Raw genomic sequence first — 55,265 nt, forward strand, 5'->3', positions numbered from 1 at the left:
CAAGGATCCGGCACAACGGCCCACCGTGGACGGGCTGTTGAGGATGATCGCGGAGGGGGCCCGGGAACGGACGGTCCAGCTGCGGACGGGGCCGGGGGGGGCGGCCCGGGCGGCCGCCGGCGCCCCCCCCCCCGCGTCCGGGTTCAGACGGCGATCACGGTGATCAGGGCGACCAGGCCCACCAGCGCGGGCGCGATGACCCACCAGCACCAGCGGACGACCACCGGCCCGGCCGCGCCGGGGCGGGTGCCGTTGCGCTCGGCCATCTCCTGGAGGACGTCCGTCACCTGGTCGGACCAGGCGCGGGTGGGGTCGGGGGCGCCCTGGACGACCGGGTTGGTCCGGCCGGCGAGTCCCAGCCCCAGCCCCGTCCGGGAGGCGTGCTCGGCGTTGCCGCGGCTGCGGGCCCGGGTGGCGCGCTTGCGCTGGCGCAGCGAGACCGGGACGGCCCACACCTGGTACTTCTTCTCGCCGGCCAGCAGCTCGACGGAGTACCCGGCGCGCAGCGCGGCGACCGAGGCCCAGGGGGCGGTGATGGTGCGCCACGGGTTGCGGACGACGAGGCGGTCGCTGCCGGCGAACACCGCCGGGCGCAGCGTGTAGGCGATCACCGGGAAGGCGAACACCGGCACCGCGGCGAGGGCGACGTACGGGGTCTTGCCGGTGCCGGTCACCACCGCGTCGCCGATCAGCCACGCGGCGACGGCGAGCAGGAGCACGCCGGAGATCACGCCGGGGACGGAGCGGTACACGCGGTCCGCGTACTCGGGTTCCCCGCCGGGGGCGGCCGGGCCCTGGTGGGGCTTGCCGTCGGATTCGGTCATGGCGTCGATTCTGCCCCATCCGCCCCTCACCGGCGGGTCTCGGTCCGGCCACGAATGGCAGGCCGGAGCGCCGGGTGGCCGAGGTCTCGGTCCGGCCACGAAAGGCCGCCGGAAAGGTGGTCGCCCTAGCGGTCGACTACGCGCGTAGATATGCTGGTCTGGTGACTATGTCCACTGTTGCAGCCAATGCCCTCCCCCAGCCTGGCGGCCGGGAGGTACCCCCAGGCGTTGCGGACAGCGGCCTCGCGGACGTTGCGGCGTCCGAGGCCTCGCTCCGCCGCTTCCTGCACGGCCTGCCCGGCGTCGACCAGGTCGGCCTCGAAGCCCGCGCCGCCTCCCTGGGCACCCGCTCGATCAAGACCACGGCGAAGGCGTACGCCATCGACCTGGCGATCTCCATGATCGACCTGACCACACTGGAGGGCGCGGACACGGTCGGCAAGGTGCGCGCCCTGTGCGCCAAGGGCAGGACCCCCGACCCGACCGACCCGACCACCCCGCGCGTCGCCGCCATCTGCGTCTACCCGGACATGGTCGCCACCGCCAAGGACGCCCTGCGCGGCACCGACATCCAGGTCGCCTCGGTGGCCACCGCCTTCCCGGCCGGCCGCGCCGCCCTCCCGGTCAAGCTCGCCGACACCGCCGACGCGGTGGCCGCGGGTGCCGACGAGATCGACATGGTGATCGACCGCGGTGCCTTCCTCTCCGGCCGCTACTTCGACGTCTACAACGAGATCGTCGCCGTCAAGGAGGCGTGCAAGCGCCCGGACGGCACCTCCGCCCACCTCAAGGTGATCTTCGAGACCGGCGAGCTGCAGACGTACGACAACGTGCGCCGCGTCTCCTGGCTGGCGATGCTGGCCGGCGCCGACTTCATCAAGACCTCCACCGGCAAGGTCGCCGTCAACGCGACCCCGCCGGTCACCCTGCTGATGCTGGAGGCAGTCCGCGACTTCCGCGCCGCCACCGGCGTCCAGGTCGGCGTGAAGCCGGCCGGCGGCATCAAGACCACCAAGGACGCCATGAAGTACCTGGTGATGGTCAACGAGACGCTCGGCGACGACTGGCTGACCCCGCACTGGTTCCGCTTCGGCGCCTCCAGCCTGCTCAACGACCTGCTGATGCAGCGCCAGAAGCTCGCCACCGGCCGCTACTCCGGCCCCGACTACGTGACGGTGGACTGATCACCATGGCCAAGAAGAAGAACATCGAGGAGCCCGCGGCCAAGCCGGCCGGAGGCCTCTTCGCCTACGCCCCGGCCCCGGAGTCCCCCGCCGCCGCGGGCGACATCGCCACCTCGTACGGCCACTTCATCGGCGGCGAGTTCGTCGACTCCTCCGGCAGCGAGGCCCTGAAGACGGTCAACCCGGCCACCGAGCAGGTGCTCGCCGAGTTCGCCCAGGGCACCGACGAGGACGTGGAGCGCGCCGTCGCCGCCGCCCGCAAGGCCTTCGCCGACTGGTCGTCACTGCCCGGCAGCGAGCGCGCCAAGTACCTGTTCCGGATCGCCCGGATCATCCAGGAGCGCAGCCGCGAGCTGGCCGTGCTGGAGTCGATGGACAACGGCAAGCCGATCCGCGAGACCCGCGACTTCGACATCCCGACCGTCGCCGCGTGGTTCTTCTACTACGCGGGCTGGGCGGACAAGCTGGACTACGCCGGCTTCGGCGCCAACCCGCGCCCGCTGGGCGTGGCCGGCCAGGTCATCCCGTGGAACTTCCCGCTGATGATGCTGGCGTGGAAGATCGCGCCCGCGCTGGCGACCGGCAACACGGTCGTCCTCAAGCCGGCCGAGACCACCCCGCTGACGGCCCTGCGCTTCGCCGAGATCTGCCGCCAGGCCGGTCTGCCGAAGGGCGTCGTCAACATCGTCACCGGCGACGGCCGCACCGGCGCCGCGCTCACCGCGCACCCGGACGTCAACAAGGTCGCCTTCACCGGCTCCACCCCGGTCGGCCGGGCGATCGCCAAGCAGCTGGCCGGCAGCCGCAAGAAGCTGTCGCTGGAGCTCGGCGGCAAGGCCGCCAACATCGTCTTCGACGACGCGCCGATCGACCAGGCGGTCGAGGGCATCGTCAACGGCATCTTCTTCAACCAGGGCCACGTCTGCTGCGCGGGCTCGCGCCTGCTGGTCCAGGAGTCCGTCCAGGACGAGGTGCTGGACGCCCTGAAGCGCCGGATGGCCACCCTGCGGGTCGGCGACCCCCTGGACAAGAACACCGACATCGGCGCGATCAACTCGGCCGCCCAGCTGGCCCGGATCACCGAGCTGACCGAGGCCGGCGAGGCCGAGGGCGCGGACCGCTGGTCGCCGGAGTGCGAACTCCCGGGCACCGGCTTCTGGTTCAAGCCGACCCTGTTCACCGGCGTCAGCCAGGCCCACCGGATCGCCCAGGAGGAGATCTTCGGCCCGGTGCTGTCGGTGCTGACCTTCCGCACCCCCGAGGAGGCGGTCGCGAAGGCCAACAACACCCCGTACGGCCTCTCCGCCGGCATCTGGACGGAGAAGGGCTCGCGCATCCTCTGGATGGCCAACAGGCTCAAGGCCGGCGTGGTCTGGGCCAACACCTTCAACAAGTTCGACCCGACCTCGCCGTTCGGCGGCTACAAGGAGTCGGGCTACGGCCGCGAGGGTGGCCGCCACGGTCTGGAGCCCTACCTGAATGTCGAGGCCCGAGATGTCTGACACGACCATCCAGCGTCTTGACGTCCTCAAGACCTACAAGCTGTACGTCGGCGGGAAGTTCCCGCGCTCCGAGAGCGGACGGGTGTACGAGGTGACCGACTCGAAGGGCGAGTGGCTCGCCAACGCCCCGCTGGGCACCCGCAAGGACACCCGTGACGCCGTCCTGGCCGCCCGCGCGGCGGTCAAGGGCTGGGCCGGCACCACCGCGTACAACCGCGGCCAGGTGCTGTACCGGGTGGCCGAGATGCTGCAGGGGCGCCGCGAGCAGTTCGCCGCCGAGGTGTCGCTCTCCGAGGGCATCGGCCCGAAGAAGGCCGCCGCGCTGGTGGACGCCGCGATCGACCGCTGGGTCTGGTACGCGGGCTGGACGGACAAGGTCGCCCAGATCGCGGGCGGTGCCAACCCCGTCGCCGGGCCGTACTTCAACCTCTCCACCCCGGAGCCGACCGGCGTGGTCGGGATCGTCGCCCCGCAGGCCGGCTACGGGCACTCGCTGCTCGGCCTGGTCTCGGTGATCGCCCCGGCGATCGCCACCGGCAACACGGTCGTGGTCGCGGCCGCCGCGGACGCCCCGCTGCCCGCGCTGTCGCTGGGCGAAGTGCTCGCCACCTCGGACGTCCCGGGCGGCGTGGTCAACATCATCTCGGGCCGCACCGCGGACATCGCCCCCACGCTGGCCTCGCACCAGGACGTCAACGCGCTGGACCTCACCGGGGCCATCGCCGCCGACGGCCCCGGCGCGGCGCCCGCCCTGGAGGCCGCCGCCGCCGATACCCTGAAGCGGGTGGTCCGTCCGGAGCTGGACCCGTTCGCCCAGGACTGGACCAATGCGCCCGGTACGGACCGGCTACTCTCGTTCCTGGAGACGAAGACGGTCTGGCACCCGATGGGGATCTGACCCTCCCCGCTCCACCGCGTCACAACTCCACAGACTGGCCGTCCCCAGCGCCCTCTCCCCCCCAGGGCCCGGGCGGTCATTGGACGGACCCGCGCCTCTCCCCCCCTGGCGCGGGTCCGTCGACTTTCGTCACCGTCCCAGCCGACTTTCGGCGCTCGCCGTGCGCATGCGTCCGGACCACAATCCTCGGTACCGACACCGTCGAGGGGGGCGCCGTGGGGGAGTTGATCGCCGAGCTGATGCCGCTGTTCGCGGACGGGTTCGTCCGCAGGTGGCACGTGGCCCGGGTCCGCCGCCGACTGGCCGCGGGGAAGCCGGTACGGGTGCCCTGTTCGGCCCGGTCCGAGCGGCCCGGCTGGCAACGCGAGTACGTCAACGGCAGGTTGGGCATCACCCCGGGTGCCACGGCGGTGAGCTTCGGCTCCCGTGTCCTTGGTCACGTCGATCTGCCCACCGGGGGCACCTTCCACGAGCCCGAGCCCGACACCTGGCACTCCCAGGACTGGGCCGCCACCGCCTACCAGCCGCCCGGCGGCGGCCGCCCCGTGTACCTCCAGGTCGACAGCCGCTACCTGCCGGTGGTCCACCTCGCCTTCGCCCGTCCCGAGTCGCAGAAGGTGTGAGCCGGACGGTTTCGGCAACCGGCCGGGATGCGTCAGACTGGTGTCCCGTGAGTGACTCCCCCATGAATCCCGCGCCGACGGCCCATGCCCGGGTGATCCTGCTCTCCGGGCCCTCCGGATCGGGGAAGTCCTCGCTGGCCGAGCGCAGCGGGCTGCCGGTGCTCCAGCTGGACGACTTCTACAAGGACGGGGACGACCCCACCCTGCCCCGGCTGCCCGACGGCGCCGTGGACTGGGACTCCCCGCTCGCCTGGCACCGCGACCAGGCCGTCGCCGCCATCCGCGCACTGTACGAGGACGGGCGCACCGAGGTGCCGGTGTACTCGATCCCGGACAACGGCCGGGTCTCCACCCGCCCGCTGGACCTGGGCGGCGCGACCGCGTTCATCGCCGAGGGCATATTCGCCGCCGAGATCGTCGCCGAGTGCGCGGCCGAGGGCCTGCTCGGGGACGCCCTGTGCCTGCGCAACGGCGCGCTCACCACGGCCTGGCGCCGACTGCGCCGGGACGTCCGCGAGGGCCGCAAGTCGCTGCCGGTGCTGCTGCGCCGGGGCTTCCGGCTGATGCGGGCCGAGCGGGCCATCGTCGGCCGGCAGGTCGAACTCGGCTCGTACCCGTGCGCCGGAGCGGAGGCCGAGCGGCGGGTTCGCGCGGCGGCCGGGCCGCTGGAGCTCTCCGCGGTCTGAACGCCGGCGGCGGAAAGCCGGGCCGACGGAACGGCGGCCCGACAGAACGGCGGGCCGACGGAACGGCGGCCCGCCGACGAGAACGACGACGGGCCCGGTGCGTCTCCCCCGCACCGGGCCGTCGCCTGCCGAACGGCCTCGGCTCCCCACAGGCACCGCTCCCCCGAGCCGGCGCCCCCGAACCGCAACCGTCCGCTACCCGTCCCCCGACGGGAGTCCTCTTGCCCCCCTGGCCCCCAGGGTCCCCTCGGCCCTAGGCGACCAGCTCACCGAACGCCCGGACGGTGTCGCCCGACTTGTTCAGGTGCTCGTCGTCGCGCAGCCGGCGCAGCGCGCGCCAGATGCTGCTCTTGACCGTGCCGACGCTGATCCCCAGGACGTCGGCGATCTCCGGGTCGGTCTTGCCCTCGTAGTACCGCAGCACCAGCATGGTCCGCTGGTTCTCCGGCAGCTTCGCCAGCGCCTGCCAGAGCACGGTGCGCAGCTCGGTGCCGCCCATCGCGTCGGTGTCGCCGGCCGTCTCCGGCAGCTCCTCGGTCGGGTACTCGTTGACCTTGCGGCGCCGCCAGGCGGAGATGTGCAGGTTGGTCATGGTGCGGCGGAGGTAGCCCCCGACCGCGGCCTTGTCGGTGATCCGGCCCCAGGCGCGGTAGGTGCTGAAGAGCGCGCTCTGCAGCAGGTCCTCGGCCTCGTAGCGGTCACCCGTGAGGTGGTACGCCGTGGCGTACAGGGAGGCGCGGCGCTCGCGCACGTACGCGGTGAACTCCGTGATGTGGTCCTCCGCGACGGCCGGGTGCTCCCCCTGCGCGTCTCCCTGTCCCGCCTCGGTGGTGCGGGCCGGTGCGGGGTTCAGCCGCAGCAGCGTCGCACCGGCGGCCTCGCGGCCGGTCGGCTCCCCCGAACCGACCGCCCGCAGGCCGCTGTTCCCCCGGTTGTCCTTGCCCTCGGCGCGGACGGGGAGGATCCCCCGCAGCGTGAGGGTGTTGGCGGAGTCGACCGCACTCCCCAGTCGGCCGATCCCGTACAGCTCCCCCGTCCTGCCGCCGCCGCTCACCCGGCGGGCGACAGGGTTTCCACCGGTGCTGTGCGCGCACCCCCGTACGGTCACGGCACCGGAGTTCTCGTCGGTCCTGACCTCGTACCGGGTCCGGTGCGTGGTCGCTGACGAACGCGCGGTGCGGACAGCCGGGTTGGTCCGGGTCTGAAGCATGGCGTTCATCGTGCGCCCCCTGGGTCGGTACGAGCAGTTCCTGTTGCCGCCCTCCAGCCGGCCCTTGCGGCCCGCTGTCCTGCGGCGACATGGAAAATCCTGCCCGCCGGTTGTGATGGCGCTGTCCGCCGACTGTCACAGGGGTGTCACAGGGGCGGGCCTTTCGTCCCGGTCCGGCTCCCTCCCTACCGGACGCCGGTGGGCGTCCTTCCGGTTCCCGTACGGGCGGTGACCGGTCCGGGGGGTGATTCGGCGCTTTCCGTGAGCCAAAATGGGGCCGTGCCTTTCCTCCTACTGATCGAGGACGACGACGCCATCCGCACCGGCCTCGAACTCGCCCTCACCCGCCAGGGCCACCGCGTGGCCACCGCCGCCTCCGGCGAGGACGGTCTGAGGCTCTTCAAGGAGCAGCGGCCCGACCTGATCGTGCTGGACGTCATGCTGCCCGGGATCGACGGCTTCGAGGTCTGCCGTCGGATCCGCCGCACCGACCAGCTGCCGATCATCCTGCTCACCGCACGCTCGGACGACATCGACGTGGTGGTGGGCCTGGAGTCCGGCGCCGACGACTACGTGGTGAAGCCGGTGCAGCCGCGCGTGCTGGACGCCAGGATCCGGGCGGTGCTGCGGCGCGGCGAGCGGGAGAGCTCGGACTCCTCCGCGTACGGCAGTGTGGTGATCGACCGGGCCGCGATGACCGTCACCAAAGACGGCCAGGACCTCCAGCTCACCCCGACCGAGCTGCGGCTGCTGCTGGAGCTCAGCCGCCGCCCCGGCCAGGCGCTCTCCCGCCAGCAGCTGCTGCGGCTGGTCTGGGAGCACGACTACCTCGGCGACTCCCGCCTGGTGGACGCCTGCGTGCAGCGGCTGCGGGCGAAGGTCGAGGACGTGCCGTCCGCGCCGACGCTGATCCGCACCGTGCGCGGCGTCGGCTACCGGCTGGACCCCCCCGCCTGACCCTCCCCGTTCCGAACCCCTGAACTCCCGTACGACGACAGGCTCTTGTGACTGACCATCAGCAGACTGCCCGGCGGTTCTCGTCCGGCCCGTGGCGGCGGCTGCGCTCCTTGCGGGTGCGGCTGATCGCGGTGTTCGCGGCCGTCGCGCTGCTCGCCGCCGTCTCGGCGTCCGGCATCGCGTACTGGCTGAACCGGGACGCGGTGCTCAAGCGAGCCCAGGACACCGCGCTGAACGACTTCCGGGTCTCGCTCAGCCGCAACGTCTCCGACCTGCCGCTGAACGCCAGCTGTCCGGAACTCGCCGCGCTGGCCTCCACCGTGGCGAGCTCCGGCCTGACCTACGACGTGGTCGTGGTGGACGGGGCGCACCCGGAGTGCCCGGCCTCGTCCGACCCGACGCACTTCACGCTGGCCGACGTCCCGGCGGCGCTGCAGACCACCGTCGCCAAGCCGCGCGAGGTCACCGAGACCAACCCGTACCCGTACCACCTGTACTGGCAGCGGCAGAACCTGGAGGGCCGCCCGTTCGTGATCGGCGGCACCAAGGTGCTGCCGAACGGTCCGACGGCGTACATGTTCAAGTCGCTGGAGAACGAGCGGGCCGACCTCAACACGCTGGGCTGGTCGCTGGCCATCGCCACGCTGCTGGCGCTGATCGGCTCGGCGCTGCTCGCCCAGGCCGCCTCGGCGACCGTACTGCGGCCGGTCAAGCGCCTCGGCGAGGCCGCCAAGCGGCTCGGCGAGGGGCACCTGGACACCCGGCTGGAGGTCGAGGGCTCGGACGAACTCGCCGACCTGGCCCGGACGTTCAACCGGGCCGCGGAGTCGCTGCACGAGCAGGTCGAGGAGCTGAGCGCGCGCGAGGCGCAGAGCCGGCGGTTCGTCGCCGACATGTCGCACGAACTGCGCACCCCGCTGACCGCGATGACCGCGGTGACCGACATCCTGGAGGACGAGGCGGAGTCGCTGGACCCGATGATCGAGCCGGCCGTCCGGCTCGTGGTCAGCGAGACCCGGCGGCTGTCCGACCTGGTGGAGAACCTGATGGAGGTCACCCGCTTCGACGCGGGCACCGCCAAGCTGGTCGCCGACGAGGTGGACGTCGCCGACCTGATCATGTCCTGCATCGACGGCCGGGCCTGGTACGACGCGGTCGAACTGGACGCCCCGCGGGGCATCCTGGCCGTGGTCGACCCGCGCCGGCTCGACGTGGTCTTCGCCAACCTGATCGGCAACGCCCTCAAGCACGGCGGCTCGCCGGTGCGGGTCAAGGTCCGGCAGACCGAGGACTCGGTCGTGGTCGAGGTCTCCGACAGCGGCCCCGGCATCCCCGAGGACGTGCTGCCGCACGTCTTCGACCGCTTTTACAAGGCCGACCGGGGGCGGGCCCGCTCGGAGGGCAGCGGCCTGGGGCTGTCCATCGCGATGGCCAACGCCCAGATCCACGGGGGGACGATCACGGCGGCGAACGGGGAGGTCGGCGCGGTGTTCACCCTCACCCTGCCGCTGACCCCGCCACCGCCGCCGTCCGCGGGCGGGGCCGAAGGCGGCCCCGCCGGCGACGACGAGCACAAGGACGCCACGTGACCTCCCCCACCCGCACCACCCTGCGCCGCACCGCCGGCGTGCTGCTCCTGCTCGCACTGGCCTCCGGCTGCGGCATCCGGCCGACCGCCGTACCGGTCGACGCCGGCGCGCCCGCCAGCCGGACGGCCTGCCCGACCGCCCCGCACATACCGACCGCCCTGGCCACCCCGACCGGCCCGGCCCCGACCCTCACCCCGACCCGCGGCGCCGCCAAGGCCGCCGGTCCGAGCCCCTCGCCGACCCCGGTGGCGCCCGGCTCTCCGCCGCCCGACAACGCGTTCAGCGCGGTGCCCACGGCCGCGCCGTGCCGCTGAGGCGTGTCCGGCGGAGGGGGAAACGGGAGCGCGTCCTGGAATGTTCACGTCCGAGACGGAACCGGCGCGCCCCAGGCCCACGTCCTTCCCCCCGTGCAGCGAGATGGCGGGCGTTCCGGCGCTCGGACCCAGAGCAGGGCGACGGCAGCCGTCCACCGTCCCTTCCGGCTGGCCGGGCTGGCGGGCCTGGCCCTCCACCTGACGCTGGTGCTCTGGCTGGTGCTCAGACCGCTGCCGGTGGCCTGGGTGTACGACGCCAACCTGACTCCGCTGGCCTCGCTCCGCTCCTCGACCACCTGGCAGGTGGTCGGCGAGTTCCTGCTGCTCGCCCCGCTCGGCGTGCTGCTCCCGCTGGCCGGCGGCCGGGTCCGGGCCCCCTGGCTGCCGTCCTTCCTGCGCACCACGGGCGTCTCCGCCCTGCTGGCGACCGGCCTGGAGTTCCTCTCCTCCTGGACGCCCGGACACGTGCTCAACGTGGACCACATACTGTTCGCCGTGCTGGGCGTGGTGATCGCCCACCTCGCCCTGGTGCCCGGCCTGCGCCACCTGCTGCAGGCCCCCCGGCCGAAGCCGCGGGCCCCGCGAGTGTCCGCCCTGACCGTCCCGCCGGTGGCCGCCACCGTCGCCCCGGCGGTGGCGGCCGTACCCGCGGCGCGGGCGCGCGCCTACGCGGAGCCGACGCCCCCCACCCGCCCGCTCGCCCCCGGGCGCTCCTGATCCGACGCGAATCGTCGGACCCGCCCTGACCCGCTCCAAGCCCCCGCGGGCACCACCCGGCCGCCGACCTCGACCAGCCCGCCCGGGCGCGGGCCCGCCATCAGCTGCGAACCCCGGCCCTGGGTGACGGTCAGCGCCCGCCCGAGGTGCCCCGCCAGCAACAGGGCCGCCGCCCCGGTCGCCTCGTCCTCGTCGATCCCGTCGCCCCGACCGGGGAACGCCCGTGCCCGGACCGTACCGGCCGCCTCGTCCTGCCAGGCCCAGGCGTAGACCCACTCCCCCGGCGGCGGCACCTCCAGCGCCTCCACCTCGGCCGCCGAACCGTACTGCCGCAGCGTCCGCCCCGGGGCCCACTCCGGGCGGGCCTCGATCCGGGTCAGCCCGCCCTCGTGCCGAACGGCCACCACCCCGGCGGCGGTGACGAGTTGCCCGACGCCGAGCAGCCAGGCCGCCCCCACGCACGGGTGACCCGCGAACGGCAGGCGCACGCTCGGGGTGTAGATGTCGATCTCCCCGCGTTCCGGATCGTCGACGAACACCGTCTCGCTGAAGCCGAGTTCACGCGCAAGCTCCTGCCGAGCCGCCCGCCCGGGCACGGCGGCACCGTCCCGCACCACCCCGAGCGCGTTCCCGTGCCGCCCGTCCGGCCCGCAGAAGACCCGCAGCACCTCATGGTCGGTCATTTCCCACCTCGTCAACTTCTCCTGCGGCGCAGCACGGACACAGCGCAACGACACCGTGACGAAAAGACGACGACGGATGTCGGTCGCCTCCAGTACTGTGCGCTCTCGTCCCCAGGCGGTTCCCGCCGTTTTTCTCCCCCCACAGGAAACCCCCCTTGAACAATCTCGACTTCAGCGCCGATCCGATGTTCTCCTGGTACGTCGTCCTGCTGGCGTTCAGCGGCATCACCATGGTGGTCCTCGGGGTACTGCCGCTGCGCGGCCTGAAGGCCGGCCTGCGGATCATCAACATCGTCATCGGCATCGCGTTCGCGGGCTACGCCTACTACCTCGCGTTCGACTTCGAGGGCACTACGTACCGGATCTTCTACCAGGCGCTGATCCTGCCGGTCGCCATGATCGTCGCCACGGTGAAGGCGGTCGTCGAGCGGAGCAACGAGAAGAACCGGCCGACCCCGCCGGCCGGGGCGTACGACCCGAACGCGCCGTACAGCCCTGCCGCGGCCCACGCGCCCGGCACCGCCCAGCCGGCCGCGTTCAACCCGAACGCCCCGGTCGCCCCGAATGTCCCGGTGTCCCCGGTCGCCGCGCAGGCCGGCCCGTCCGTGCCGCCGCAGGGCGCCTCGCCCTACCAGCCGGGCGCGCCGGCCCAGCCGGTGGCGGACAACCCGTACGCCCAGCCGCAGCCGCCGCAGCAGCCGGCCGGCTGAGCCGCCGCACGAAGGCCGAAGGCCCGTCCGTCCCCGCTCCGCAGCGGGTGACGGGCGGGCCTTCGGCCGTACCGGGTCAGTCTCGGGCGCCCCGGGCGCCGTTGCGGCGGCGGGCCACGACCAGGGTGCCGATGCCGAGGGCGATCGCGGTCGCGCCGGTGACGGCCATCGGGGCGGAGGAGGAGCCGCCGCCGGTGGAGGCGAGCCGGGCGGCGGACACAGCGGCCGGGGCGGGGCCCGTGACCGCGGCGGCGGCCTGCACGGTGTCGGCCGCCGGGCTCGGAGCGCCGGTGGTGACCTGCGCGGCCGGGACGGCGGCGGGGGCGGTGGACGGCTCGGGGGCGGGCTCGGCCGTGCCGGTGGCAGGGGCGGGGGCGGGGGCGGGGGCGCCGGTGGGGCCCGCCGGGCCCACGATGGTGAAGTCGGCCTTCGGGCTGAACGCCTCGGCCGGGCTCTCACCCGCGCCGGGCAGGGTGCCCGCGACGGCGACCAGGGACTCGGCGAGGGCCGGGGCGTCCTTGGTGAAGGCCAGCCGGAGGTTGATCGTCCTGGTCCCGCCCTTGGGCAGGGTGATGACGTCGGCGTCCTTGCTGCCCGTCCGCAGCGCCTGGTAGAGCCAGGCCGGGTGGTCCGGGTCGCCGCCGGGGCTGCCCGCCAGCCAGTCCCCGTTCGGCGTCTGGAACTCGAACCCGACCGTCCCGGAGGGAAGGAGTCCCTGCCCCTGGAACACGACCGCGGGCACCAGCCGGAGTTCCTTGCCGCTGTTGTTGGTGAGGACCAGCTGGAACGGCTTCGCCTTCCCGCCCGCCGTGAAGACGGCGGGGACCCCGTCGAGCCTGACGTCCGCCGTGGCCGCGGGCGTGGTGGCCGGGGTGGTCGGCGTGACCGCCGGGACGATCACCAGGTTCCCGTAGCCGCTCATCGCGTACGAGATCCGCTGCTCCGGCGGCAGGGCGGGGTCCGCGACCACGGAGTTGAAGCCCGGAGTCACCCGCCCGGCCGGGGCGTCGGCGGTGACGGTGAGCCGCAGGCGGTAGACGGCCTCGGTGCCGGGCGCCAGGTGCGGCCCGGCGGTCCGGTCGATGTCCCAGAGGCCACCGGCGATCCCGCCGCTCGCCGTGGCGTCCTTCCACTGCGTGGCGCCGGGGGACTGGTACTCCAGCTTGAACTGGCTCGGCTTGGTGCCGATACCGGTGTCCGCGACGGTGAGGACCGAGCCCAGCACGTCGACCTGGTGGTCGGCGGTGTTCCTGAGGGTCGCGGAGAACTCGATCGGCGCGCCGCCCGCCTTGACCGTGTCGGGCAGGCCGACGAGGGTGACCGTGACCGGCGAGGAGGCCTGGGCGCCCTGGGTCGCACCGGCGGCCGGCGGGGCCGCCAGGGCGGCCGGGGCCGCTGCCACGGCGACGCCGGAGACCAGGGCGGCAGTGGCGGCCACGGCGAGGATTCTGCAGGGCTGATTGCGCAAGGGAACCTCACGGAGGAATTCGGGCGTAACCCGGAAAGAGTGCGAAATCGCAGGCGTGAGGGGCCCGTTGAGGCCGTACTGGCGCCGCCGCGTGCCCCCCACCAGCAACGACCGCGGAATCATATCCCCCGGCTCGGACGGCTCCGTGAACGGGCCCTCCGCCCCCACACGCTCCCGACCGGACGGCCTCCGAGCCGCCCGGCACCCCGCCGGCCTCCGGGGCATCCCTGAGACGGACCCCGACGCGGGCGTACGCCTTCCCGGTGACCCGCCGGGGTCGGGAATCGCCTGGCGGGCGGAGGACTCCGGGCCGTCGGCGGCGGAGCATGGAAGTACGCCCGCCGGACCGACCGGCCGGGTGGCAGCCCCGAGGAGTCTCGATGACCGCCCGCCTCGCCCGTCCCCGCCACAACCGCGTCATCGCCGGCGTCTGCGCCGGGATCGCCGAGCGCTTCGGCATGGCGCCGTTCACCGTCCGGCTGATCTTCCTGCTCTCCTGCCTGCTGCCCGGTCCGCAGTTCCTGATCTACCTCGCGCTGTGGGTGCTGCTCCCCCAGGAGCCGTGAGGCCGTACGGGCGGGGCACGACGACGGGCCGCCCGCCCCCGGGGTTCTCCGGGGGCGGGCGGCCCGTCGTGGTGCCGGTGGCCGGGATCAGCCGCCGAGGCCGGGCAGGACGCCCGTCAGTCCGCCGACGGGGGTCTTGTCCAGGCCGGGGATGGACGGAACGCCGGTGCGCTGCTGGGTGACCCCGGCGATCGGGGTGGCGTCTGCGGGCACGGCCTGGCCGGCGGTCGGGGCCAGGGTGCCGAGCGTGCCGGCGACCTTCTCGCCGCCGGGCAGCTTGGCGGCGGTGTCCGTGACCGCACCGGTCACCGCGGGGTTCGTCACCGCGCCGGTGGGCAGCCCGAGGCCGCCGGCCGCCTGGCCGGCCGCGGAGGCGGTGCCGGCGCCGACCGCCGCGATGGCGATGCCGAGCGCCGCGGTGCCGGCGGCCTTGAGAGCCTGCTTCATGGTTCGTCCCCTTGGGTCCTCATCGGTGGCCGACGTCGCGCGGCCCGGCGAACGGACGACCGCCGCCACGACCTGTCAGCAATGACTGGCACACCGTAGTGACAGGGTCGCGCGAGAACCAAAGGGCGTTCACTCACCCGAGTGACTAGTCAGATGAACGCCAACTCCCTTTCCAGGAAGCGGCGTTCACCCGACCGCGGGAGCGCGTCGGCTCAGTTGGCGCCGGCACCCGCGCTGAACAGCCACTCCGCCTTGAGCTCGGCGTAGCCCGGCTTGATCACGTCGTTGATCATCGCCAGCCGCTCGTCGAAGGGCAGGAACGCGGACTTCATCGCGTTCACCGTGAACCACTCCATGTCGCCCAGCGTGTAGCCGAAGGCGTCCACCAGGTGCCCGAACTCCTGGCTCATGCTGGTGCCGCTCATCAGCCGGTTGTCGGTGTTCACGGTGACCCGGAACTTCAGCCGGCTGAGCAGCCCGATCGGGTGCTCGGCGTACGAAGTGGCCGCCGCCGTCTGGAGGTTGGAGGTCGGGCACATCTCCAGCGGGATGCGCTTGTCGCGCACGTACGCGGCCAGCCGGCCCAGCGCGACGCTGCCGTCCTCGTTGACCGTGATGTCGTCCACGATCCGCACGCCGTGGCCGAGCCGGTCGGCGCCGCAGCACTGCAGGGCCTCCCAGATCGACGGCAGGCCGAAGGCCTCGCCCGCGTGGATGGTGAAGTGGTTGTTCTCGCCCTTGAGGTAGTCGAAGGCGGCCTGGTGGCGGGTGGGGGGGTAGCCGGCCTCGGCACCCGCGATGTCGAAGCCGACGACGCCCTGGTCGCGGTGGCGGTTGGCGAGTTCGGCGATCTCCTGCGAGCGGGCGGCGTGCCGCATCGCGGTGATCAGGGTGCCGATGCGGATCCGGTTGCCGGCGGCGCGGGCGTTGGCCTCGCCGAGGCGGAAGCCCTCCTGGACGGCCTCGACGACCTCGTCCAGGGTCAGGCCGCCCTCCAGGTGCTGCTCGGGGGCGTAGCGGACCTCGGCGTACACGACGCCGTCGGCGGCCAGGTCCTCGGCGCAGTCGGCGGCGACCTTGACCAGGGCCTCGCGGGTCTGCATGACGGCGCAGGTGTGCGCGAAGGTCTCCAGGTAGCGCACCAGCGAGCCGGAGTCGGCGGCCTCGCGGAACCACTCGCCGAGTTCCTTGACGTCCGTGGTGGGGAGACCGTCGTAGCCGGTCGCGGCGGCGAGCTCGACCACGGTCTCCGGGCGCAGTCCGCCGTCGAGGTGGTCGTGCAGCAGGACCTTCGGCGCGCGGCGGATCTGGTCGGGGGTGGGAATGCGCGGGCCCGTGCCCGCGGTGGTGACGGGGATCTGCTTCTCCATTGCGGAAATATAGCCCCTACGCGCGTAGACCGCCTACCGCGGACACCACCGGATGGTCCAAAGTCCGCCCCGAATTCCTCCTCCCGGTCCATACGATCCGCCAAAACGGTCGCGGTCCGAACCGGTCGCGGTCCGCCTCAGTCGTGGTGCAGCAGCCGCCCGCGCCGGGACAGCACGAAGTCACGGAACGCCGCCACCGGCGGCGTCAGCGGCCTGCCCGTCGCCCAGGCCAGGCCGATCGCCCGGCGGGTCCGCGGCGCGGTCACCTCCAGCTCGACCACCCCCGGCCGCGGCACCAGGGCCGGCGGCAGCAGCGCCACCCCCAGCCCGGCCGCCACCAGCCCGCGCAGGGTCTCGGTCTCCTCCCCCTCGAAGGCCAGCCGGGGCACGAACCCGGCCTGGGCGCAGAAGCCGTCCGTGATCATGCGCAGCCCGTACCCCTGCTCCAGGCCGACGAACGGTTCCTCGGCCACCTCCGCCAGCCGGATCCGCCGCCGCCCGGCCAGCCGGTGGTCCGCCGGGACGACGAGGTGCAGCCGCTGCTCGTCCAGCGGGCGGGCCGTGAAGACCGGATCGTCCGGCAGCGGCGCCACCAGGCACAGGTCCAACTCCCCCGCGCGCAGGCGCTCCAGCATCGCCGTGCCGTAGTCCTGCACCAGCTGGAACCGCACCTGCGGGTGCGCCGCCCGGAACCCGCGCAGCAGCGCCGGAACGGCGTCCGGCCCCATCGTGTGCAGGAAGCCGAAGGCCACCCGCCCCACCGCCGGGTCCGCCTCCGCCCGGGCCGCCTCCGCGCCGCGCTCCAGCTCCGCCAACGCCCGCTCCACCGAGGCCAGCAACAGCCGGCCCGCCCTGGTCAGCCGGACCGCCCGGCCCTGACGGGCCAGCAGGTCCACCCCCAGTTCCTCCTCCAGCCGGGCCACCGCGCGCGACAGCGTCGGCTGCGGCACCCCGAGCAGCGCCGCCGCCTGTGTCACGTGCTCCAGCCGGGCCACCGCGGCGAACTGCGCCAGCCGGGGCGCCAGCAGCACGGCGGGCTCGTCCGGCCCCAACTCGGCCGCCCGGTACCGCTGCTCCGTTCCGTCCGACACATCCGCCACGGTCATCCGCGCCCCACCTCGACTCATACGCCAGTGCATCGATCATCCACTCTTCATGCATTGGACGCATCAACCGCGCCGGGCCTACCGTCGACGACATGCAGCCCTCCGATACCAGGGCATCCGTGACCGCCCCGGATGCCTCCACCGCCCGCACCCCCGGCGCCCTCGGCCACGACGACCGCCACCGCCCCGGCCAGCGCGACTTCCGCCGCGCCAACCTCGCCCTGTTCGCCGCCGGGATCGCGACCTTCGTCCTCCTCTACTCCACCCAGGGCCTGCTGCCGATCCTCTCGGCCGACCTCGACCTCACGCCCGGCCAGGCCAGCTGGACGGCCTCCGCCGCCACCCTCGGCCTCGCCCTCGGACTGCTCCCCGCCAGCGCGCTGTCCGACCGCTACGGCCGCACCGCGGTGATGACGGCCTCCACCCTCGCCGCCTCCGCCGTCGCCGTCGCCCTGCCCCTCGCACCCGACCTCACCACCCTCGTCGTACTGCGCGTCGTCCAGGGCACCGCGCTCGCCGGCCTTCCCGCCACCGCGATGGCCTACCTCGCCGAGGAGGTCCACCCCAGCGCGCTGGCCTCCGCGATGGGCCTGTACGTGGCCGGCAACAGCATCGGCGGCATGGGCGGCCGGCTGCTCTCCGGCTGGACCGCCGCCGCCCTCGGCTGGCGCTGGGGCCTGGCCGCCTCCGCCGCCCTCGCCCTGCTGGCCGCGCTCGCCTTCCGGCTGCTGATCCCCGCCGCCCGGCACTTCACCCCGGCCCCGGTGGACGCCCGCGCCCTCGCCCGTACGGTCGGCCGGCACCTGCGCAACCCGCTGCTGGTGCGGCTGTACGCGCTCGGAATGCTGTTCATGGCGGTGTTCGGCGCCGTCTACAACACCGTCGGCTACCGGCTGACCGCCGCGCCGTTCCGCCTGCCGGAGTCGATCGCCGCGTCGATCTTCGTGGTCTACCTGGTCGGCACCGGCACCTCCGCCGCGGCCGGCCGCCTCTCCGCCCGCCTCGGCCGCCGCGGTGCCCTCTACGTCGCCGTCGGCGTCACCGCCGCCGGCCTGCTGCTCTCGCTCGCCGACTCGCTCCCCTGCGCCCTGCTCGGCCTGGTGCTGATCACCGCGGGCTTCTTCGCCGGCCACGCCACCGCCTCCGCCGCCGTCGGCCGCACGGCCACCGAGGGCCGCGCCCAGGCCTCCGCGCTCTACCTGATCGCCTACTACCTGGGCAACAGCCTCGGCGGCACCCTCGGCGCCGACGCCTACCACTCCACCGGCTGGCCCGGCGCCGCCGCCGTCGGCCTCACCGCCATGACCCTGGCTGCGGCGGTCACCCTCTACGCCACCCACCAGGCGCACACCACGAGGCGAGCGGTCGCGGACGCTTGACAGCGGGCGCCGATACGCTCCGGGATATGAGCGTCGATCCTGCAGTGTTCGCCCGGTTGCGTGAGATCGCGGATCAGCTGCCGCAGGTGCCGGGGATAGGGAAGGTCGGGATCGCCGAGGGCGAGATCGTCACGACGCTGTCGCCGGTGAAGCGTCATGAGCTGGCCGTCATCCGCCTTGCGCGGCAGCTCAACGCCCAGCTGCCCCAGACTCATCCGGGGTACATCGCCCACGGGGGCGCGGACCTGGAGGACGTGGGCCTTGGCCGGCTCCGGAACCCGGACCTGATGGTTTTCCCGGAGGCGAATCTGGACGACGACAACCCCGCCTTCCTCCCCCACGAGATCCCTCTCGTCGTGGAGGTCGTCTCCAAGTCCAACCCTGAGAACGACTACCACGGCGGTCCCTGGACCCTCGACACCAGCGTCCTGCGGACCTACGCCTGAGCTCACACTCGAAGGGAGCCGTACCCAGCGGGTACGGCTCCCTTCGACCACTGGTCGACCAGGATCAGGCGATGCGGTCCAGCACGATCGGGTTCGGGGTGAACGCCGTGCCCTCCGGGGAGACCTCGATGCCGCCGGCCAGCGCCTCGATGGCGTAGTCGTAGCGCTCCGGGGTGTCGGTGTGGAGGGTCAGCAGGGGCTGGCCGGCCACCACGGTGTCGCCGGGCTTGGCGTGCATCTCGACGCCGGCGCCGGCCTGCACCGGGTCCTCCTTGCGGGCGCGGCCGGCGCCCAGGCGCCAGGCGCAGACGCCGACGGCGTAGGCGTCCAGCGCGGTGAGCACGCCGGAGGCGGGCGCGGGGATGACGTGCTGCTCGCGGGCGACCGGGAGCGGGGCGTCGACGTCGCCGCCCTGGGCGGCGATCATGCGGCGCCAGTGGTCCATCGCGGAGCCGTCGCGCAGGGCGTCGGCCGGGTCCTTGCCGTGCACGCCGGCCGCGGCGAGCATCTCGCGGGCGAGCGCGAGGGTGAGCTCGACGACGTCGGCCGGGCCGCCGCCGGCCAGGACCTCGACGGACTCGCGGACCTCCAGCGCGTTGCCCGCGGTGAGGCCGAGCGGGGTGGACATGTCGGTGAGCAGGGCGACGGTGTTGACGCCGGCGGTGGTGCCCAGGCCGACCATGGTGCGGGCGAGCTCGCGGGCGTCGTCGATGTTCTTCATGAAGGCGCCGGAGCCGACCTTGACGTCCAGCACCAGCGCGCCGGTGCCCTCGGCGATCTTCTTCGACATGATCGAGGAGGCGATCAGCGGGATGGCCTCGACGGTGCCGGTGACGTCGCGCAGCGCGTACAGCTTCTTGTCGGCGGGCGCGAGGCCGTCGCCGGCCGCGCAGATGACCGCGCCCGCGTCGCGCAGCACGTCCATCATCTCGTCGTTGGAGAGGAGGGCGCGCCAGCCGGGGATGGACTCCAGCTTGTCCAGGGTGCCGCCGGTGTGGCCGAGGCCGCGGCCGGACAGCTGCGGGACGGCCGCGCCGCAGGCGGCGACCAGCGGGGCGAGCGGGAGGGTGATCTTGTCGCCGACGCCGCCGGTGGAGTGCTTGTCGCTGGTGGGAAGCGGCAGCGAGGAGAAGTCCATCCGGACGCCGGAGCGGATCATCGCCTCGGTCCAGCGGCTGATCTCTCGCGGCTTCATGCCGTTCAGCAGGATCGCCATGGCGAGCGCGGACATCTGCTCGTCGGCGACCTCGCCACGGGTGTAGGCGTCGATGACCCAGTCGATCTGAGCGTCGCTCAGCTCTCCGCGGTCGCGCTTGGTCCTGATGACGGAGATGGCATCCATGCGTGCTCCAAGAAGGGGTTCAAAAGCGAAGAGTGTCGCGAGATGACCGGGTTTCGGCCCACTCGCGACACTCTACGCGCGTAACAGAAAGAGAGGCTAGAGCCGCTCCGGCCCGAACGCGTCGGGCAGGACCTCGCTCATCGGCTTCACGCCGGAGGGCAGCTCGACCAGCAGCCCGGGGCCGCCGTGCTCGTACAGCAGCTGGCGGCAGCGCCCGCACGGCATCAGCAGTTCGCCCTCGCCGTCGACGCAGGTGAAGGCGACCAGCCGGCCGCCGCCGGAGGCGTGCAGCGCGGACACCAGCCCGCACTCGGCGCACAGCCCGAGCCCGTACGAGGCGTTCTCCACGTTGCAGCCGCTGACCAGCCGGCCGTCGTCCACCAGCGCCGCCGCGCCGACCGGGAACTTGCTGTACGGGGCGTACGCGTGGCCCATCGCCTCGCGTGCCGCCTCGCGCAGCCGCGCCCAGTCGATCACGGGCGCCGTCACTTGCCCTGGCCCTTGCGGTAGATCTGGCCGTCGGCCTTGGGCATCCGCAGGCGCTGCGAGGCCAGCGAGAGCACCACCAGGGTGATCAGGTACGGCGTGGCGACGATCAGCGGACGCTGAACCTCGTCGGTCAGCGCGTACCAGGCGCCCAGCCCGCCGGCCACCACGAGGGAGATCACCGTCGCGGTGAACTTGCGGCGGTACAGCTGCCACAGGGCGAGCAGCGCCATCGCGATCGCGACGATCAGGATCAGCACGTGGACCGACTCCGGGTCGCGCAGTTGGAGGCTGTCGGTGAAGCCGAACAGGCCGGCGCCCATGGCGAGACCGCCGGGCATCCAGTTGCCGAAGATCATCGCCGCGAGGCCGATGAAGCCGCGGCCCAGGGTCTGGCCGTCCTTGTAGAAGTGCGCGGCGACCAGCGAGAGGTACGCACCGCCGAGGCCCGCGAAGGCGCCGGAGGCGATGACCGCCATGTACTTGTACTTGTAGACGTTGACGCCGAGCGACTCCGCCGCGGTCGGGTTCTCACCGCAGGAGCGCAGCCGCAGGCCGAACACCGTGCGCCACAGCAGGAAGTAGCTGACCACGATCAGCACGGCGGCCAGCACCACGACCACCGAGAGGTTGGTGACCAGGCCGCCGAGCACGCCGGCGATGTCGGAGACCAGGAACCAGTGGTGGTTCTCGATGGTCTTCAGGCCCGAGGACAGCCCCGGAACGGTGATGTACGGCAGCGGATCCGCCGGCGGGGACTGGTTCGCCCCGGCACCGGCCGAGATGTAGTCCTTGTAGTAGATCCGGTTGACGTACGCGCAGATGCCGGGGATCAGCAGGTTGATGCCGACGCCGGAGACGATGTGGTCCACGCCGAAGGTGACGGTGATGATCGCGTGCAGCAGACCGCCGAGCGCACCGCCGAGCATGCCGGCCAGCAGACCGACCCACGGGTTGACCAGGTAACCGGCCCAGGCGCCGCAGAAGGTGCCGGCGACCATCATGCCTTCGAGGCCGATGTTGACCACGCCGGCCCGCTCGGACCAGAGACCGCCCAGACCGGCCATGCCGATCGGCACGGCGGAGCCGAGCGCGGCGGAGACCTGACCGGAGGAGGTCAGCGAGTGGTTGCCGGTGGCCATGCCCACGGCGGCGAACAGGACCAGGGCGCCCGCGATCAGGAGCAGGACGACCGGCCAGGAGAGCTTGCCCTTCTTCGCGGGCTTGCCCGACGGCTCTCCGAGCGGGAAGAGGAGCCTCTTCCGGTACTCGGTCGTGAAGTTCTGGCTCATGCCGCAACCTCCTTGTTGCTGGCCGCGGCGGCCTGGGCGGCGAGCTGGGCGCCGACCTTCTGCTGCTGGCGCTTCAGGCCGTAGCGGCGCACCAGCTCGTACGCGACGACGACGCAGATGACGATGGTGCCCTGCATGACCGCGACGATCTCGAACGGGAAGCCGCCCTTCAGCGGCAGCTGGGAGCCGGTGGAGTCCAGGAACGCGAACAGCAGCGCGGCGAAGGCCATGCCGATCGGGCTGTTCCGGCCGAGCAGGGCGATCGAGATGCCCAGGAAGCCCAGACCGGGCTGGAAGCTCTGCCCGTAGGAGTAGGAGTTCTGCAGCAGCTCGGGCAGGCCGATCAGACCGGCGATCGCGCCGGAGACCACCATCGAGGTGACGACCATGCGCTTCACGTTCACACCGGACGCGGTCGCGGCGGACTCCGAGCGGCCGGTGGCCCGCAGGTCGAAGCCGAAGCGGGTGCGGGTCAGCGTGAACTGGAACAGCACGCCCACCAGGACGGCGATGAAGAGGAAGCCCCAGAGGTCGCCACCGGCGGTGGGAATGCTGAAGAAGTGGCTGGAGTCCGAGACCGGGTTGGTCTGGATCGAGTTGCTGGTGCTGCTGGCCTTGGGCGCGAAGACGCCGGGGACGAGCAGCAGACCGACGATGGAGACCGCGATCGCGTTCAGCATGATGGTCGAGATGACCTCGCTGACACCGCGGTAGACCTTCAGCAGACCGGCGATGCTCGCGTACAGACCGCCGACCAGCATGGCGGTGACCAGCAGCAGCGGGATCTGGATGAACGCCGGCAGGTCGACCTGGGCGCCGACGAAGGCCGCGAACAGCGCCGCGACCTTGTACTGGCCCTCGACACCGATGTTGAACAGGTTCATCCGGAACCCGAACGCGGCGGCCGCGGCGGCCAGGTAGTAGGTGGTGGCCCGGTTGAGGATCAGCACCTGGCCGTCCGACTTGGTGGCGAACGTGATCATCACGTTCCACGCGTCGAACGGGTTCTTGCCCGAGGTCGCCAGCAGGACGGAGCAGATCGCGACGGACAGCACGACCGCGAGCACCGGCGCGGCCAGTGCGAGCACGATCCGCTCACCGCTGATCCGCTGCGCGAGACTGCGCTTGGCGGCGGGGTTGGGACTGGTCATGGGTTACTCCCCCGCCTGCGGCTTGTCGGCGGTGTCGGTGTGCGGGTGCTGGTCCGCCGCCTCGGTGCCCTCCGCGGCGACGGCCTGCGCCTCGGCGAGGGCCTCCGGGTCGGACTCCAGGTGGCCGGCGGCGGCACCGGTCATCGCGGTGCCGAGGTCCTCGGCGGTGACGGTGGCCGGGTCGGCGTCGGCGACCAGGCGGCCGCGGTAGATGACCCGGATGGTGTCGGAGAGGCCGATCAGCTCGTCCAGGTCGGCCGAGATCAGCAGGACGGCCAGGCCCTCCCGCTGGGCGGAGCGGATGTGCTCCCAGATCTGCGCCTGGGCACCGACGTCCACACCGCGGGTCGGGTGGGCGGCGATCAGCAGCTTGGGCTGGTGGCTCATCTCGCGGCCGATGATCAGCTTCTGCTGGTTGCCACCGGAGAGCGAGGCCGCGGTGACCTCGATGCCGGGGGTGCGGACGTCGTAGTCCCGGACGATCCGCAGGGTGTCCTCGCGGGCGGCGGTGGGCTTGAGCAGCGGACCGCTGGAGTTGGGCTCCTCGGTGACGTGACCGAGGATCCGGTTCTCCCAGAGCGGGGCCTCCAGCAGCAGGCCGTGCTTGTGGCGGTCCTCGGGGATGTAGCCGATACCGGCCTCGCGGCGGGCCCGGGTGAGGGTGCCGGAGAGGTCCTTGCCGTCCAGGGTGACGGTGCCGCCGTTCAGCGGCAGCATGCCCATGATGGCCTCGACCAGTTCGGCCTGGCCGTTGCCCTCGACACCGGCGATGCCGAGGATCTCGCCCTTGTGGATGCGCAGCGAGATGTCGTCCAGGACGACGCGCTCGATGCCCTCGGCGTCGGTCTTGGCGATCCGCAGGTCCTCGACGGCGAGCATCTCGGTGGTGGTGACGGTCGACTCGCGGCTCTCCGGGGAGGGCAGCTCGGCGCCGACCATCATCTCGGCCAGCTGCCGGGCGGTGACCGCCTTCGGGTCGGCGTCGCCGACCGTGGTGCCGCGCCGGATGACGCTGATCGCGTCGGCCACGGCCAGCACCTCGTGCAGCTTGTGCGAGATGAAGATGACCGTGACGCCCTCGGACTTGAGCTCACGCAGGTTGTCGAACAGCGCGTCGACCTCCTGCGGGACGAGGACGGCCGTGGGCTCGTCGAGGATCAGGATCTTGGCGCCGCGGTACAGCACCTTGAGGATCTCGACGCGCTGGCGGTCGGCGACGCCGAGGTCCTCGACCAGGGCGTCCGGGCGCACGCCCAGGCCGTACTGGTCGGAGATCTCCTTGATCTTCGCCTTCGCCTTGGCACCGATGCCGTAGAGCTTCTCGCCGCCGAGGACGACGTTCTCCAGCACGGTGAGGTTGTCGGCGAGCATGAAGTGCTGGTGCACCATGCCGATGCCGCGGGCGATGGCGTCGCCGGGGGTGTGGAACTCGCACTGCTCGCCGTTGATCGCGATGGTGCCCTCGTCCGGCCGCTGCATGCCGTAGAGGATCTTCATCAGCGTCGACTTGCCGGCGCCGTTCTCGCCCATCAGGGCGTGCACGGTGCCGGTGCGGACGGTGAGGTTGATGTCGTGGTTGGCCACGACGCCGGGGAAGCGCTTGGTGATGCCGCGCAGTTCGACGGCCGCTGTCGCCGTCCCCGCGCTGGGGGTGCCGTCCTTGCGCAGGGGGACGGGGTCTGATGCGGTGATGGCGATCTCCTGGTGGTCTGGAGGCGCGTCGTTGCGCTCGGAGGGCCAAAAGGGGGAACGGGGGGACGGAACGGGGCCCGGGGGTACGCGTTGAGCGCACCCTGCCGGGCCCCTCCCGTGAACTGTGTCGATCGTCGCGCTACCGGTCAGGCGGCAGGCGCGGGTCGCGTCCGAGACGCGCTGACCTCAGGAGGTCGGCGCGGTCGGGATGGTGGTGGCGCCGCTGGTGATGGCGTCGGAGGCGGCCTTCAGCTTGTCCTGGATGTCGTCGATCTTGCCGCCGGTGGTGGCGAGCGAGACACCGTTGGCCTTCAGGTCGAAGAGCTTGATGCCGGTGAACGGCGCGCCCTTCTTGACCGAGTCGATGTACGAGTACACCGCGGTGTCGACGTTCTTGACCATCGAGGTCAGGATGCTGTTCTTGAACTTCGCCAGGGCCGGCTGGCTGGCCTGGTCGGAGTCGACGCCGATGGCGAGCTTGCCCGCGTTGGCGACGGCCTCGATGGCGCCGTTGCCGGAGGAGCCGGCGGCGGAGTAGATGACGTCCGCGCCCTTGTCCAGCTGGCCCTGCGCGGCTTCCTTGCCCTTGTCGGGCGAGTTGAAGCCGGAGAAGTCCGGGGGCGTGGTGAGGTAGGTCGTCTCGATCTGGATGTTCGGGTCGACGGACTTGGCGCCCGCCTTGTAACCGGCCTCGAACTTCTTGATCAGCTCGGACTGCACACCGCCGATGAAGCCGATGTGGTGGGCCTTCGACTTGTTGGCAGCGGCGACACCGGCGAGGTACGAACCCTCCTGCTCGGCGAAGAGCAGCGAGGTGACGTTGGCCGGCTGGTCCTTGTCATTGGAGTCGATGATCGCGAACTTGACGTTCGGGTTGTCCTTCGCGACCTTGTTGACCGCCTGCTGGTAGACGAACCCGACGGCGACGATGGTCTTGTAGCCACCGTCGACCAGGTTCTTGAGGCGGGTCTCCTTGTCGGCCTCGGCCTCACCGGTCTTGGCCTCGGCCTCGGTGACGTTGACGCCCAGGTCGGCCTTGGCCTTGTCCAGACCGCGCGCGGCGGAGTCGTTGAAGGACTGGTCGCCACGGCCGCCGATGTCGTAGGCCATACCGACCTTGAGGGCGTCGGAGGACGAACCGGAGGAGGCGTTGGTGTCAGTGCTCTTTGCGCCGCAAGCGGCGAGCGAGGCCATGCCCAGGGAACCCGAGAGCACAACCGCGGCGAGCTTCATTGAACGGCGCAAGGGAGTATCTCCTTCTCACACGCACCCGTTTAGCGTGGTCGGACGCCACCGTAACGCGCGTAGAACACGGTTGGGTTACGGGCTGCCGGAGCATTCGGGTTGTTATCAAACCGTGGTCTGAAGGCCCGCCGAAGGCTCTTCTCCCGTGCGCGGACGGTGATCCGAGTCTTGGTGCGGCCCAGTTTACGGAACCGCTCCCGCGCCCCGATCCGGCCGACCCGCTCACGGGTCGGCCATGTACCCCCAGGAAACGGTCAGATCCGGTCGTCCTCCAGGACCAGCGCCGAGAACAGCTCCACACCCACGCCGATCGCCCGCTCGTCCACGTCGAACCGGCCCTGGTGGAGGTCACGGACGGTGCTGTCGCCGGGGGCGCGGACGCCGAGCCGGGCCAGCGCGCCCGGGGCGTGCTCCAGGTACCAGGAGAAGTCCTCACCGCCCAGGCTCTGCTCGGTGCCCTCCACCACCTCGGCCCCGTCCTGTCCGAACCGGGCGGTCATCACCGCCTCCAGCCGGGCGACCGAGACCGCCTCGTTGACCACCGGCGGCACCCCGCGGTGGTAGTCGAGCGTCCACTTGGCCCGGTAGGTCTCGGCGAGCTTGGCGATCAGCTCGTGCAGCAGGTCCGGCGCCTCGCGCCAGCCGTGCAGCTCCAGGCAGCGGACGGTGCCCTCCAGTTCGGCGTGCTGGGGGATGACGTTGGGCGCGGAGCCGGAGGCGATCCGGCCCCAGACCAGGCTGACGCCCCAGCGCGGGTCCATCCGGCGGGCCAGCGCCCCCGGCAGGTCGGCGGCCATCCGGGCGATCACGGTCACCAGGTCGGTGGTCAGGTGCGGGCGGGCGGTGTGGCCGCCCGGGCCGTCGACGTGCAGCACCAGCCGGTCGCAGGCCGAGGTGATCGCCCCGACCCGCAGGCCGACCCGACCGACCTCCACCTTCGGGTCGCAGTGCACCGCGAAGATCCGGCCGACGCCCTCCATCCCGCCCGCCTTGATGACGTCCAGGGCACCGCCCGGCATGACCTCCTCGGCGGGCTGGAACACCAGCCGGACCGGGCGGCGCAGCTCGCCGTTGCGGAGGGCCTCGGCCAGCACCAGGCCGGTGCCGAGCACCACCGAGGTGTGCACGTCGTGGCCGCAGGCGTGGGCCCGGCCGGGGACGGTCGAGCGGTACGGCACGTCGGTCTTGGCGTCGTCGATCGGCAGCGCGTCGATGTCGGCGCGGAAGGCCAGGAACTCGGTGCCCGGGGCGGTACCGGCGGGCACGATGTCGACCAGGAGGCCGGTGCCGCCGGGCAGCACCCGCGGTTCCAGGCCCGCGGCCACCAGCCGGTCGCGCAGCACGTTGGTGGTGCGGAACTCCTGGCGGCCCAGCTCCGGGTGCCGGTGCAGGTCACGGCGGAAGGCGATCAGCTCGGGCTCCAGCCCCCGGACCCGGCCGCGCAGTTCGGCGGCGGGGCGTGCGGCGGCGAGAGTGGTGCCCGGCTGAGCGGGCTCAGGACGGTTCATCTCCCCAAGAGTAGGCCTGTTGAGGGGATTTGGCCCGACTTCCGGAAAACTAGTCCCCGGATGGGCGCATACCGGTCGGACAGGTGGGTATGACATCTCGTTTCAGCCGCCTTCTCCGGATTGCTTGACCTGTGCAACGATCACCCGGGCCGGCGGTCACGGCCGATGAGAGCTCGACGGCCGACGGTGATTGACAGTCGATCAAGGTCACTCGCGAACCGCTCGGAGCCGATCTGGAGCGGTCAGAAGCGCTCCACCGGAGCGTAGGTGCCCCACACCGCGCGCAGTGCGTCGCACACCTCGCCGACGGTGGCCCGGGCGGCCAGCGCCTCCTTCATCGGGTACAGCACGTTCTCCGGCCCCTCCGCCGTACGGCGCAGCGCGTCCAGGGCCCGGCCGACGGCCGTGGCGGAGCGCCCGGCCCGCAGCCGGGCCAGCCGTTCGGCCTGCTGCCGCTCGATCGCCGGGTCCACCCGCAGCGGCTGGTACGGCTCCTCCTCGTCCAGCCGGAAGCGGTTGACGCCGACCACCGTGCGCTCGCCGGAGTCCGTCTCCTGCTGGAGGCGGTAGGCGGTGCGCTCGATCTCGCCCTTCTGGAAGCCCTGCTCGATCGCGGCCACCGCGCCGCCCCGCTCCTCGACCCGGGCCATCAGCGCCAGCGCGGCGGCCTCGACGGCGTCGGTCAGCGACTCGACCGCGTAGGAGCCGGCGAAGGGGTCGACGGTGGCGGTCACGTCGGTCTCGTGGGCGAGCACCTGCTGGGTGCGCAGGGCGAGCCGGGCGGCCTTCTCGGTGGGCAGCGCGATCGCCTCGTCGAAGCTGTTGGTGTGCAGCGACTGGGTGCCGCCGAGCACCGCGGCGAGCGCCTGGACCGAGACCCGGACCAGGTTCACCTCGGGCTGCTGGGCGGTCAGCTGCACCCCGGCGGTCTGGGTGTGGAAGCGCAGCATCTGCGAGCGGGGGTCCCGCGCGCCGAACTGCTCGCGCATGGTCCTCGCCCAGATCCGCCGGGCGGCGCGGAACTTGGCGACCTCCTCCAGCAGCGTGGTGCGGGCCACGAAAAAGAAGGAGAGCCGGGGCGCGAAGTCGTCCACGGCCATCCCGGCGGCGAGCGCGGTCCGGACGTAGGCGATCCCGTTGGCCAGGGTGAAGGCGATCTCCTGCGCGGGATCGGCCCCGGCCTCGGCCATGTGGTAGCCGGAGATGGAGATGGTGTTCCAGCGCGGGATCTCGGCCCGGCAGTACCGGAACACGTCGGCGACCAGCCGCAGCGAGGGCTGCGGCGGGAAGATGTACGTGCCGCGGGCGATGTACTCCTTCAGCACGTCGTTCTGCACCGTGCCGGTGAGCGCCGAGGGCGCCACCCCCTGGGCCTCGCCGACCAGCTGGTAGAGCAGCAGGAGCAGGGCGGCGGGCGCGTTGATGGTCATCGAGGTGGACACCTCGCCGAGCGGGATGCCGTCGAAGAGCACCGCCATGTCCTCGATCCCGTCCACGGCCACGCCCACCTTGCCGACCTCCCCGGCGGCGAGCGGCGCGTCCGAGTCGTAGCCCATCTGGGTGGGCAGGTCGAAGGCCACCGAGAGGCCGGTGCCGCCGCCCGCGATCAGCTGGCGGTAGCGGGCGTTGGACTCGGCGGCGGTGCCGAAGCCCGCGTACTGGCGCATCGTCCACGGCCGGCCGGTGTACATCGTCGGGTAGACGCCCCGGGTGTACGGGTACTCCCCCGGCCGCCCCAGCCGGGTGTCCGGGTCCCAGTCGGCAAGCGCCTCGGGGCCGTAGAGCGGATCGATCGGACAACCTGATTCCGAAAGGCGGGCTGACTCGGAGCGGCGCGGCATCGGTCCTCCACGGTGCGCGGGGTCGGTCCTCCCCAACCTAGGGGCCGGCCGGGCGGAGGGGGCGCCCCGAGCCGAAGGGCGCGCCGATGTCGAGGGGAAGAAGCGGGGAAGTGCCCGGAGGCGAGGGACGAGAACGCGGTTGAGATGATCGGGTGAACGACCGGATGAGCCCCAGGGAGTGGCAATGACCGAGCAGAAGGTGGCCGTGGTCACCGGTGCCAGCAGCGGAATCGGGGCGGCGACCGCCCGCCGGCTGGCCGACGAGGGCTTCGAGGTGGTGCTGACCGCCCGCCGCACCGAGCGGATCGAGGCCCTGGCCGAGGAGATCGGCGAGCGCGGCGGTTCGGCCAGGGCGATCACCCTGGACGTCACCGACCGGGCCGCCGTGGACGCCTTCGCGGCCGAGGTCGGCCGGGTGGACGTCCTGGTGAACAACGCGGGCGGCGCGATCGGCGCGGAGAGCGTCGAGCACGGCGACCCGGAGGACTGGCGGGCCATGTACGAGGTGAACGTGCTCGGCGTGCTGCACATGACCCAGGCACTGCTGCCCGCCCTGCGCGCCACCGGCGACGGCACCGTGCTGGTGCTCTCCTCGACCGCCGCGCTGGCCGCGTACGAGGGCGGCGGCGGGTACGTCGCGGCCAAGCACGCCGCGCACACCATCGCGGCGACGCTGCGGCTGGAGCTGTGCGGGGAGCCGATCCGGGTGATCGAGATCGCCCCCGGCATGGTGAAGTCCGAGGGCTTCGCGGTCACCCGCTTCCGCGGCGACGAGGAGAAGGCCGCCGCCGTGTACGCGGGCGTGGCCGAGCCGCTGACCTCGGAGGACATCGCGGACACCGTGGCATGGGCGGTCACCCGACCCCCGCACGTCAACATCGACCTGCTGGTGGTCCGCCCCCGGGCGCAGGCCGCCAACCACAAGGTGCACCGCGGCTGACCCGGTGCCCGTCGCGGCGGAGCGGCCCGGCACCCCCGATCGAACACGCGTCGTACACGAGTGGTACACACGTGCGATGACGATCTTCCGGGCCGCCCGCCCACGGGTCCTGCTGACCGCCGCGGCGGCAGGCGCCCTCCTGCTCACCTCCGCCTGCAACGACCCGGCCCCGACGGCCCAGGACCAGGCCTCCGCCACCACCAGGCCCGCGACGGCGAGCCCCACGGGCACCCCGACCCCGAAGCCCGAGGGCGAGGCCGACCCGGCGCTCAAGCCGTTCTACGGCCAGCAGATCACCTGGGCGGACTGCCCGGCCGACCCCAGGGCCGAGAAGGCGAAGATCGACCTCTCCGGCATGCAGTGCGGCAAGCTGCACGTCCCGCTCGACTACGCCGCCCCCGCCGCCGACGCGATCGACCTCGCACTGATCAAGTACCCGGCGACCGCCAAGGACCAGCGGATCGGCTCGCTGATGGTCAACCCCGGCGGCCCCGGCGCCTCCGGCGTCGAGATGGTCAAGTACGGGGCCAAGGACTTCGAGGGCACCCTGCACACCCGCTTCGACGTGATCGGCTTCGACCCGCGCGGCACCGGCGACAGCTCGCCGGTGGTCTGCTACGACGACAAGCAGCTCGACGCCGTCAACCAGATGGACGCCCCGGACGACCGCGCCGAGCGCAAGGCCGCCCACGTCAAGCAGGCCACCGACCACGCCGCCGCCTGCCAGGCCAAGTCCGGCAAGCTGCTCCCCTTCGTCGGCACCCGCAACACCGCCCGCGACCTGGACGTGCTGCGCGCCGCCGTCGGCGACCGCAAGCTCAACTACCTCGGCATCTCCTACGGCACCTACCTCGGCGCCCTGTACGCCGAGGAGTTCCCGCAGAACACCGGCCGGCTGATCCTGGACGGCGCCGTCGACCCGGCCCAGGACACCATGGACCACGGCGTCGACCAGCAGGTCGGCTTCGAGAAGTCCTTCGAGCGCTTCGCCGCCGACTGCGTGGACAACCACGCCGACGAGTGCCCGCTCGGCAAGGACCGGACCAAGGCCGCCAAGAAGGCCGCCGACTTCCTGGACGGCCTCCACGACCACCCGCTGACCGCCAAGGACGGCCGCAAGCTCGGTCGCGACATGGCCTGGACCGGTGTCATCTCGCTGCTCTACGGCGACGAGAAGACCTCCTGGAAGTACCTGCGCAACAGCCTCGGCTGGGCGATGATGCGCGACAAGGGCGACTACCTGATGGCCGCCGCCGACGACTACGACGGTCGCGACGAGAACGGCCACTACAGCCCGATGGACGAGGCCAACGGCGCGATCAGCTGCGCCGACGTCGCCCGTCCCGCGCCGACCAGGGAGCACGCCCAGCAGGCGGTCGACCGGCTGCTCGCCGAGGCGCCGCTGCTGTCCAAGGGCGTCACGGTGGACGACTACTCCGAGCCGGGCTGCGCCTACTGGCCGTTCAAGACCCAGGAGAAGCCGCACACCGTCCGCGCCGAGGGCGCCGCCCCGATCCTGGTGGTCGGCACCACCGGCGACCCGGCCACCCCGTACGCCTCGGCCGAGAAGCTGGCCAAGGGCTTCGCCAGGGCGACCCTGCTCACCCGGGTCGGCGAGGGCCACGGCGCCTTCGGCAAGGGCAGCGCCTGCATCGACCTGGCCATGGCCGCCTACCTGACCGACGGCACCATGCCGGCCGAGGGCACCCGCTGCGGCTGAGCCGCCGGCGGCTCCGTAGCGGACGGAGGCGGGGAGGGCCGTGACGCGAAGGTGTCAACGTCACAACTTGATACCTCGTCCGGATGAATTCCGCGCGCGCCCTCCCCAACTGATGATCGCTCAACTACCTTTGAGTGGCTGCCGGAACGGGGTCGAACACCCCTCCGCGGCCCCCATACTTCAGCTGCCCCACCACCCACCGGCCCCTTCCCGCCCTCACGAGGAGGACCCGCTGGCCAGCGACATCCCGTCACAGCGGCCTGACGCCAGCACCGAGCCGACCCTCCTCGGGCTGCACCGCTTCAACGAAGCGGACGCCGGCGCCGCCGAGGAGGCCCTGCTGGCCTGCTGCGGCAGCCACCGCTGGGCCCTGCGGCTCACCGCACACCGCCCGTACCCCGACATAGAGTCCCTGCTGGCCGCCGCCAGCGAGGCCTCCTACGACCTGCGCCCGGCCGACCTCGCCGAGGCCCTGGCCGACGAGAGCTGGATGCCGCAGCCGCTGCTGGGCATGCGCGCACCGGGCAGCCAGGCCGCGCACACCGCGCTGCGGGCGGCCCACGCCGCGTACGAGGCCCGGTTCGGCCACGTCTTCGTGGTATGCCTGGACCGCGTCGACCCGGAGGAGATGCTCGACGCCGTGCTCTCCTCGATCCGCACCCGGCTGGCCAACGACCCGGACGAGGAGCGGCTGGTCGCGGCGGACGAACTCCGGCGGATCGCCCTCACCCGGCTGGAGCACCTGGTCGCCACCCATTCGGAGGCCGGGGCGCGCTGAACACCGCCACCCCGGTGCCGCCGGACGACCGTTCGTCCGGCGGCACCGGCGTTCACGGGCCCGGGCGGCCGAAATCGAGCACTCCAGGCGATGAATCAATCACCCACAGTGAGTAGGCGGGGTTTGGTTCCCGCCCCACTAGGCCAGAAGTGCCTGATTGATCACACATAGGGGCCCCGGAGGCGGTTCCCGACAAGGCGTCGATAGGATGCTGGCGGCCGGTGGACCGTACCCGGCCGGGCTGACCGACACCGAAGCCGGCCGAGCCCCCAATCGCTTCCGGAGGGTTTTTCCGTGCCGGCTGGAACGCTGTACCGCGGCCGGGAAGGCATGTGGAGCTGGGTGGCTCATCGAGTCACCGGCGTCCTCATCTTCTTCTTCCTGTTCGCCCACGTCCTGGACACCGCCCTGGTGCGAGTGTCGCCGGAGTCCTACGACACCGTCATTCAGACGTACAAGACTCCGCTCGTGAACCTGATGGAGTACGGCCTGGTGGCCGCCATCCTGTTCCACGCGCTCAACGGCCTGCGCGTCGTCGCGGTGGACTTCTGGTCCAAGGGCCCGAAGTACCAGAAGCAGATGCTCTGGACCGTCGTCGGAGTCTGGGTCGTCCTGATGGCCGGCTCCTTCTACGGGATCCTGCAGCACACGCTGATCTCCTGGTTCGGGAAGTGAGCTGACCATGTCCACGGAGTACTCCGACGCCATCGTCGTCCCCTCGAAGCAGGCGCACACGGGCAAGGGCCTCGGCACCGGCAACCCCGCCGACGCGTTCGTCATCGAGCCGCCGCGCAAGCGGACCGACAAGACCCCGCGCCGCACCCGCACCAACTTCGAGATGCTGGCCTGGCTCTTCATGCGCCTGTCCGGTGTCGTCCTGGTCGCCCTGATCCTCGGCCACCTGTTCATCATGCTGATCATGGACGGCGGCGTCTCCAAGATCGGCTTCGCCTTCGTGGCCGGTCGCTGGGCCTCGCCGTTCTGGCAGGGCTGGGACCTCCTGATGCTCTGGCTCGCCATGCTGCACGGCGCCAACGGCATGCGTCAGGTCATCAACGACTACGCCGAGAAGGACTCGACCCGGCTCTGGCTCAAGGGGCTCATGGGTACCGCCACGGTCTTCACCGTGCTGCTCGGCACCCTGGTGATCTTCACCTTCGACCCCAACATCTGAGCCGCGAGCACCATCGACCATCGGCAGAGGCCAGAGGCGAGTTAACCCCCCATGCAGATTCACCAGTACGACACCGTCATCGTCGGCGCCGGCGGCGCCGGCATGCGCGCGGCCATCGAGTCGACGCAGCGCAGCCGCACCGCCGTCCTGACCAAGCTCTACCCGACCCGGTCCCACACCGGCGCGGCCCAGGGCGGCATGTGCGCCGCCCTGGCGAACGTCGAGGAGGACAACTGGGAGTGGCACACCTTCGACACGGTCAAGGGCGGTGACTACCTGGTCGACCAGGACGCCGCCGAGATCATGTGCAAGGAGGCCATCGACGCCGTCCTCGACCTGGAGAAGATGGGCCTGCCCTTCTCCCGCACCGAGCAGGGCCGGATCGACCAGCGCCGCTTCGGCGGTCACTCCCGCAACCACGGCGAGGCCCCGGTCCGCCGCTCGTGCTACGCGGCCGACCGCACCGGCCACATGATCCTCCAGACGCTGTTCCAGAACTGCGTCAAGCACGGCGTCGAGTTCTTCAACGAGTTCTACGTCCTCGACCTGCTGATCAACGAGGGCAAGACGGCCGGCGTCGTCGCCTACGAGCTGGCCACCGGCGAGATCCACGTCTTCCAGGCCAAGGCCGTCGTGTTCGCCTCCGGCGGCACCGGCAAGATGTTCAAGGTCTCCTCGAACGCCCACACCCTCACCGGTGACGGCCAGGCCGTGGCCTACCGCCGCGGCCTGCCGCTGGAGGACATGGAGTTCTTCCAGTTCCACCCGACGGGCATCTGGCGCATGGGCATCCTGCTCACCGAGGGCGCCCGCGGCGAGGGCGGCATCCTGCGCAACAAGGACGGCGAGCGCTTCATGGAGCGCTACGCCCCGGTCATGAAGGACCTCGCGTCCCGTGACGTCTGCTCCCGCGCGATCTACACCGAGATCCGCGAGGGCCGCGGCTGCGGTCCGGAGGGCGACCACGTCTACCTGGACCTGACCCACCTGCCGCCGGAGCAGCTGGACGCCAAGCTGCCGGACATCACCGAGTTCGCGCGCACCTACCTCGGCATCGAGCCCTACACGGACCCGATCCCGATCCAGCCCACCGCGCACTACGCCATGGGCGGCATCCCGACCAACGTCGAGGGTGAGGTCCTGCGCAACAACACCGACGTCGTCCCGGGCCTGTACGCGGCCGGCGAGGTCGCCTGCGTGTCCGTGCACGGCGCCAACCGCCTGGGCACCAACTCGCTGCTGGACATCAACGTGTTCGGCCGTCGCGCGGGCATCGCCGCCGCCGACTACGCCAACGCGAACGAGTTCGTCCCGCTGCCGGAGAACCCGGAAGAGCTGGTCCAGGGCATGGTCGACAAGCTGCGCGAGTCGACCGGCACCGAGTCCGTGGGGCAGATCCGCAAGGAGCTGCAGGAGACCATGGACGCCAACGCGATGGTGTACCGCACCGGCGCCACCCTGAAGCAGGCGGTCGAGGACATCGCCGCGCTGAAGGAGCGCTACAAGAACGTCTCCATCCAGGACAAGGGCTTCCGCTACAACACGGACCTCCTGGAGGCCATCGAGCTGGGCAACCTGCTCGACCTGGCCGAGGTGCTGGCCGTCTCCGCGCTGGCCCGCGAGGAGTCCCGCGGCGGCCACTACCGCGAGGACTTCCCGACCCGTGACGACGTGAAGTTCATGCAGCACACCATGGCGTACCAGGAGGTCGCCGCCGACGGCAGCACCTCCATCCGCCTCGACTACAAGCCGGTCGTCACGACCCGCTACCAGCCGATGGAGCGTAAGTACTGATGAGCACTCCGACTGTGGAGCACTCGGCCGCTCTGGACGCGGTCGAGGCCGGTGGCACCCCGCTGATCACCGTCACCTTCCGGATCCGCCGGTTCAACCCGGAGGAGCACCCGGACCCGGTGTGGGTCGACTACCAGCTGACGATGGACCCGAAGGAGCGCGTCCTCGACGCGCTCAACAAGATCAAGTGGGAGCAGGACGGCACCCTCACCTACCGCCGTTCCTGCGCGCACGGCATCTGCGGCTCCGACGCCATGCGGATCAACGGCCGCAACCGGCTGGCGTGCAAGACCCTGATCAAGGACGTCGACCCGGAGAAGCCGATCACGATCGAGGCCATCAAGGGCCTGACGGTCCTCAAGGACCTGGTCGTGGACATGGACCCGTTCTTCCAGGCGTACAAGGACGTCATGCCGTTCCTCATCACCAAGGGGAACGACCCGACGCGCGAGCGCCTGCAGTCCGCCGAGGACCGCGAGCGCTTCGACGACACCACCAAGTGCATCCTGTGCGCCGCGTGCACGTCGTCCTGCCCGGTGTTCTGGAACGACGGCCAGTACTTCGGCCCGGCCGCCATCGTCAACGCGCACCGCTTCATCTTCGACTCGCGCGACGAGGGTGCCGAGCAGCGCCTGGAGATCCTCAACGACCGTGAGGGCGTGTGGCGCTGCCGCACCACCTTCAACTGCTCGGAGGCCTGCCCGCGTGGCATCGAGGTCACCAAGGCGATCCAGGAAGTGAAGCGGGCGCTGGTCACCCGCCGCTTCTGATCCCGGCCCGACAGCGCGAAGGCCCCCGCCCGATCCTCGGACCGGGCGGGGGCCTTCGCCGTTCCTAGCGCAGCGCGCCGAGGTCCTTCGGGGCGGTCCAGCCGCTGAAGGTCACCAGGTGGCGCTCGGCGGTGACGGCCCACAGGTCGGGCTTGCCGTCGCCGTCACCGTCGCCGGAGCTGCCCAGGGTCGGGTAGGCGGCGGTGGTGAAGCCGGTGGCGACCACGTTCGCCGAGGGGTCGGCGAGGGCGGAGAAGTCGAGGGTGCCGTCGGCCTTCTTCGCGACCGCGTAGGCGTGCAGGGCGCCGGTGGCCCGGTCACGGGCCCACAGGGTGAGGTTGCCGGAAGCGTCCGCGCCGGGGGCGATCAGGTCATAGCCGCTCCAGTCGCCGGTGGTGGCGATGAACTGGGCGTCGGCGTAGCCGCGGAAGCTCGGGTGGTAGGCGTACAGCTTGCCGTGCTCGACCGAGAGCAGCGCCGGGGCGGACGGCTCCGTGGCGGATCCGAGGGCGACCAGCTGGTCGGAGGTGGACCAGTCGGCGGAATAGTCGGGCGGGCAGGCGGTCGCGGCCCCCGCCGCGTCGACGCAGTGGGCCGACGTGGGCTTGCGGACCAGGGTCGGGGACTGCTGGCCGAAGTCGCCCTGGTGGCTGTTCGCGTAGGAGTAGAGGAAGCCCGGGTTGCCCTTGGGGTGCACCAGCAGGTCGTCGCCGGGGGCGTGGACCGGGGCCCAGCCCCGGTGCAGCACCTGGTCGTCCTGCCAGCCGGCGTGCAGCGGCGAGAGCGCGGCCGGGAGGGTCGAGGACGGGGTGGTGTCCGTGGCGTCGGCGCTGATGACCTGCAGGTTGCCCTGGGCGTCCGGGAGCAGGATGTCCGGCACGCCGTCACCGTCGACGTCGCCGGGGACGGCCGGCTTCGGCCGCGGGTCCCACGGCGCGTAGAAGGTGTACGTGACCGGCTGGCCGACGTTGCCGGCGTTGTCCATGGCCTGGACGGTCAGGGTGTTGGTGCCCCAGTCCTTGGGCTTGAGGGTGAGCTGGGCGGTGCCGTCGGAGCCGGCCTTCACGGTGTGGCCGGAGGCGCAGTCCCAGCCGACGCCGAGCGTGCCGTTCAGCGCGTACTGGTAGCAGGCGACGCCGGAGCCCGAGTCGGTGCCGGCGAGGGTGAAGACGCCGTTCTCACCCGCGTACTTGGCGGGGGTGGCGCCGGAGCCGCTCGCCGGGAAGTCGGTGGAGGAGACCGACAGGCCCGGCTGGGTGAGGTCGACCTTGAAGTGGCAGGCCGGGGCGGGCTTGCCGCTGCCCGGGGAGTACTCGGGCCAGGCCTGCCAGGAGTAGCTGTGGCCGTCCACCAGGTCGGCGGCGGCCAGCTTGGCCGCTCCGGCGGTGACGTCCGCGGTGCTGTCGACGATCTTGTCGTGCGCCGGGGTCGAGTCGTCCCAGACCTTGAAGCGCACCTGGGGCGAGGAGGCGGCGACGGTCAGGACGGGGTTGGCCGCGCCCAGCCAGCCGGGGGCGGTGGAGTCGTCGCAGGCGTCGGTGTGCAGACCGGTGGCGGCGAAGCCCGGGGAGGGCGCCGCCTTGGGGTCGGTGACCGCCGTCCCGGGGACGGCCGAGGCGACGGGCGCGGTGAGCAGCCCGGCCGCGAGGACGGCCACGGTGACCCCGCCGAGTCTGCGGGCACGCGAAAGTGTCATGGAGATTCCCACCCCTTGTGAGCAGCGCGTCCGGTACGCGCGTGCGAGCGGTGAGGATCTTGCCAGGGGGGACGGACAGCGGCAACGGGGATTGGGCGGTCAGTCCGTGGCCGGGCCGCGGCGGGTGGCCCGCAGGCCGCGGACGCCGACGGTGCCGACGGCGATCCCGAGGACGAACGACGTGATCGCCAGCAGCAGGTGGATCCAGAAGAAGGCGGTGGGCTGGGAGTGGTCGCCGTTCACGAAGGCCTGGCCGCCGGAGTCCTTCCACAGGTTCTTGACGAAGGTCGCCCAGATCATGATCGACCAGACGCCGAAGGCGGTCAGGAACCAGGAGGTGCGGCGGCTGAGCTTCATGGGGTGGTCCTCGCGGGTGGGGAGGCGGTGTGCCTCCCCAGTATGCGCGGGCCGCCGATCGGCCTAGGTCGGGCCCCTCGTACGAAGGACCCGTCCGGTGTGGTGCGCGACGCGGCGCCGCCGTGGGTACGGTCAGCTCGTGCCCACATACCGTCACACCCTCGCGCAGCTGTGCGCCGCGGTCGCCGCGGCCCTCCCGGTTCTGCTCGCCGCCCCGGCGGCGGTCGCGGCCCCGCAGGTGCCGCCGCCGTCGACCGCGGTCGGCGGTGAGCGGCTCGGGCGCCCGGGGGTCCAGGTCAACCCGCTGGCAGGTGCCCCGGCGTTGCCCACGGACCTCACCGGCCAGTCCTGGATAGTCTCCGACGCCGCCTCGGGCGAAGTCCTGGCGGCGTACAACCCGCATCTGCGGCTGCCTCCGGCGAGCACCCTGAAGATCCTCTTCGCGGACACCGTGCTGCCCAAGTTCGACCGCAACACGGTGCACCGGGTCGCCGACGAGGAGATCCAGAACATCGGCCCCGGCAGCAGCCTGGTCGGCATCAAGGAGAACCTGGACTACCGGGTCGAGGACCTGTGGCGCGGGGTGTTCCTGAGCTCGGGCAACGACGCCGTGCACGTCCTGTCGTTCATGAACGGCGGCATCCGGCGGACCGTCAACGAGATGCAGGACCGGGCCGAGGCCCTCCAGGCCTGGGACACCAAGGTGATCTCCCCGGACGGCTACGACATGGACGGCCAGGTGTCCTCGGCCTACGACCTGTCGCTGTTCGCCCGGGCCGGCCTGCGCAACCCGGACTTCCGGATGTACTGCGCGACCCGGGACGCGATGTTCCCGGGCGCCGTCGACAAGAGCACCGGCCGGCGCGGCAGCTTCGGGATCGCCAACACCGACCGGCTGCTGGGCAAGTACCCCGGCCTGATCGGGGTGAAGAACGGCACCACCACCAACGCGGGCTCGACCTTCGTCGGAGCCGCCCAGCGGAACGGGCGAACCCTGCTGGTGACGGTGATGCACCCGGCCAGCTACCAGCGGGTCTACGACGAGACGGCCGAACTGCTCGACTGGGGCTTCGCCGCGGCGGGCAAGGTCCAGCCGGTCGGCCGGCTGGTCGACGAGCCGGCGGCCGACGGCACGCAGCCGACCGACCAGGCGAGCGGCACCGCCGGCGCCCCCGCCCCGCCGCCGCACACCGCCGCCGCGCCCCGCCCCGCCGCCGCGCCGGACGGGGACGCCGGGCTCGGCCCGGTCGGCTGGGGGGCCGCGGCGGTCGGGGCCGCGGTCGCGGCGGGCGCCGCGGTGCTCGTCCGACGCCGTACGTCGAGGCGCCGCCGCGCCTGGGGCCACTTCGAGTGCTGATCCCTCGGCCCGGAGGCGAGCGGGCGGGCTACCCCTGCGCCCGGCCCGCCGCCCGCGCCGCCTCCTCGGACTCCTCGGCGGCGGCCAGCAGCGCCCGGCCGTGCGCCCTGGTCCGCTCGCGGGCGGCCTCCGGGTCTGCGGTCGCCGTCCAGGCCACGCAGTACATCAGCAGCCGGCTGACGAAGTTGATCCACAGCAGCAGGGCCACCGGGGTGGCGAAGGCGCCGTACAGGCTGCGCCCGGCGACCGAGCCGAGGTAGGAGGCGAGCAGCTGCTTCAGGGCCTCGAAGCCGACCGCGCCGATCAGGGCGCCGCGCACCAGGTCCGGGCGGCGCTGGCCGGTGATGCCGGGGAAGGGTGCCAGCAGGTAGGCGAAGAGCAGCATGTCGCACGCTATGGCGATCAGCACCCCGACCCCGGTCAGCAGGTAGCCGCTGCCGAGGCCGATCGCGTCGGCGATCCGCCCGGCGAGCGTGGTGCCCGCGGCGGAGGCGGCCAGCGAGAACAGCGAAACCAGGCCGAGGCCGGCCAGCACCACGACGTCCCAGGCCTTGCGCAGCAGCAGGTTGCCCTTCTCCTCGGGCAGCTGCCAGAGGTCCCGGATCGAGGTGCGCATGGTGTCCACCCAGCCGAGCCCGGAGATCAGCAGCAGGGCCCCGCCGACCAGCCCGAGGGCGCCCGCGTTGGCCACCAGGGAGGGCAGGTCGAGCGCGTCCGACAGGCCGGGCAGCTGGTCGGAGATGCGGTGCTGCAGGTCGTCCACCTGGCTGCCGCTCAGCGTCGCGACGGCGATCGCCAGGCCCACCGTGAGCAGCGGGAACAGCGCGAGGAAGCCGAAGAAGGTGACGGCTCCGGCCAGCCGGTTGCCACGGGCGGCGGCGAAGTACTCGTACACCCGGTACGGGCGGCTGCGCAGCACCCGGGCCACGAGCGGGCCCAGGACCGGAAGGCGGGTCAGGAAGTCCATCCGACCGGTTATACCGGCCCGTCCCCCGAACGGCCGCCAGGCGCGGGCCGGATGCCCGGGGGGGTCAGGGCGCGTCGTGCGGATCCTTGCCGGATCGGCCGAAATCCACCGGGCGCGCCCTACCGGTTGACGAGCCGGCGGGCCTTGGCGAGGGCGCGGACGGCCTGGTACGCGGTGTAGCGGCCCTGGCCGAGCAGTTCGGTGCGCACGCCGTCCACGCCGGCCGGCGGGCGGTAGCCGGCCGGGCGCAGCCGGGCGCAGTGCGCGGCGGCGCGGCGGAAGTACTCGCGGCGGTCACCGGCCGGCACCCGGCCGGGCTTGGCGACCACGGTGTTGAGGTGGTGCAGCATCTTCCCGTAGACGACCGGGCGCCAGGAGTCGAGGTCGGGGCGGCGGTCGAGGAAGGCGAACACCAGGTCGTACTGGGCGAACACGTCGAAGTGCTTGCGGCTGGCGGTGGCGAGGATGTTGCCGCCCTCCTGGCGCTGGCGGTAGTGCACGCCGACCCGGTCGAGCAGGGTGATGCTGGCAGCGGCGAGCAGCGCCGGGTACGTCCAGGGGGTGTCCTCGTAGTAGCCGGCCGGGAACTCCAGCTGCTGCTCGGTGATGAACCCGCGGCGGTAGGCCTTGTTCCAGACGACCTGGAGCAGGTCGAGCAGGTCGGGGCGGGCGGCGAGGTCGAAGACGTCCGGGGAGGCGGCGCCGAAGACGTGGCCGGAGGCGGCCCGGGTGATCCGGCCGTCGGCGTAGGTGCGGGCGTAGTCGTAGACCAGGACGTCCGGGTCGCCGGTGGCGGCGAGCCGCTCCTCGACGGCCTTCAGCAGGTCGGGGGTAAGGGTGTCGTCGCTGTCGAGGAAGACGACGTAGTCTCCGGTGGCGGCCTCCAGGCCGGCGTTGCGGGCGCGCCCGAGGCCGACGTTCTCCGCCAGGTGGAGCACCCGGACCCGGGGGTCGGCGGCGGCCGCCGCGTCCAGCAGGGCGCCGCAGCCGTCGGGCGAGCGGTCGTCCACCGCGATCAGTTCGAAGTCGGGTCCGGTCTGGCCGAGGACCGATTCGAGGCACTCGGTGAGATAGTCCTGGACCTGGTACACGGGGACGATGACACTGAAGCGGGGCACGGGGCCAGCGTAGTGGGCCCGGGGAGGGCCGGACCCCGGAAGGTAGGATCGGGGCGCACGTACGCACCGATCCAAGTGCGGCCAGACCCCTCGCGGGCTGCCACGCTCCTCCCGAGAAAGGCCTGCGTAGCCGATGGCTCCCCGCCTCTCCATCGTCGTTCCTATCTACAACGTCGAGCGCTACCTCGTCGAATGCCTCGACTCGATCGCCGCCCAGACCTTCACGGACTTCGAGTGCGTCATGGTCGACGACGGTTCGAAGGACGACAGCGCGGCGCTCGCCGAGGCGTACGCGGCGAAGGACTCGCGGTTCCGGCTGGTCCGGCAGGTGAACAAGGGCCTCGGCGCGGCCCGCAACACCGGCATCCGGCACATCGACCCGGACTCCGAGTTCCTGTGCTTCGTGGACAGCGACGACTCGATGCCGCCGAGTGCGTACGAGCTGATGATCAACACGCTGGACGAGACCGGCTCGGACTTCTGCACCGGCAACGTGCTGCGGTTCCGCGCGGTGGGCTACTACCAGTCCGGCGGGCACTCGAAGCCGTTCAAGGAGACCCGGCTCAAGACCCACATCACCGAGATCCCGGCGCTGGTCACCGACCGCACCGCGTGGAACAAGGTGTACCGCCGCTCCTTCTTCGACGCCGCCGGCCTGCTCTACCCCGAGGGCATCCTGTACGAGGACGCGCCGGTCAGCGTGCCGCACCACTACCTCGCCAAGAGCGTGGACGTGCTCTCCGAGCCGATCTACCACTGGCGCGAGCGCGAGGTCGGCGAGATGTCGATCACCCAGATGCGCACCAACCCCAAGGGCCTGATCGACCGGGTCGCCTCGGTCGAGCTGGTCCGAGCCTGGCTGAAGAAGCAGACCGAGCCGCGCTTCGCCGAGTACCTGCGCTCCTACGACGAGAACACCCTCGTCGAGGAGATCCCGATGTTCTTCTGGTCCGTCGTGGACGGCGACCGGGACTACCGGGACGCCTACGTCCAGCACGTCAGCCGGCTGCTCCGGTCGATCGGCCAGGAGCAGGTCCGCAAGCTGCGCGCGCCGCTGCGCCTGAAGTACCACCTGACCCTGCAGAACCGGGTGGACGAGCTGGTCGAGCAGATCAAGTACGAGGGCGAGAGCGGCGGCGGCGTGCAGGCCCGCGGTCTGCTGCGGCCGTACGCGGACTACCCGTTCCTGCGCGGCGGGCGCAAGAGCGTGCCCTCCAACGTGCTCAAGCTGGACAACTCGCTGGTCATGCGCAGCCGGCTGTACGACAGCGCCTGGGTGGGCGGGAAGCTGCGGCTGACCGGGCACGCGTACCCGGAGCAGCTGGGGGCGGCGAACAAGCACGACATGGTCCGCACCCTGGTGCTGCGCGAGGCCAAGGGCCGCCGGGTGATCGCGGTGCCGATGAAGACCCAGTACAGCCCCGAGGCGACCGCGAGCTGCAACCACGACCTGTACAACTGCGACTGGTCCGGCTTCACCGTCTCCGTCGACCCGAAGAAGCTCAAGCACCGCGGCCAGTGGAAGGACGGCCACTGGCGCGTCCTGGTGGCCGGCGCGGGCAAGGGCGGGATCTACAAGGGCCGGATCTCGGCGGGCTGGAGCGACACCGCCGAGTCGATCCCGCTGCAGTGGGTCGAGCCGGACGTGCGGATCGTGCCCTGGGTCCGGGACGGCTTCGTCTACCTCCAGGTGGAGACCGTCAAGGCCCGGGTGACCGGCCTGGCCGCGCACGGCGACCGGGTGGAGGTCTCCGGCGCGGCGCGCTCCGGCGCGAGCTTCGTCGGGGCCCGGCTGCGGCTGACCCACCTCGAATCGGACCGCGAGCTGACCTTCCCGGTGGAACTGGGCTCGCCGGTCGGCGCGCTGCAGCCGTTCACCTCCTCCGTCGAGGTGGCCGAGCTGACCGCCGTCCGCGAGGCCTGGGCCGAGCTGGACCCGGTGGCCGCCGAGCGCGTCCGCGACCGCTGGAACAGCGCGCTGCTGCTGGCCGACGGCACCGTCCTGCCGCTGGTCTGGGACGACCGCAACGCTCCCGAGCAGCTGCACGTGCCGCTGAACCCGCAGGCGCCCGCCGACCGGCGCCGGGCGATCTACACCAAGCCCTCGCCGAGCGGCCACCTCCAGTTCTCGGACCAGCTGCTGCAGCCGGTGGTGGACGAGGTGTCGGCGCGCGGCGCCGACGGCTTCCTCCTGAGCGGCTCGTTCCCGCTGCCCGGCGCGCACCGCTGGGAGCTGGTGGTCCGGCACCACTGGCGCGAGGAGGAGCACGTCTACCCGGTGGAGATCGCGGACGGCCGGTTCCGCACCGCGCTGCCCGCCGTGCCGACCGCCACCTTCGCCGGTCAGGTGCCGCTCTCCGCCGGCACCTGGCGGGTCTTCTTCCGCCCGGTGGGCGAGCAGGCCGCCGCCCTGCCGGACAGCCACGTGCAGATCTCCCCGGCCTGCTTCGGCTCGCTGCCGGTGGACGTGCAGTCCCGCGGCAAGCGGATCGCGCTGGAGCGCCGCTACCACGACTGCCTGTCGCTGGAGTCGCACTCGGCGCTGCTGCCCGAGGAGCGGTCCGGCTTCCGCCAGCGCCAGCTGCGCACCGTCGACTACCCGGCCGCCCGCCGGCTGCCGGTGCGCGACACGGTGCTCTACAACGCCGGGCACGGCAGCGTGTACGCCGGCTCGCCGAGGGCGATCCACGAGGAGCTGGTCCGCCGCGGCCTGCCGCTGGAGCACCTGTGGGGCAGCGACGACCTGCAGGCCGACGTGCCGCGCACCGCGCAGACGATCCGGCTCTGGAGCCCGGAGTGGTTCGAGGCGCTGGCGACCGCCAAGTACATCGTCACCAGCACCCACCTGCCCGACTTCTTCGTCCGCCGCCCCGGCCAGGTGGTCGTCCAGACCTGGCAGGGCAGCCCGCTGAAGCAGATCGGCTTCGACTTCGAGAAGGTCTGGTTCACCAATTCGAACTACCTCAAGGGCCTGGCCCGCGAGGTCCCGAACTGGAGCCTGTTGGTGGCCGGCAACAGCTGGTCCGCCCCCGTCCTGCGGCGCGCCTTCGATTACCAGGGCGAGATCCTGGAGAGCGGTTCGCCCCGGAACGACCTCCTGTTCGCGGCCGACCGGGAGAAGACGGCGGAACAGGTTCGCGAACGGCTCGGCCTGCCCGAGGGCAAGAAGGTCGTGCTCTACGCGCCGACCTGGCGCGAGGACCGGCGCCGGCCGAACGGCGGCTACCAGATCGACCTGCGGATCGACCTGGAGGCGGCCAAGGCCGCGCTCGGCGACGACCAGGTGCTGCTGGTGCGCCGGCACAACATGATGTGCGGCCAGATCCCCGGCGCCGGCAACGGCTACATCTGGGACGTCGGCAGCTATCCCGACATGGCGGAGCTGCTGCTGATCGCGGACGTGCTGGTGACCGACTACTCGTCGAGCGTCTTCGACTTCGCCACCACCGGCAAGCCGATGCTCTTCTTCACCCACGACCTGGAGCACTACCGCGACAACCTGCGCGGCTTCAGCCTGAACTTCGAGGCCGAGGCGCCCGGCCCGCTGCTGCCCACCTCGGAGGCGCTGGTCGACGCGCTCGCCCGGGTGGACGAGGTCGCGGCCGAGCACGCGGACAAGGCGGCCGCGTTCCGCGAGGCGTACTGCGACCTGGACGACGGCAAGGCCTCCGCCCGGGTGGTCGACGCGATGCTCCGCAAGGAGTAGCCACCGGGCCCGACCGAGGCGCCCGGCTCGGATCGCGCCGGGCGCCTCGGCGCTACCTGGGAATTCCCTGAGAACCCCCTGTCCTTTACGTGCATTTTGCACTCGAACTCACGTTTACCCAACGAATTTCAAAGGAAATTCTCCGAACTGTACAGTTGACCCGGAGTGCCCTCCCGGTATGGGATACCAATTCGGCCCCGTCCGGTCATCGTCGGCACGGCGGCCGCTTCTCCCGGCCACCGCCATGCCCGGGATTCCCTCCCCCGAAGGGCCCCCCGCACCATGCCTGCGCTCACCCGGTTCGTTCTGCCGCACGCCGCCCCCCGGGTGAGCACCGGCCGACCCGCCGTCGACGAGGGCGTGGTGTTCGGGCTGCTGCGGGCCCGCTGGCACGGCCGCGGGCTGGAGCTCACCGGCTTCGCCCGCCCGCTGGACCTGGACACCGGCCGCCCCGGCTCGGCCTGGACCTGGCTGACCCTGCGCCACGAGGACGACACCGCGCCGCTCCTCCACCTGCGCTCCAGGCCCCGCAGGCTGCCCGAGGTCACCGACGACAGCGCCCAGCCCGACCACAACCACGACTGGTCCGGCTTCACCGCCCTGGTGGAACCCTCCCGGCTGCGTCGCGACGGCCACTGGCTGCTCGGCGACTGGCAGATCGAGGCCACCCTCTTCACCCGCCCCCGCCCCACCCGGCTGCGCCGCCAGTACGGCGCCCTCGCCCCCCACTGGTGCGGCTCCGGCGAGTACCCGCCGGCCCGCTGGGTGGACCGCGACGTGCGCCTCCAGCCGTACTTCGAGGACGACCGGCTGCGGCTGCGGCTGGAGCGCCCCGCCGTCCGGCTCGACCGCGCCGAGCCCGCCGCCGACGGCATCCGGCTGGCCGGCACCGCCGACCACTGCCCGACCGGCACCGTCCTGCGGCTGCGCCACCGGCAGAGCGACGCGGTGATCGAGCAGCCGCTCGCCCGCACCGGCAACACCTTCACCGTCCACCTGCCGTACCGGCCGTTCACCGCCGACGGGCGCGGCCGAGGCACGCTGGAGCACTGGGACGCCGAACTGCTGCGCCCCGACGGCGGCACCGAGCAGCTCTGCCTGGACGAGCGCGGCGGCCCGGTGGCCGGCCAGCACCCGCTGCCGGACGCCCCGGACCGGGTGCTCTACCTCAAGCACCTCTCCGACGGCCGGCTCCAGGTCTGCGTCCAGCCGGCCGCCGGCGTGGTCGACCGGATCGCGGTGCACTTCGCCGGCTTCGAGCTGTCCGGCCACTGCCCGGACCCGGCAGCCGACCGGCTGGAGCTGGTCCTGCGGCACAGCGGCACCGCGGGCGAGGTCCGCGCCCCGGTCGAGCCCGGAGCCAACGGCCGCTTCCGGGTTCGGGTGCCCGCCACCCGCACCGGCTCGGACGGCGCCGTGCTGCCGCTGCGCAAGGGCGTCTGGGAGGCCGTCCTGGAGCCGGCCGACCGCTCCGGCCCGGCCCGGCCGCTGATCGCCGCCGCCGCCGTCCTGCCCGCCCTGCCCGCCACCGCGACCACCGGCGGCAAGCACGTCCTGCTGCAACGCCGCTGGCACGACACCCTGCTGGTGGACTCCACCCCGGTGCTCGACGCCACCGAGCGCAGCGCCTGGACGCAGGCCCGGCTGCGCACCGAGCACTACCCGGCCGCCCGCCGCGAACCGCTGCGCGATGCGGTGCTGTACGACGTGTTCGGCGGCCGCGGCTACGCCGACTCCCCGCGCGCGGTGCACGCCGAACTCGCCCGCAGGGGCGAGCCGTTGGAGCACCTGTGGGTGGTCGACGACGGCCAGGCCGAGCTGCCGCCAGGGGTCGTGCCGGTGCGGATCTGGAGCCCGGAGTGGTACCGCGCCCTGGCCACCTGCCGCTACCTGGTCGGCAACACCCACTTCCCGGACTTCCTGGAGCGCCGCGCGGGCCAGGTCGTGGTGCAGACCTGGCACGGCTCACTCCTGAAGCGGATCGCCCACGACGTCGAGAACTCCTGGCTGGCCGACCACGGCTACCTGGAGGCCCTCGACCGGGAGACCCCGCAGTGGAGCCTGCTGCTCTCCCCCAGCCCGTTCGCCACCCCGATCCTGCGGCGCGCCTTCCGCTACGAGGGCGAGGTCCTGGAGTCCGGCTACCCGCGCGGCGACGTCCTGGCCGAGCCGGACCCGCGGGTCGCCGCGACCGTCCGCAGGCGGCTCGGCATCCCCGAGGGCAAGCGGGTCGTGCTGTACGCGCCGACCTGGCGCGAGGACCAGCAGCGCGGCGACGGCGAGGGCTTCCGGCTCGACCTGCGGCTGGACGTCGGCCACGCCCGCCGACTGCTCGGCGAGGACCACGTGCTGCTGGTCCGCCCGCACTCGCACGTGCGCGAACCGCTGCCGGGCGCCGGCGACGGCTTCCTGTACGACTGCGGGGACTTCCCCGACCCGCAGGAACTGCTGCTGATCGCGGACGTACTGGTGACCGACTACTCGTCGATCATGTTCGACTTCGCGATCACCGGCCGCCCGGTCTACTTCTTCACCTACGACCTGGAGCACTACCGCGACACCCTGCGCGGCTTCTACTTCGACTTCGAGCGCGACGCCCCCGGCCCGCTGGTGCCGGACTCCGCCGAACTGCTCGGCGCGCTGCGCGAACTCGCCGACAGCGGAACGGAGTCGGCTCCCGGGTACGCCGAGCGCTACCGGCGCTTCCGGGCCGAGCACTGCGCCCTGGACGACGGCGGCGCGGCCCGCCGGGTGGTCGACCGGATGCTCGAACTCGGCCGTACGACGCGGTAGTTCAGGAGCGGTGCCGATTCACGAGCTGTGCTGATTCACGAGAAGTGGTAGTCCCGCCAGGGCCGCCAGACCTCGTCCGCGTCGAACCGGGAGAGCGAGAAGCCCGGCACCAGGAAGGACGCCCGGAACCCGCGCGCCTGCTCGTACGCCTGGTCCAGCACGTCGTCCGGCAGGCCGTGGGCGACCGTCACGTGCGGGTGGTACGGGAAGGCCAGTTCGCGGGCCAGCGGGCCGGAGCGGACGTCCGCCTCCAGCAGCCGGCACTCCTGCGCGCCCTCCTCGACCCGGACGAACACCACCGGGGACACCGGCCGGAAGGTGCCGCCGCCGCGCAGCAGCATCCGGAACGGCCGGTGCGCGGCCGCCACCGCCGCCAGGTGCTCCTCGACCTTCGGGAGCACCTCGGCGGGCAGCTCGGTCGGCGGCAGCAGGGTCACGTGCGTCGGTATCGAGCGCGCCTGCGGATCGCCGTGGCCGGCCCGGGCGTCCTGGATCCGCTTGCCGTACGGGTCCGGAACGCTCACGGACACGCCGATGGTGACGACCTCCGGGAGGCCGGAGGGCGGGCCGCCGTCACCATCGGGCAGGCGTGTGAGGGGAGTCACCGCTTGGCGGCCGGGAGGAAGCCGATCCGGTCGTACACCGTGGCCAGCGTCTCGGAGGCCACCGCGCGGGCCTTCTCGGCGCCGATCGCCAGCACCCGGTCCAGCTCGGCCGGGTCGTCCAGGAAGGTGCCGGTGCGCTCCTGGAAGGGCGTCACCCACTCGGCGAACAGCTCGGCCAGCTCGGTCTTCAGGGCGCCGTACATCTTGCCCTCGAAGTGCGCGACCAGCTGCTCGACCGACTGGCCGCTGAGCGCGGAGTGGATCCGCAGCAGGTTGGAGACGCCCGGCTTCTGCTCCTCGTCGTAGGAGACGACCGTGCCGGTGTCGGTGACGGCGCTCTTGAACTTCTTGGCGCTGACCTTCGCCTCGTCCAGCAGGCTGACCAGGCCCTTGGGCGAGGACGCCGACTTGCTCATCTTGATGCCCGGGTCCTGGAGGTCCATGATCTTCGCCGTCTCCTTGAGGATATACGGCTTGGGGATCGTGAAGACCGGGGCGTAGCGGGAGTTGAAGCGCTCCGCGATGTCGCGGGTGATCTCCACGTGCTGGCGCTGGTCCTCGCCGACCGGGACGGCGTCCGCCTGGTAGAGCAGGATGTCCGCGATCTGCAGGATCGGATAGGTGAACAGGCCCACGGTGGTGCTGTCGGCGCCGTACCGGGAGGACTTGTCCTTGAACTGGGTCATCCGGGAGGCCTCGCCGAAGCCGGTGAGGCAGTTCATCACCCAGGCGAGCTGCGCGTGCTCGGGCACGTGCGACTGGACGAACAGGGTGCAGTGCTCCGGGTCCAGGCCGGCGCCGAGCAGCTGGGCGGCGGAGATCCGGGTGTTCTGGCGCAGGGTCGCCGGGTCCTGCGGCACGGTGATCGCGTGCAGGTCGACGACCATGTAGAAGGCGTCGTTCTCCTTCTGCAGGTCGACCCACTGGCGCACCGCGCCCAGGTAGTTGCCGAGGTGGAACGAGCCGGAGGTGGGCTGGATCCCGGAGAGCACCCGGGGACGGTCCTTGACCGGACCAGTGACCGCTGCGTTGACCATGCGCGCCATTGTTCCAGTTCCCCCGGTCGCTCAGGAAACCTCCGCCCCAGCGGGCTCCTCCGGTGTGACCGCACTCACCCTCACCCGGGCGATCCGCCGGCCCTCCACCTTGGCCACCGTCAGCAGCACCGCCCCGCCGCCCTCGACCGGGACCCGGGCGTGGTCGCCGTCCCGGGGCAGCCGGCCGAGCGAGGCGACCAGGCAGCCGGCCACCGTCTCGTACGGGCCCTCCGGCAGGGCGACGCCGGTCTCCTCCTCGAAGTCGCCGAGGTTGAGCAGTCCGTCCAGTTCCATGCCGCCGCCGGCCAGCCTGCGGGTGGGAGCGGCCTCCGGCCGGTCGTACTCGTCGCGGATCTCGCCGATCACCTCCTCGACCAGGTCCTCCAGGGTGACGATGCCGGCGGTGCCGCCGTACTCGTCCACCACGATGGCCAGGTGGTGGCCCTCCCGGCGCATCTCGCCCATAGCCTCCAGCACCCGCTTGGTGCCGGGCAGCAGCTTGACCGGGCGGGCCAGGTCGCGGACCTTGACGGCCTGCTCGCCGCGGACGCCGTACAGGTCCCGGACGTGGACGAAGCCGACCACGGCGTCGGCGCTGCCCTCGACCACCGGGTAGCGCGAGTGCGGCGAGGTCTCGGCCTGGTGCCGCACCGCGGCCAGCGGGCGTTCGGCGTCCAGGAAGGTCACCTCGGTGCGCGGCACCATCACCTCGCGCAGCTGGCGCTCCCCGGCGGCGAACACGTCCGCGATCAACGCCCTTTCGTCGCTGCCCAGTTCGGTGTTGGAGGCGACCAGGCCGCGCAGTTCCTCGGAGCTCATCGAGCCGCGCCCGGCCGTCGGGTCGCCACCGAACAGCCGGACCATCAGGTTGGTGGAGTGGCCGAGCAGCCAGATCGCCGGGCGCAGCGCCACCGACATCACGTCCACCACGGGGGCGGCGACCACCGCGATGGACTCGGCGCGCTGCAGCCCGATCCGCTTGGGGGTGAGCTCACCGAGCACCAGCGAGACGTAGCTGATCACCAGGGTGAGCCCGACCAGGGCGACCGCGTCCGCCATCCCCCGGGACAGCCCGGCGTCGACGAACAGGGGGGCGACCTTGCCGGACAGGGTGTCGGCGCCGAACGCGGCGGACAGGAAGCCCATGCAGGTCACGCCGACCTGGACGGCGGCCAGGAAGCGGTTGGGGTCGGCGGCCAGGTGCGCGGCCCGGGCCGAGCGCCGGGTGCCGCGCGCCTCCAGCGCCCGGATCTGGCCCTCGCGCAGCGAGATCAGCGAGATCTCGGCGACGTTGAACAGCCCGCCCAGCAGGATGAAGACGAGGACGAGCGCGGCGTCCCCGAGGGTTTCGTTCACAGCGGGCCAGTGTAGGCGGCGGGCGCCGGCGGGGGCCGGAAGCGGCGTGGCCGGCCGCCGGCCGGGAACGCCGACGGCCCGCCGCCTCCCCGGAGGGAGGTGCGGGCCGTCGGGAAGGCCGCGGGGGCGGGGCTCAGATGAGGCCCAGCTCCTGGACCGCGTCGCGCTCCTCGGTCAGCTCCTTGACCGAGGCGTCGATGCGGGCGCGGGAGAAGTCGGAGATCTCCAGGCCCTGGACGATCTCGAACTTGCCGTCCTTGGTGGTGACCGGGAAGGAGGAGATCAGGCCGGCCGGGACGCCGTAGGAGCCGTCGGAGACGACACCCATGGAGGTCCAGTCGCCCTCGGCGGTGCCGTTGACCCAGGTGTACACGTGGTCGATGGCGGCGTTGGCGGCCGAGGCGGCCGAGGAGGCGCCGCGGGCGTCGATGATGGCGGCACCGCGCTTGGCGACGGTCGGGATGAAGTCGTTCTCCAGCCAGGCCTGGTCGCTGCCGACGGCCTCGAAGGCCGGCTTGCCGGCGACCTCGGCCTGGAAGATGTCCGGGTACTGGGTCGCGGAGTGGTTGCCCCAGATGGTGACGCGCTTGATGTCGGAGACCAGGGCGCCGGTCTTGGCGGACAGCTGGCCGACCGCGCGGTTGTGGTCCAGGCGGGTCATCGCGGTGAAGCGCTCGGCCGGGACGTCCGGGGCGTTGCGCTGGGCGATCAGGGCGTTGGTGTTGGCCGGGTTGCCGACGACCAGGACCTTGATGTCGTCCGCGGCGTGGTCGTTGATGGCCTTGCCCTGCGGGCCGAAGATGCCGCCGTTGGCCTGCAGCAGGTCGCCGCGCTCCATGCCCGCGGTGCGCGGACGGGCGCCGACCAGCAGCGCGACGTTGGCGCCGTCGAAGGCCTCGTTCGGGTTGTCGGTGATCTTGATGTCCCGCAGCAGCGGGAAGGCGCAGTCGACGAGCTCCATGGCGGTACCCTCGGCGGCCTTGAGGCCCTGCGGGATCTCCAGGAGGCGCAGGTTCACCGGCACGTCGGCACCGAGCAGGTGGCCCGAGGCGATGCGGAAGAGCAGCGCGTAGCCGATCTGGCCGGCCGCTCCGGTGATGGTGACGTTGACGGGGGTGCGGGTCATTTCTACCTTCTCCAGCAAATCGCCAGGCGCCCCAGGCACACCGGCACTGGAGCCAGGATGATCTCTCGACATCGAGAGACCGGCGTCAGGTTATCGCAAAGGGAAGCGTACGCCGCGTGTGCGGGCGTGGCTGATGCGTCACAGACGCACCGCGGCCCCGCCCGGCGCTCCGGGCGGGGCCGCAGGGGCACGGCGTCGGCCTTCAGTGCTTGGGCCGGCCGATGAGCTGGCCGATATTGTCCAGCAGCGGGATCTCCAGCCACGGGTTCGGTTGCGCGACCAGGGTCAGCAGCACGATCGAGGCGCCCAGGAAGGCCAGCACGATCACGTCGGTGAAGCGGCTGCGCACCGCCAGCATCCCGACCTCGGGCAGCACCAGCCGCAGCACCGCGCCGAGCAGCACCCCGGTGCCGAGGATCAGCAGCCCGTACTTGAAGCCGTCCTTGAAGTCGGCGAACCAGGTGACCGCGAGGCCGGCACCGACCACCGACAGCACCAGCGTTATCGGCCACTGCCGGACCGGCAGGGCGTGGTCGCGCCCGAGGGCCGGGGCGGCGCCCTCCGGCGGCAGGGTGCCGGTGGTCCTGACCGGCCTTTGCCGGGACCGCGCCGGTCGCGGTTCAGTCATGCTCGCCGTCCCTCGGGGATCAGACGCCGGCGCGGCGCTCGGCCGCCTCGACGATGTTGTTCAGCAGCATCGCGCGGGTCATCGGGCCCACGCCGCCGGGGTTCGGGGAGATCCAGCCGGCCACCTCGGCCACGCCCGGGTGCACGTCGCCGACGATCTTGCCCTCGCTGCGGCTGACGCCGACGTCCAGCACCGCGGCGCCCGGCTTGACGTCCTCCGGCTTGACCAGGTGCGGCACGCCCGCGGCGGCCACGATGATGTCGGCCTTGCGCAGGTGGGCGCCGAGGTCCCGGGTGCCGGTGTGGCACAGGGTGACGGTGGCGTTCTCGCTGCGGCGGGTCAACAGCAGGCCGATCGAGCGGCCGACGGTGATGCCGCGGCCGACCACGACCACCTCGGCGCCGTCGATCTCCACGTCGTGCCGGCGCAACAGCTCGACGATGCCCAGCGGGGTGCACGGCAGCGGGCCCTCGATGCCCAGCGCCAGGCGGCCGAGCGAGGTCGGGTGCAGGCCGTCGGCGTCCTTGTCCGGGTCCATCAGCTCCAGGACCGGGTTCTGGTCCAGGCCCTTGGGCAGCGGCAGCTGGACGATGTAGCCGGTGCAGGAGGGGTCGGCGTTCAGCTCGCGGACGACGTTCTCGACGTCCTCCTGGGTGGCGGTGGCGGGCAGCTCGCGCTGGATGGAGGCGATGCCGACCTCGGCGCAGTCCTTGTGCTTCCCGTTGACGTACCAGCGGCTGCCCGGGTCGTCGCCGACCAGGACGGTACCGAGGCCGGGCGTGACGCCCTTCGCCTTGAGGGCCGCCACGCGGGCGGCGAGTTCGGACTTGATCGCGGCGGCGGTGGCCTTGCCATCGAGAATCTGGGCAGTCATGACCCCATTCTCCCGGATCGCGGCCGTACCCCGTACCGGGGCGGCCCCACGGCCGGTCGGGCGACCGGACGGGTACGGAAGGTCCGCACCACGTTGCGGTTGCGCCACAGTCTCGACCTGGCGACCGCAACCGGCTGGACAGCGCGCCGCCGTCCGGTTGACGATATGCGGGCATCCCCTGCCGCGACCCGGCCCGGTGACGGGCCGACGGATCCCGCGGCGGGGCGTACCCGGGGGAAAGAGCCAGTGATCCGACCACAGCAGTCCGCGCAGCCAGACCGCCACGGCGACGTCCTCACCGCGCCGTGCCCGTCCCGGCGTCCGATCACCCGCTCGTCACAGTACTGAGCCGGCCGCGCCCGTCACCGCCGCCGGGCTGTCACCGCGCTCCGGTACCGTCCCGTTCCGTCGGCGACCCGACTCGCCGGCCGCAACCGGGTCCTCCGCCGTCCCGTCCCCACGTCCCCGCAACTGCCCGGAGGCATCCATGAGTTACCCGCCCGACCCGAACAACCCGTACGGCCAGCCGCCCGCGCCGGGCTACGGCTACCCGCAGCAGGCCCCGCCGCCGGCCCCTGGCTACGGCTACCCGCAGCCGGTCGCCCCGGCGTACGGCTACGCGCCGGCCGTGCCGCAGGTCATGCCGGGCCTGGTGATGACCACCCGGGTGCTGCTGTTCATCATCGGCGGTGTGCAGGTGATCCTTGCGGCGTTCTGCCTGATCGCGGCCGCGGTCGCCAACGACGCCGTCAACAAGACCTCGACGAGCAGCGACGACTTCATCTCCTCGATCGGCCACGCCGCGATGGGCATCCTGCTGGTCATCGGCGTCGTGTGGGCGCTGGCCGCCACGCTGTCCATCACGCTGGGCGCGAAGTTCGGCAAGGGCGGCAACGGTGTCCGGATCACCACCATCGTCTACGCCTCGATCGCCTCGCTGTTCGGCCTGCTCGACCTGATCGGCGGGATCAACACCAAGATCACGGTGAACGTCATCGTCGGGCTGATCTGGATCGCGATCTGCGTCATCTGGATCACCGCCATGTGCGTCCGGGACGGCGTCAACTGGTTCAACCGGCCCCGGTACTGACCGGACGACACGGACACGGCGAAGCGGGGCCGGGGCCCCCCGGGGGGGGGGCGGGGCCCGGGGGGGCCCGCCCGGGCGGGTATTGGGGGGGCCCCGGGGGGATAAAGAAACCCCGCCCCCCCCCCCCCCCCCCGCAGAAAAGC

49 protein-coding genes are annotated in these 55,265 nt (G+C 72.2%); 24 read left to right on the forward strand and 25 right to left on the reverse strand.

Annotated elements, in window-relative coordinates; genetic code table 11:
* Positions 1–143: 143 nt before the first annotated feature.
* A complete protein-coding gene (locus tag ACFV1W_RS27715; protein ID WP_380419965.1) occupies positions 144–824 on the reverse strand; it encodes a PH domain-containing protein in 681 nt (226 codons plus the stop codon).
* Between the two features lie 167 nt (positions 825–991).
* Here ACFV1W_RS27715 and deoC point away from each other — a divergent pair, with 167 nt between their 5' ends.
* The 5 genes from deoC to ACFV1W_RS27740 all read left to right on the forward strand — a co-directional run bounded on the left by deoC (position 992) and on the right by ACFV1W_RS27740 (position 5,717).
* Positions 992–2,008 carry a deoxyribose-phosphate aldolase gene (gene deoC / locus ACFV1W_RS27720; protein ID WP_380419966.1) on the forward strand — a complete coding sequence of 339 codons (1,017 nt, stop codon included), beginning with the start codon at positions 992–994 and terminating at the stop codon, positions 2,006–2,008.
* A gap of 5 nt (positions 2,009–2,013) precedes the next feature.
* Entirely contained in the window at positions 2,014–3,510 is a 1,497-nt protein-coding gene (locus tag ACFV1W_RS27725; RefSeq protein WP_380419967.1) for an aldehyde dehydrogenase family protein, read from the forward strand.
* Positions 3,503–4,408, forward strand: a complete 906-nt coding sequence (locus tag ACFV1W_RS27730) for an aldehyde dehydrogenase family protein (RefSeq protein WP_380419968.1) — start codon at positions 3,503–3,505, stop codon at positions 4,406–4,408. Before ACFV1W_RS27725 ends, ACFV1W_RS27730 begins: the two co-directional genes overlap by 8 nt.
* 215 nt (positions 4,409–4,623) lie before the next feature.
* Entirely contained in the window at positions 4,624–5,031 is a 408-nt protein-coding gene (locus ACFV1W_RS27735; RefSeq protein ID WP_380419969.1) for a hypothetical protein, read from the forward strand.
* A 47-nt stretch (positions 5,032–5,078) separates the two neighbouring features.
* Complete coding sequence (locus tag ACFV1W_RS27740; protein ID WP_380419970.1) at positions 5,079–5,717, forward strand: ATP-binding protein; 639 nt, start codon at positions 5,079–5,081, stop codon at positions 5,715–5,717.
* 253 nt (positions 5,718–5,970) lie between these two features.
* Here ACFV1W_RS27740 and ACFV1W_RS27745 read toward each other — a convergent pair whose 3' ends face one another.
* Positions 5,971–6,936, reverse strand: a complete 966-nt coding sequence (locus ACFV1W_RS27745; RefSeq protein ID WP_380419971.1) for a SigE family RNA polymerase sigma factor — start codon at positions 6,934–6,936, stop codon at positions 5,971–5,973.
* Between the two features lie 270 nt (positions 6,937–7,206).
* Between ACFV1W_RS27745 and ACFV1W_RS27750 the strand changes: the two genes are divergently transcribed.
* From ACFV1W_RS27750 to ACFV1W_RS27765, 4 genes are all read left to right on the forward strand, one after another.
* Positions 7,207–7,884 (forward strand): response regulator transcription factor, encoded by a 678-nt coding sequence (locus ACFV1W_RS27750; protein ID WP_030257458.1) that lies wholly within the window; start codon positions 7,207–7,209, stop codon positions 7,882–7,884.
* Positions 7,885–7,931: 47 nt separating this feature from the next.
* Positions 7,932–9,473, forward strand: coding sequence for an ATP-binding protein (locus ACFV1W_RS27755; RefSeq protein WP_380419972.1), 1,542 nt, complete (start codon positions 7,932–7,934; stop codon positions 9,471–9,473).
* Positions 9,470–9,787 carry a hypothetical protein gene (locus tag ACFV1W_RS27760; RefSeq protein ID WP_380419973.1) on the forward strand — a complete coding sequence of 106 codons (318 nt, stop codon included), beginning with the start codon at positions 9,470–9,472 and terminating at the stop codon, positions 9,785–9,787. The genes ACFV1W_RS27755 and ACFV1W_RS27760 overlap by 4 nt, the downstream gene beginning before the upstream one ends.
* Positions 9,788–9,880: 93 nt before the next feature.
* On the forward strand, positions 9,881–10,504 hold the full coding sequence (locus ACFV1W_RS27765) for a VanZ family protein (RefSeq protein WP_380419974.1): 624 nt from the start codon (positions 9,881–9,883) through the stop codon (positions 10,502–10,504).
* On the opposite strand, the gene ACFV1W_RS27770 is transcribed toward ACFV1W_RS27765, so the two are convergent.
* Positions 10,453–11,187, reverse strand: coding sequence for a PhzF family phenazine biosynthesis protein (locus ACFV1W_RS27770; RefSeq protein ID WP_380419975.1), 735 nt, complete (start codon positions 11,185–11,187; stop codon positions 10,453–10,455). The genes ACFV1W_RS27765 and ACFV1W_RS27770 overlap by 52 nt on opposite strands.
* Positions 11,188–11,342: 155 nt before the next feature.
* Between ACFV1W_RS27770 and ACFV1W_RS27775 the strand changes: the two genes are divergently transcribed.
* Positions 11,343–11,897: a hypothetical protein gene (locus ACFV1W_RS27775; RefSeq protein ID WP_380419976.1), complete on the forward strand. Its 555-nt coding sequence runs from the start codon at positions 11,343–11,345 to the stop codon at positions 11,895–11,897.
* A 76-nt stretch (positions 11,898–11,973) separates the two neighbouring features.
* Here the strand turns inward: ACFV1W_RS27775 and ACFV1W_RS27780 are convergent, their stop codons facing one another.
* On the reverse strand, positions 11,974–13,335 hold the full coding sequence (locus ACFV1W_RS27780) for a hypothetical protein (RefSeq protein WP_380419977.1): 1,362 nt from the start codon (positions 13,333–13,335) through the stop codon (positions 11,974–11,976).
* Between the two features lie 410 nt (positions 13,336–13,745).
* Here ACFV1W_RS27780 and ACFV1W_RS27785 point away from each other — a divergent pair, with 410 nt between their 5' ends.
* Complete coding sequence (locus tag ACFV1W_RS27785; RefSeq protein WP_380419978.1) at positions 13,746–13,931, forward strand: PspC domain-containing protein; 186 nt, start codon at positions 13,746–13,748, stop codon at positions 13,929–13,931.
* Positions 13,932–14,018: 87 nt separating this feature from the next.
* Here the strand turns inward: ACFV1W_RS27785 and ACFV1W_RS27790 are convergent, their stop codons facing one another.
* The 3 genes from ACFV1W_RS27790 to ACFV1W_RS27800 all read right to left on the reverse strand — a co-directional run bounded on the left by ACFV1W_RS27790 (position 14,019) and on the right by ACFV1W_RS27800 (position 16,854).
* A complete protein-coding gene (locus tag ACFV1W_RS27790; RefSeq protein WP_380419979.1) occupies positions 14,019–14,378 on the reverse strand; it encodes an ATP-binding protein in 360 nt (119 codons plus the stop codon).
* A gap of 212 nt (positions 14,379–14,590) precedes the next feature.
* Positions 14,591–15,748, reverse strand: a complete 1,158-nt coding sequence (locus ACFV1W_RS27795) for an adenosine deaminase (RefSeq protein ID WP_380419980.1) — start codon at positions 15,746–15,748, stop codon at positions 14,591–14,593.
* Between the two features lie 137 nt (positions 15,749–15,885).
* On the reverse strand, positions 15,886–16,854 hold the full coding sequence (locus ACFV1W_RS27800; protein ID WP_380419981.1) for a LysR family transcriptional regulator: 969 nt from the start codon (positions 16,852–16,854) through the stop codon (positions 15,886–15,888).
* Positions 16,855–16,946: 92 nt separating this feature from the next.
* Between ACFV1W_RS27800 and ACFV1W_RS27805 the strand changes: the two genes are divergently transcribed.
* Positions 16,947–18,233 (forward strand): MFS transporter, encoded by a 1,287-nt coding sequence (locus tag ACFV1W_RS27805; protein ID WP_380419982.1) that lies wholly within the window; start codon positions 16,947–16,949, stop codon positions 18,231–18,233.
* Positions 18,234–18,259: 26 nt separating this feature from the next.
* Complete coding sequence (locus tag ACFV1W_RS27810; RefSeq protein ID WP_380419983.1) at positions 18,260–18,679, forward strand: Uma2 family endonuclease; 420 nt, start codon at positions 18,260–18,262, stop codon at positions 18,677–18,679.
* Positions 18,680–18,743: 64 nt separating this feature from the next.
* Here the strand turns inward: ACFV1W_RS27810 and ACFV1W_RS27815 are convergent, their stop codons facing one another.
* The 8 genes from ACFV1W_RS27815 to ACFV1W_RS27850 all read right to left on the reverse strand — a co-directional run bounded on the left by ACFV1W_RS27815 (position 18,744) and on the right by ACFV1W_RS27850 (position 29,236).
* On the reverse strand, positions 18,744–20,021 hold the full coding sequence (locus ACFV1W_RS27815; RefSeq protein ID WP_380419984.1) for a thymidine phosphorylase: 1,278 nt from the start codon (positions 20,019–20,021) through the stop codon (positions 18,744–18,746).
* A gap of 96 nt (positions 20,022–20,117) precedes the next feature.
* Positions 20,118–20,510, reverse strand: coding sequence for a cytidine deaminase (locus tag ACFV1W_RS27820; RefSeq protein WP_380419985.1), 393 nt, complete (start codon positions 20,508–20,510; stop codon positions 20,118–20,120).
* Positions 20,507–21,799, reverse strand: a complete 1,293-nt coding sequence (locus ACFV1W_RS27825) for an ABC transporter permease (RefSeq protein WP_380419986.1) — start codon at positions 21,797–21,799, stop codon at positions 20,507–20,509. The genes ACFV1W_RS27820 and ACFV1W_RS27825 overlap by 4 nt, the downstream gene beginning before the upstream one ends.
* Positions 21,796–22,950: an ABC transporter permease gene (locus ACFV1W_RS27830; protein WP_380419987.1), complete on the reverse strand. Its 1,155-nt coding sequence runs from the start codon at positions 22,948–22,950 to the stop codon at positions 21,796–21,798. The genes ACFV1W_RS27825 and ACFV1W_RS27830 overlap by 4 nt, the downstream gene beginning before the upstream one ends.
* Before the next feature lie 3 nt (positions 22,951–22,953).
* On the reverse strand, positions 22,954–24,480 hold the full coding sequence (locus tag ACFV1W_RS27835; RefSeq protein WP_380420008.1) for an ABC transporter ATP-binding protein: 1,527 nt from the start codon (positions 24,478–24,480) through the stop codon (positions 22,954–22,956).
* A 348-nt stretch (positions 24,481–24,828) separates the two neighbouring features.
* Positions 24,829–25,887 (reverse strand): BMP family protein, encoded by a 1,059-nt coding sequence (locus tag ACFV1W_RS27840; RefSeq protein ID WP_380419988.1) that lies wholly within the window; start codon positions 25,885–25,887, stop codon positions 24,829–24,831.
* A gap of 254 nt (positions 25,888–26,141) precedes the next feature.
* The gene (locus ACFV1W_RS27845; protein WP_380419989.1) at positions 26,142–27,395 is read right to left on the reverse strand and encodes an amidohydrolase; all 1,254 of its coding nucleotides are present in this window, start codon (positions 27,393–27,395) and stop codon (positions 26,142–26,144) included.
* Between the two features lie 242 nt (positions 27,396–27,637).
* On the reverse strand, positions 27,638–29,236 hold the full coding sequence (locus ACFV1W_RS27850) for a methylmalonyl-CoA mutase (RefSeq protein ID WP_380419990.1): 1,599 nt from the start codon (positions 29,234–29,236) through the stop codon (positions 27,638–27,640).
* A 184-nt stretch (positions 29,237–29,420) separates the two neighbouring features.
* Between ACFV1W_RS27850 and ACFV1W_RS27855 the strand changes: the two genes are divergently transcribed.
* The 7 genes from ACFV1W_RS27855 to ACFV1W_RS27885 all read left to right on the forward strand — a co-directional run bounded on the left by ACFV1W_RS27855 (position 29,421) and on the right by ACFV1W_RS27885 (position 36,412).
* On the forward strand, positions 29,421–30,176 hold the full coding sequence (locus ACFV1W_RS27855; protein WP_380419991.1) for an SDR family oxidoreductase: 756 nt from the start codon (positions 29,421–29,423) through the stop codon (positions 30,174–30,176).
* Positions 30,177–30,252: 76 nt separating this feature from the next.
* Positions 30,253–31,896 (forward strand): alpha/beta hydrolase, encoded by a 1,644-nt coding sequence (locus ACFV1W_RS27860; RefSeq protein ID WP_380419992.1) that lies wholly within the window; start codon positions 30,253–30,255, stop codon positions 31,894–31,896.
* 244 nt (positions 31,897–32,140) lie between these two features.
* Complete coding sequence (locus ACFV1W_RS27865; protein ID WP_380420009.1) at positions 32,141–32,674, forward strand: 2-oxo-4-hydroxy-4-carboxy-5-ureidoimidazoline decarboxylase; 534 nt, start codon at positions 32,141–32,143, stop codon at positions 32,672–32,674.
* A 294-nt stretch (positions 32,675–32,968) separates the two neighbouring features.
* The gene (sdhC, locus tag ACFV1W_RS27870; protein WP_033332398.1) at positions 32,969–33,349 is read left to right on the forward strand and encodes a succinate dehydrogenase, cytochrome b556 subunit; all 381 of its coding nucleotides are present in this window, start codon (positions 32,969–32,971) and stop codon (positions 33,347–33,349) included.
* Between the two features lie 7 nt (positions 33,350–33,356).
* Entirely contained in the window at positions 33,357–33,848 is a 492-nt protein-coding gene (gene sdhD, locus ACFV1W_RS27875) for a succinate dehydrogenase, hydrophobic membrane anchor protein (protein ID WP_380419993.1), read from the forward strand.
* A gap of 51 nt (positions 33,849–33,899) precedes the next feature.
* Positions 33,900–35,642, forward strand: coding sequence for a succinate dehydrogenase flavoprotein subunit (sdhA, locus tag ACFV1W_RS27880; RefSeq protein ID WP_380419994.1), 1,743 nt, complete (start codon positions 33,900–33,902; stop codon positions 35,640–35,642).
* Positions 35,642–36,412 (forward strand): succinate dehydrogenase iron-sulfur subunit, encoded by a 771-nt coding sequence (locus ACFV1W_RS27885; protein ID WP_380419995.1) that lies wholly within the window; start codon positions 35,642–35,644, stop codon positions 36,410–36,412. The genes sdhA and ACFV1W_RS27885 overlap by 1 nt, the downstream gene beginning before the upstream one ends.
* Positions 36,413–36,476: 64 nt before the next feature.
* Here the strand turns inward: ACFV1W_RS27885 and ACFV1W_RS27890 are convergent, their stop codons facing one another.
* Positions 36,477–38,108, reverse strand: a complete 1,632-nt coding sequence (locus ACFV1W_RS27890) for a hypothetical protein (protein WP_380419996.1) — start codon at positions 38,106–38,108, stop codon at positions 36,477–36,479.
* 99 nt (positions 38,109–38,207) lie between these two features.
* Entirely contained in the window at positions 38,208–38,465 is a 258-nt protein-coding gene (locus tag ACFV1W_RS27895) for an SCO4848 family membrane protein (protein ID WP_380419997.1), read from the reverse strand.
* A 139-nt stretch (positions 38,466–38,604) separates the two neighbouring features.
* Between ACFV1W_RS27895 and ACFV1W_RS27900 the strand changes: the two genes are divergently transcribed.
* On the forward strand, positions 38,605–39,822 hold the full coding sequence (locus tag ACFV1W_RS27900; RefSeq protein WP_380419998.1) for a D-alanyl-D-alanine carboxypeptidase family protein: 1,218 nt from the start codon (positions 38,605–38,607) through the stop codon (positions 39,820–39,822).
* Between the two features lie 28 nt (positions 39,823–39,850).
* Here the strand turns inward: ACFV1W_RS27900 and ACFV1W_RS27905 are convergent, their stop codons facing one another.
* Positions 39,851–40,789 (reverse strand): YihY/virulence factor BrkB family protein, encoded by a 939-nt coding sequence (locus tag ACFV1W_RS27905; protein ID WP_380419999.1) that lies wholly within the window; start codon positions 40,787–40,789, stop codon positions 39,851–39,853.
* Between the two features lie 119 nt (positions 40,790–40,908).
* A complete protein-coding gene (locus ACFV1W_RS27910) occupies positions 40,909–41,907 on the reverse strand; it encodes a glycosyltransferase family 2 protein (RefSeq protein WP_380420000.1) in 999 nt (332 codons plus the stop codon).
* Positions 41,908–42,040: 133 nt separating this feature from the next.
* Here ACFV1W_RS27910 and ACFV1W_RS27915 point away from each other — a divergent pair, with 133 nt between their 5' ends.
* Positions 42,041–45,613 carry a CDP-glycerol glycerophosphotransferase family protein gene (locus tag ACFV1W_RS27915; RefSeq protein WP_380420001.1) on the forward strand — a complete coding sequence of 1,191 codons (3,573 nt, stop codon included), beginning with the start codon at positions 42,041–42,043 and terminating at the stop codon, positions 45,611–45,613.
* A gap of 282 nt (positions 45,614–45,895) precedes the next feature.
* Positions 45,896–48,406: a CDP-glycerol glycerophosphotransferase family protein gene (locus ACFV1W_RS27920; RefSeq protein WP_380420002.1), complete on the forward strand. Its 2,511-nt coding sequence runs from the start codon at positions 45,896–45,898 to the stop codon at positions 48,404–48,406.
* Positions 48,407–48,441: 35 nt separating this feature from the next.
* On the opposite strand, the gene ACFV1W_RS27925 is transcribed toward ACFV1W_RS27920, so the two are convergent.
* The 6 genes from ACFV1W_RS27925 to ACFV1W_RS27950 form a co-directional block, all read right to left on the reverse strand.
* Positions 48,442–48,930 carry a 2'-5' RNA ligase family protein gene (locus ACFV1W_RS27925; protein WP_380420003.1) on the reverse strand — a complete coding sequence of 163 codons (489 nt, stop codon included), beginning with the start codon at positions 48,928–48,930 and terminating at the stop codon, positions 48,442–48,444.
* Positions 48,931–49,007: 77 nt separating this feature from the next.
* On the reverse strand, positions 49,008–50,048 hold the full coding sequence (trpS, locus tag ACFV1W_RS27930; protein ID WP_380420004.1) for a tryptophan--tRNA ligase: 1,041 nt from the start codon (positions 50,046–50,048) through the stop codon (positions 49,008–49,010).
* 30 nt (positions 50,049–50,078) lie between these two features.
* Positions 50,079–51,404 carry a hemolysin family protein gene (locus tag ACFV1W_RS27935; protein WP_380420005.1) on the reverse strand — a complete coding sequence of 442 codons (1,326 nt, stop codon included), beginning with the start codon at positions 51,402–51,404 and terminating at the stop codon, positions 50,079–50,081.
* A gap of 133 nt (positions 51,405–51,537) precedes the next feature.
* Positions 51,538–52,530: a malate dehydrogenase gene (locus tag ACFV1W_RS27940; RefSeq protein WP_270146533.1), complete on the reverse strand. Its 993-nt coding sequence runs from the start codon at positions 52,528–52,530 to the stop codon at positions 51,538–51,540.
* 202 nt (positions 52,531–52,732) lie between these two features.
* Positions 52,733–53,158 (reverse strand): DUF3017 domain-containing protein, encoded by a 426-nt coding sequence (locus ACFV1W_RS27945; protein ID WP_051824882.1) that lies wholly within the window; start codon positions 53,156–53,158, stop codon positions 52,733–52,735.
* 19 nt (positions 53,159–53,177) lie between these two features.
* The gene (locus tag ACFV1W_RS27950; protein ID WP_380420006.1) at positions 53,178–54,032 is read right to left on the reverse strand and encodes a bifunctional methylenetetrahydrofolate dehydrogenase/methenyltetrahydrofolate cyclohydrolase; all 855 of its coding nucleotides are present in this window, start codon (positions 54,030–54,032) and stop codon (positions 53,178–53,180) included.
* Positions 54,033–54,519: 487 nt separating this feature from the next.
* Here ACFV1W_RS27950 and ACFV1W_RS27955 point away from each other — a divergent pair, with 487 nt between their 5' ends.
* Positions 54,520–55,122 carry a hypothetical protein gene (locus ACFV1W_RS27955; protein ID WP_380420007.1) on the forward strand — a complete coding sequence of 201 codons (603 nt, stop codon included), beginning with the start codon at positions 54,520–54,522 and terminating at the stop codon, positions 55,120–55,122.
* The last annotated feature ends 143 nt before the right edge of the window (positions 55,123–55,265 follow it).

It is taken from the genome of Kitasatospora sp. NPDC059648 (genome assembly GCF_042734825.1).
Taxonomy (GTDB): domain Bacteria; phylum Actinomycetota; class Actinomycetes; order Streptomycetales; family Streptomycetaceae; genus Kitasatospora.

Bases quoted from the DNA above. Each gene is read 5' to 3' on its own strand.
- ACFV1W_RS27890 (WP_380419996.1), bottom strand. From the start codon at position 38,108: ATGACACTTTCGCGTGCCCGCAGACTCGGCGGGGTCACCGTGGCCGTC.
- ACFV1W_RS27745 (WP_380419971.1), bottom strand. From the start codon at position 6,936: ATGAACGCCATGCTTCAGACCCGGACCAACCCGGCTGTCCGCACCGCG.
- ACFV1W_RS27770 (WP_380419975.1), bottom strand. From the start codon at position 11,187: ATGACCGACCATGAGGTGCTGCGGGTCTTCTGCGGGCCGGACGGGCGG.
- ACFV1W_RS27810 (WP_380419983.1), top strand. From the start codon at position 18,260: ATGAGCGTCGATCCTGCAGTGTTCGCCCGGTTGCGTGAGATCGCGGAT.
- ACFV1W_RS27825 (WP_380419986.1), bottom strand. From the start codon at position 21,799: ATGAGCCAGAACTTCACGACCGAGTACCGGAAGAGGCTCCTCTTCCCG.
- ACFV1W_RS27885 (WP_380419995.1), top strand. From the start codon at position 35,642: ATGAGCACTCCGACTGTGGAGCACTCGGCCGCTCTGGACGCGGTCGAG.
- ACFV1W_RS27905 (WP_380419999.1), bottom strand. From the start codon at position 40,789: ATGGACTTCCTGACCCGCCTTCCGGTCCTGGGCCCGCTCGTGGCCCGG.
- ACFV1W_RS27790 (WP_380419979.1), bottom strand. From the start codon at position 14,378: ATGAAGCAGGCTCTCAAGGCCGCCGGCACCGCGGCGCTCGGCATCGCC.
- ACFV1W_RS27850 (WP_380419990.1), bottom strand. From the start codon at position 29,236: ATGCCGCGCCGCTCCGAGTCAGCCCGCCTTTCGGAATCAGGTTGTCCG.
- ACFV1W_RS27815 (WP_380419984.1), bottom strand. From the start codon at position 20,021: ATGGATGCCATCTCCGTCATCAGGACCAAGCGCGACCGCGGAGAGCTG.
- ACFV1W_RS27795 (WP_380419980.1), bottom strand. From the start codon at position 15,748: ATGGAGAAGCAGATCCCCGTCACCACCGCGGGCACGGGCCCGCGCATT.
- ACFV1W_RS27895 (WP_380419997.1), bottom strand. From the start codon at position 38,465: ATGAAGCTCAGCCGCCGCACCTCCTGGTTCCTGACCGCCTTCGGCGTC.
- sdhD (WP_380419993.1), top strand. From the start codon at position 33,357: ATGTCCACGGAGTACTCCGACGCCATCGTCGTCCCCTCGAAGCAGGCG.
- ACFV1W_RS27725 (WP_380419967.1), top strand. From the start codon at position 2,014: ATGGCCAAGAAGAAGAACATCGAGGAGCCCGCGGCCAAGCCGGCCGGA.
- ACFV1W_RS27855 (WP_380419991.1), top strand. From the start codon at position 29,421: ATGACCGAGCAGAAGGTGGCCGTGGTCACCGGTGCCAGCAGCGGAATC.
- ACFV1W_RS27845 (WP_380419989.1), bottom strand. From the start codon at position 27,395: ATGAACCGTCCTGAGCCCGCTCAGCCGGGCACCACTCTCGCCGCCGCA.
- ACFV1W_RS27860 (WP_380419992.1), top strand. From the start codon at position 30,253: ATGACGATCTTCCGGGCCGCCCGCCCACGGGTCCTGCTGACCGCCGCG.
- ACFV1W_RS27955 (WP_380420007.1), top strand. From the start codon at position 54,520: ATGAGTTACCCGCCCGACCCGAACAACCCGTACGGCCAGCCGCCCGCG.
- deoC (WP_380419966.1), top strand. From the start codon at position 992: ATGTCCACTGTTGCAGCCAATGCCCTCCCCCAGCCTGGCGGCCGGGAG.
- trpS (WP_380420004.1), bottom strand. From the start codon at position 50,048: ATGGTCAACGCAGCGGTCACTGGTCCGGTCAAGGACCGTCCCCGGGTG.
- ACFV1W_RS27785 (WP_380419978.1), top strand. From the start codon at position 13,746: ATGACCGCCCGCCTCGCCCGTCCCCGCCACAACCGCGTCATCGCCGGC.
- ACFV1W_RS27950 (WP_380420006.1), bottom strand. From the start codon at position 54,032: ATGACTGCCCAGATTCTCGATGGCAAGGCCACCGCCGCCGCGATCAAG.
- ACFV1W_RS27915 (WP_380420001.1), top strand. From the start codon at position 42,041: ATGGCTCCCCGCCTCTCCATCGTCGTTCCTATCTACAACGTCGAGCGC.
- ACFV1W_RS27920 (WP_380420002.1), top strand. From the start codon at position 45,896: ATGCCTGCGCTCACCCGGTTCGTTCTGCCGCACGCCGCCCCCCGGGTG.
- sdhA (WP_380419994.1), top strand. From the start codon at position 33,900: ATGCAGATTCACCAGTACGACACCGTCATCGTCGGCGCCGGCGGCGCC.
- ACFV1W_RS27730 (WP_380419968.1), top strand. From the start codon at position 3,503: ATGTCTGACACGACCATCCAGCGTCTTGACGTCCTCAAGACCTACAAG.
- ACFV1W_RS27800 (WP_380419981.1), bottom strand. From the start codon at position 16,854: ATGACCGTGGCGGATGTGTCGGACGGAACGGAGCAGCGGTACCGGGCG.
- ACFV1W_RS27805 (WP_380419982.1), top strand. From the start codon at position 16,947: ATGCAGCCCTCCGATACCAGGGCATCCGTGACCGCCCCGGATGCCTCC.
- ACFV1W_RS27945 (WP_051824882.1), bottom strand. From the start codon at position 53,158: ATGACTGAACCGCGACCGGCGCGGTCCCGGCAAAGGCCGGTCAGGACC.
- ACFV1W_RS27715 (WP_380419965.1), bottom strand. From the start codon at position 824: ATGACCGAATCCGACGGCAAGCCCCACCAGGGCCCGGCCGCCCCCGGC.
- ACFV1W_RS27830 (WP_380419987.1), bottom strand. From the start codon at position 22,950: ATGACCAGTCCCAACCCCGCCGCCAAGCGCAGTCTCGCGCAGCGGATC.
- ACFV1W_RS27940 (WP_270146533.1), bottom strand. From the start codon at position 52,530: ATGACCCGCACCCCCGTCAACGTCACCATCACCGGAGCGGCCGGCCAG.
- ACFV1W_RS27835 (WP_380420008.1), bottom strand. From the start codon at position 24,480: ATGGGCGAGAACGGCGCCGGCAAGTCGACGCTGATGAAGATCCTCTAC.